Annotated in this window: 53 protein-coding genes and 1 tRNA gene (1 of these 54 running past the window's edge); 18 read left to right on the plus strand and 36 right to left on the minus strand. The window is 48.1% G+C overall.

Annotated elements, in window-relative coordinates:
* Positions 1 to 141: 141 nt before the first annotated feature.
* Positions 142 to 1,617 carry a TlpA family protein disulfide reductase gene (locus tag E5354_RS00005; protein WP_135945985.1) on the minus strand — a complete coding sequence of 492 codons (1,476 nt, stop codon included), beginning with the start codon at positions 1,615 to 1,617 and terminating at the stop codon, positions 142 to 144.
* A gap of 78 nt (positions 1,618 to 1,695) precedes the next feature.
* Complete coding sequence (locus E5354_RS00010; RefSeq protein ID WP_135945986.1) at positions 1,696 to 2,139, minus strand: hypothetical protein; 444 nt, start codon at positions 2,137 to 2,139, stop codon at positions 1,696 to 1,698.
* Between the two features lie 168 nt (positions 2,140 to 2,307).
* On the opposite strand from E5354_RS00010, the gene E5354_RS00015 reads away from it, so the two are divergent.
* Both E5354_RS00015 and E5354_RS00020 read left to right on the plus strand, forming a co-directional pair.
* The gene (locus tag E5354_RS00015) at positions 2,308 to 2,859 is read left to right on the plus strand and encodes an RNA polymerase sigma factor (protein WP_135945987.1); all 552 of its coding nucleotides are present in this window, start codon (positions 2,308 to 2,310) and stop codon (positions 2,857 to 2,859) included.
* Positions 2,856 to 3,320, plus strand: a complete 465-nt coding sequence (locus E5354_RS00020) for a hypothetical protein (protein WP_135945988.1) — start codon at positions 2,856 to 2,858, stop codon at positions 3,318 to 3,320. Before E5354_RS00015 ends, E5354_RS00020 begins: the two co-directional genes overlap by 4 nt.
* Positions 3,321 to 3,338: 18 nt before the next feature.
* On the opposite strand, the gene E5354_RS00025 is transcribed toward E5354_RS00020, so the two are convergent.
* From E5354_RS00025 to E5354_RS00115, 19 genes are all read right to left on the minus strand, one after another.
* Positions 3,339 to 4,751: a DEAD/DEAH box helicase gene (locus E5354_RS00025; RefSeq protein WP_135945989.1), complete on the minus strand. Its 1,413-nt coding sequence runs from the start codon at positions 4,749 to 4,751 to the stop codon at positions 3,339 to 3,341.
* 80 nt (positions 4,752 to 4,831) lie between these two features.
* Complete coding sequence (locus E5354_RS00030) at positions 4,832 to 6,595, minus strand: hypothetical protein (protein ID WP_135945990.1); 1,764 nt, start codon at positions 6,593 to 6,595, stop codon at positions 4,832 to 4,834.
* Positions 6,596 to 6,705: 110 nt separating this feature from the next.
* On the minus strand, positions 6,706 to 9,312 hold the full coding sequence (locus E5354_RS00035; protein ID WP_135945991.1) for a carboxypeptidase-like regulatory domain-containing protein: 2,607 nt from the start codon (positions 9,310 to 9,312) through the stop codon (positions 6,706 to 6,708).
* Positions 9,313 to 9,314: 2 nt separating this feature from the next.
* On the minus strand, positions 9,315 to 10,202 hold the full coding sequence (locus E5354_RS00040) for a GLPGLI family protein (protein ID WP_135945992.1): 888 nt from the start codon (positions 10,200 to 10,202) through the stop codon (positions 9,315 to 9,317).
* A gap of 164 nt (positions 10,203 to 10,366) precedes the next feature.
* Positions 10,367 to 11,182, minus strand: coding sequence for a GLPGLI family protein (locus E5354_RS00045; protein ID WP_135945993.1), 816 nt, complete (start codon positions 11,180 to 11,182; stop codon positions 10,367 to 10,369).
* Positions 11,183 to 11,259: 77 nt separating this feature from the next.
* Positions 11,260 to 11,490 carry a hypothetical protein gene (locus E5354_RS00050; RefSeq protein ID WP_135945994.1) on the minus strand — a complete coding sequence of 77 codons (231 nt, stop codon included), beginning with the start codon at positions 11,488 to 11,490 and terminating at the stop codon, positions 11,260 to 11,262.
* 93 nt (positions 11,491 to 11,583) lie between these two features.
* Entirely contained in the window at positions 11,584 to 11,940 is a 357-nt protein-coding gene (locus E5354_RS00055) for a DUF3244 domain-containing protein (protein WP_135945995.1), read from the minus strand.
* A gap of 136 nt (positions 11,941 to 12,076) precedes the next feature.
* Entirely contained in the window at positions 12,077 to 13,819 is a 1,743-nt protein-coding gene (locus tag E5354_RS00060) for a tetratricopeptide repeat protein (RefSeq protein WP_135945996.1), read from the minus strand.
* A gap of 967 nt (positions 13,820 to 14,786) precedes the next feature.
* A tRNA-Met gene (locus tag E5354_RS00065) sits at positions 14,787 to 14,863 on the minus strand.
* 73 nt (positions 14,864 to 14,936) lie between these two features.
* Positions 14,937 to 16,418, minus strand: a complete 1,482-nt coding sequence (locus tag E5354_RS00070; protein ID WP_135945997.1) for a TrkH family potassium uptake protein — start codon at positions 16,416 to 16,418, stop codon at positions 14,937 to 14,939.
* A 19-nt stretch (positions 16,419 to 16,437) separates the two neighbouring features.
* Complete coding sequence (trkA, locus tag E5354_RS00075) at positions 16,438 to 17,772, minus strand: Trk system potassium transporter TrkA (RefSeq protein ID WP_123396032.1); 1,335 nt, start codon at positions 17,770 to 17,772, stop codon at positions 16,438 to 16,440.
* On the minus strand, positions 17,769 to 19,706 hold the full coding sequence (gene dxs, locus E5354_RS00080; protein ID WP_135945998.1) for a 1-deoxy-D-xylulose-5-phosphate synthase: 1,938 nt from the start codon (positions 19,704 to 19,706) through the stop codon (positions 17,769 to 17,771). Before dxs ends, trkA begins: the two co-directional genes overlap by 4 nt.
* A complete protein-coding gene (locus E5354_RS00085; RefSeq protein ID WP_135945999.1) occupies positions 19,693 to 19,875 on the minus strand; it encodes a hypothetical protein in 183 nt (60 codons plus the stop codon). The genes dxs and E5354_RS00085 overlap by 14 nt, the downstream gene beginning before the upstream one ends.
* Positions 19,876 to 20,024: 149 nt before the next feature.
* Positions 20,025 to 21,278 (minus strand): NADH:ubiquinone reductase (Na(+)-transporting) subunit F, encoded by a 1,254-nt coding sequence (nqrF, locus tag E5354_RS00090; protein WP_370271095.1) that lies wholly within the window; start codon positions 21,276 to 21,278, stop codon positions 20,025 to 20,027.
* A 62-nt stretch (positions 21,279 to 21,340) separates the two neighbouring features.
* A complete protein-coding gene (nqrE, locus tag E5354_RS00095; RefSeq protein ID WP_135946000.1) occupies positions 21,341 to 21,958 on the minus strand; it encodes an NADH:ubiquinone reductase (Na(+)-transporting) subunit E in 618 nt (205 codons plus the stop codon).
* A 32-nt stretch (positions 21,959 to 21,990) separates the two neighbouring features.
* Positions 21,991 to 22,614 (minus strand): NADH:ubiquinone reductase (Na(+)-transporting) subunit D, encoded by a 624-nt coding sequence (locus E5354_RS00100; protein ID WP_123396029.1) that lies wholly within the window; start codon positions 22,612 to 22,614, stop codon positions 21,991 to 21,993.
* Positions 22,615 to 22,619: 5 nt separating this feature from the next.
* Positions 22,620 to 23,330, minus strand: a complete 711-nt coding sequence (gene nqrC / locus E5354_RS00105; protein ID WP_123396028.1) for an NADH:ubiquinone reductase (Na(+)-transporting) subunit C — start codon at positions 23,328 to 23,330, stop codon at positions 22,620 to 22,622.
* Positions 23,331 to 23,333: 3 nt separating this feature from the next.
* On the minus strand, positions 23,334 to 24,545 hold the full coding sequence (locus E5354_RS00110) for an NADH:ubiquinone reductase (Na(+)-transporting) subunit B (RefSeq protein WP_135946001.1): 1,212 nt from the start codon (positions 24,543 to 24,545) through the stop codon (positions 23,334 to 23,336).
* Positions 24,546 to 24,571: 26 nt separating this feature from the next.
* Positions 24,572 to 25,915: a Na(+)-translocating NADH-quinone reductase subunit A gene (locus E5354_RS00115; protein ID WP_135946002.1), complete on the minus strand. Its 1,344-nt coding sequence runs from the start codon at positions 25,913 to 25,915 to the stop codon at positions 24,572 to 24,574.
* 525 nt (positions 25,916 to 26,440) lie between these two features.
* Between E5354_RS00115 and E5354_RS00120 the strand changes: the two genes are divergently transcribed.
* The 7 genes from E5354_RS00120 to E5354_RS00150 all read left to right on the plus strand — a co-directional run bounded on the left by E5354_RS00120 (position 26,441) and on the right by E5354_RS00150 (position 31,980).
* Positions 26,441 to 27,277, plus strand: a complete 837-nt coding sequence (locus E5354_RS00120) for a MotA/TolQ/ExbB proton channel family protein (RefSeq protein ID WP_123396025.1) — start codon at positions 26,441 to 26,443, stop codon at positions 27,275 to 27,277.
* Between the two features lie 52 nt (positions 27,278 to 27,329).
* Positions 27,330 to 28,031, plus strand: coding sequence for an ExbD/TolR family protein (locus tag E5354_RS00125; RefSeq protein ID WP_123396024.1), 702 nt, complete (start codon positions 27,330 to 27,332; stop codon positions 28,029 to 28,031).
* 5 nt (positions 28,032 to 28,036) lie between these two features.
* Positions 28,037 to 28,771, plus strand: a complete 735-nt coding sequence (locus E5354_RS00130; RefSeq protein ID WP_135946003.1) for an ExbD/TolR family protein — start codon at positions 28,037 to 28,039, stop codon at positions 28,769 to 28,771.
* A 41-nt stretch (positions 28,772 to 28,812) separates the two neighbouring features.
* The gene (locus E5354_RS00135) at positions 28,813 to 29,670 is read left to right on the plus strand and encodes an energy transducer TonB (RefSeq protein WP_135946004.1); all 858 of its coding nucleotides are present in this window, start codon (positions 28,813 to 28,815) and stop codon (positions 29,668 to 29,670) included.
* A gap of 177 nt (positions 29,671 to 29,847) precedes the next feature.
* Complete coding sequence (locus E5354_RS00140; protein WP_123396021.1) at positions 29,848 to 30,180, plus strand: hypothetical protein; 333 nt, start codon at positions 29,848 to 29,850, stop codon at positions 30,178 to 30,180.
* 10 nt (positions 30,181 to 30,190) lie between these two features.
* Positions 30,191 to 30,904: an OmpA family protein gene (locus E5354_RS00145; protein ID WP_168353782.1), complete on the plus strand. Its 714-nt coding sequence runs from the start codon at positions 30,191 to 30,193 to the stop codon at positions 30,902 to 30,904.
* A gap of 38 nt (positions 30,905 to 30,942) precedes the next feature.
* Positions 30,943 to 31,980: a TlpA disulfide reductase family protein gene (locus E5354_RS00150; protein WP_135946006.1), complete on the plus strand. Its 1,038-nt coding sequence runs from the start codon at positions 30,943 to 30,945 to the stop codon at positions 31,978 to 31,980.
* Here E5354_RS00150 and E5354_RS00155 read toward each other — a convergent pair.
* Complete coding sequence (locus E5354_RS00155; protein ID WP_135946007.1) at positions 31,955 to 32,380, minus strand: VanZ family protein; 426 nt, start codon at positions 32,378 to 32,380, stop codon at positions 31,955 to 31,957. The two genes, E5354_RS00150 and E5354_RS00155, sit on opposite strands and share 26 nt — an antisense overlap.
* Before the next feature lie 107 nt (positions 32,381 to 32,487).
* Here E5354_RS00155 and E5354_RS00160 point away from each other — a divergent pair, with 107 nt between their 5' ends.
* Positions 32,488 to 33,870 carry a sodium-dependent transporter gene (locus E5354_RS00160; protein WP_135946008.1) on the plus strand — a complete coding sequence of 461 codons (1,383 nt, stop codon included), beginning with the start codon at positions 32,488 to 32,490 and terminating at the stop codon, positions 33,868 to 33,870.
* A gap of 2 nt (positions 33,871 to 33,872) precedes the next feature.
* Positions 33,873 to 35,216: a sodium-dependent transporter gene (locus tag E5354_RS00165; protein WP_135946009.1), complete on the plus strand. Its 1,344-nt coding sequence runs from the start codon at positions 33,873 to 33,875 to the stop codon at positions 35,214 to 35,216.
* Positions 35,217 to 35,288: 72 nt separating this feature from the next.
* Here the strand turns inward: E5354_RS00165 and E5354_RS00170 are convergent, their stop codons facing one another.
* The 6 genes from E5354_RS00170 to E5354_RS00195 all read right to left on the minus strand — a co-directional run bounded on the left by E5354_RS00170 (position 35,289) and on the right by E5354_RS00195 (position 42,023).
* A complete protein-coding gene (locus tag E5354_RS00170; RefSeq protein WP_123396015.1) occupies positions 35,289 to 35,681 on the minus strand; it encodes a hypothetical protein in 393 nt (130 codons plus the stop codon).
* Positions 35,682 to 35,719: 38 nt separating this feature from the next.
* A complete protein-coding gene (locus tag E5354_RS00175; protein ID WP_123396014.1) occupies positions 35,720 to 36,910 on the minus strand; it encodes a C10 family peptidase in 1,191 nt (396 codons plus the stop codon).
* 31 nt (positions 36,911 to 36,941) lie between these two features.
* Positions 36,942 to 37,328 (minus strand): hypothetical protein, encoded by a 387-nt coding sequence (locus E5354_RS00180; RefSeq protein ID WP_135946010.1) that lies wholly within the window; start codon positions 37,326 to 37,328, stop codon positions 36,942 to 36,944.
* A gap of 210 nt (positions 37,329 to 37,538) precedes the next feature.
* Positions 37,539 to 39,206, minus strand: coding sequence for a hypothetical protein (locus tag E5354_RS00185; RefSeq protein WP_135946011.1), 1,668 nt, complete (start codon positions 39,204 to 39,206; stop codon positions 37,539 to 37,541).
* A 230-nt stretch (positions 39,207 to 39,436) separates the two neighbouring features.
* Positions 39,437 to 40,804 carry a histidine--tRNA ligase gene (gene hisS, locus E5354_RS00190; protein WP_123396012.1) on the minus strand — a complete coding sequence of 456 codons (1,368 nt, stop codon included), beginning with the start codon at positions 40,802 to 40,804 and terminating at the stop codon, positions 39,437 to 39,439.
* 40 nt (positions 40,805 to 40,844) lie between these two features.
* On the minus strand, positions 40,845 to 42,023 hold the full coding sequence (locus tag E5354_RS00195; protein ID WP_123396011.1) for a hypothetical protein: 1,179 nt from the start codon (positions 42,021 to 42,023) through the stop codon (positions 40,845 to 40,847).
* 208 nt (positions 42,024 to 42,231) lie between these two features.
* On the opposite strand from E5354_RS00195, the gene E5354_RS00200 reads away from it, so the two are divergent.
* From E5354_RS00200 to E5354_RS00220, 5 genes are read left to right on the plus strand one after another with little or no spacing between them, the layout of a single operon-like run.
* Positions 42,232 to 43,257, plus strand: coding sequence for a lysylphosphatidylglycerol synthase transmembrane domain-containing protein (locus E5354_RS00200; RefSeq protein WP_168184288.1), 1,026 nt, complete (start codon positions 42,232 to 42,234; stop codon positions 43,255 to 43,257).
* A 13-nt stretch (positions 43,258 to 43,270) separates the two neighbouring features.
* Positions 43,271 to 44,032, plus strand: a complete 762-nt coding sequence (gene kdsB / locus E5354_RS00205) for a 3-deoxy-manno-octulosonate cytidylyltransferase (RefSeq protein WP_135946013.1) — start codon at positions 43,271 to 43,273, stop codon at positions 44,030 to 44,032.
* A 32-nt stretch (positions 44,033 to 44,064) separates the two neighbouring features.
* Positions 44,065 to 45,363 carry a M16 family metallopeptidase gene (locus E5354_RS00210; protein ID WP_168353783.1) on the plus strand — a complete coding sequence of 433 codons (1,299 nt, stop codon included), beginning with the start codon at positions 44,065 to 44,067 and terminating at the stop codon, positions 45,361 to 45,363.
* A 42-nt stretch (positions 45,364 to 45,405) separates the two neighbouring features.
* On the plus strand, positions 45,406 to 46,536 hold the full coding sequence (gene tgt / locus E5354_RS00215; RefSeq protein WP_135946015.1) for a tRNA guanosine(34) transglycosylase Tgt: 1,131 nt from the start codon (positions 45,406 to 45,408) through the stop codon (positions 46,534 to 46,536).
* A gap of 23 nt (positions 46,537 to 46,559) precedes the next feature.
* Entirely contained in the window at positions 46,560 to 47,633 is a 1,074-nt protein-coding gene (locus E5354_RS00220; RefSeq protein WP_123396006.1) for an LptF/LptG family permease, read from the plus strand.
* 19 nt (positions 47,634 to 47,652) lie between these two features.
* On the opposite strand, the gene E5354_RS00225 is transcribed toward E5354_RS00220, so the two are convergent.
* The 6 genes from E5354_RS00225 to E5354_RS00250 form a co-directional block, all read right to left on the minus strand.
* Positions 47,653 to 48,855 (minus strand): GTP-binding protein, encoded by a 1,203-nt coding sequence (locus tag E5354_RS00225; RefSeq protein ID WP_135946016.1) that lies wholly within the window; start codon positions 48,853 to 48,855, stop codon positions 47,653 to 47,655.
* Between the two features lie 57 nt (positions 48,856 to 48,912).
* On the minus strand, positions 48,913 to 49,788 hold the full coding sequence (locus E5354_RS00230) for a nucleoside phosphorylase (protein ID WP_135946017.1): 876 nt from the start codon (positions 49,786 to 49,788) through the stop codon (positions 48,913 to 48,915).
* 59 nt (positions 49,789 to 49,847) lie between these two features.
* A complete protein-coding gene (dprA, locus tag E5354_RS00235) occupies positions 49,848 to 50,948 on the minus strand; it encodes a DNA-processing protein DprA (protein WP_135946018.1) in 1,101 nt (366 codons plus the stop codon).
* A gap of 4 nt (positions 50,949 to 50,952) precedes the next feature.
* A complete protein-coding gene (locus E5354_RS00240; RefSeq protein ID WP_246863695.1) occupies positions 50,953 to 51,324 on the minus strand; it encodes an acyl-CoA thioesterase in 372 nt (123 codons plus the stop codon).
* A 355-nt stretch (positions 51,325 to 51,679) separates the two neighbouring features.
* Positions 51,680 to 52,942, minus strand: coding sequence for a beta-ketoacyl-ACP synthase II (gene fabF, locus E5354_RS00245; protein WP_135946019.1), 1,263 nt, complete (start codon positions 52,940 to 52,942; stop codon positions 51,680 to 51,682).
* Positions 52,943 to 52,973: 31 nt separating this feature from the next.
* Positions 52,974 to 53,210: an acyl carrier protein gene (locus E5354_RS00250; RefSeq protein WP_123396000.1), complete on the minus strand. Its 237-nt coding sequence runs from the start codon at positions 53,208 to 53,210 to the stop codon at positions 52,974 to 52,976.
* 313 nt (positions 53,211 to 53,523) lie between these two features.
* Here E5354_RS00250 and E5354_RS00255 point away from each other — a divergent pair, with 313 nt between their 5' ends.
* Positions 53,524 to 54,387, plus strand: a complete 864-nt coding sequence (locus tag E5354_RS00255; RefSeq protein ID WP_135946020.1) for an RsiV family protein — start codon at positions 53,524 to 53,526, stop codon at positions 54,385 to 54,387.
* A 9-nt stretch (positions 54,388 to 54,396) separates the two neighbouring features.
* Here the strand turns inward: E5354_RS00255 and truA are convergent, their stop codons facing one another.
* Positions 54,397 to 55,206 carry a tRNA pseudouridine(38-40) synthase TruA gene (gene truA, locus E5354_RS00260; RefSeq protein WP_135946021.1) on the minus strand — a complete coding sequence of 270 codons (810 nt, stop codon included), beginning with the start codon at positions 55,204 to 55,206 and terminating at the stop codon, positions 54,397 to 54,399.
* Positions 55,178 to 57,076, minus strand: coding sequence for a biosynthetic arginine decarboxylase (gene speA / locus E5354_RS00265; RefSeq protein ID WP_135946022.1), 1,899 nt, complete (start codon positions 57,074 to 57,076; stop codon positions 55,178 to 55,180). The genes truA and speA overlap by 29 nt, the downstream gene beginning before the upstream one ends.
* A gap of 241 nt (positions 57,077 to 57,317) precedes the next feature.
* Here speA and E5354_RS00270 point away from each other — a divergent pair, with 241 nt between their 5' ends.
* Positions 57,318 to 57,671, plus strand: the beginning of a protein-coding gene (locus tag E5354_RS00270; RefSeq protein WP_135946023.1) for a tetratricopeptide repeat protein. It continues 1,329 nt past the right edge of the window; 354 of the gene's 1,683 nt are visible here — the first part of the coding sequence; it begins with the start codon at positions 57,318 to 57,320; the stop codon falls past the right edge of the window.

The following is a 57,671-nucleotide window of genomic DNA, read 5'->3' on the forward strand; positions in this document are numbered from 1 at the left end:
GTAGCTCGATGCTGTCGGCTTAATGTTGGCCTGATTCTTCGTTGCCTTTTTTGAGGCCGAGTTTGTATTCGATGATGAATGATGCCATCACTGATGTTCTGCACAACACTGCATCGCTATGCGACAGGCAAGTGCACATCCTCATTTTCCGGAAGTTTTCAAGGTCGTAGAGATGGCTTCGATGAGGGCGGGTGCGTCTTCCGATTCGGAGAAGCGCGATTCCAGGAGTGTGCCGTCACTGCCATAAAGGGCTATGGCGGGTATGATTATATAACCATTACTGCCAAATCGGTTGTATACATCCTCTTTGAAACTTGGAGGCATTATTAGGTGATTGCCTTTGAGCCCGTATGATTTGACGAGTTTGCGCACCGCCTTTTCGCGGTTGCTGCCTTCGTCAATAGAGATATACAAGAGTTCGATGCCGTTTTCACGGGCAAAATCCCGTATTATGTCGGCATGCTCGAAACTTTTCCGGCATGGTCCGCACCATGTGGCCCACACATCAACGAGCACCGGCTTGCCTTTGAACATTGCGATAATTGAATCAAGTGCCTGACCCTCAGTTGGCTCAATGAATCTTATGTCCGGATCGAGTTCATTGGTGGAGTTGATAGCCATATTTTTGGTAACAGCTTCTTCAAGAATCGGTGTAATATCGCTCTGTGGATACATAGACCTGAATATGGATAAAAGACTGTCGACTCCCTCTGTGAAAACAGCATCCTTGGTATCCTTATATATAAGATTCGCCAGCAGGTATTCGCGGTTTTTGCCAGTGTAGTTCCTGGCGAAATGGTCAAACCGGGCAAAGAATATCGACTCCTTGCCCAGCTTTCTGAGCGAGTCCATCCGGCTGGATGTAAGAGCTTTTGACCATTGTGATGACGCTATGTCGTCAAACAGGAGCGACAGGGCGTTGGCTTCATTATCGAGCTTCGCCCAAGCAGTGATGTTTTTATCAGCCTGCTTCCACGCGGTCGCTTCCTGAGTGTTTTTGTCGGCTCTGCGGTTCATCCATCCAAAATAAAGCTGATTCCACAGATATAGGGTGTTCAGTGCCATCTCCTGACGCAATGCATTGCGCACCGGCTCCGGTACTTTGTCGATTATTGTGGCTAAACTGTCGGCGAAGTGCATGAGTTTGCTTTCTGCCGAGGCTGCGACTGTGTCATCTCTCAAGCCAAGACGGTCGCCGACTCCGGTCACATAATCTATAAATAACTGATACGGTGCCTCTGCCGCTTTTGTCGCGGCACTCTGCGTCGCAGTTTGTCCGGTCACTTCAAGCAATCCTTGTTTCGGGTCAACGGTGAGGAGCATGGACGCATCGGCAGTATACAATGACAAGCTTTCAGTAGCATCTTTTGCGTCGTTACCTTCAATCAGTATGAAAACATGTTCGGGAGTGTCATTGCCGAACCTATAGCAGACCAAGCTGTCGGCATCAAAATCGATGGTCTGTTGCAGCGGCATCATAATCCCTCCGAATGACCGACTGACAATTACCTTTCTATGACCGAGGTTATTGGCGGATACGGTGAATGTGTGCTGTGCACCGGCAATTTCAGGCATAACGGCAAGGAACATGCTCAGAACTATTGTTTTTATTGACATATATTTGAGCTTAGATTAGATACAGCAGTAAAGCTGCGAAAAAATGAAATATCAATTCAGTAGCTCGATGCTGTCGGCTTAATGTTGGCCTGATTCTTCGTTGCCTTTTTTGAGGCCGAGTTTGTATTCGATGATGAATGATATTATCAATGATGCTCCACCGAAGATGAACAAGCAGCAGGAATAGATTACGCTTGTGTAGGTTGAAAGCCACCATTTGTCGGCATTAAAATAGTCGGGAATTGTGTAGATGCACATTATGTAACCAACCAATATTCCTAATCCGCATCCAAACAGGAGGCATCCCCATCTTAGTGCATTGAATTTTATAGGAGTCGAGCCGTAGTTGATTATCGGAAGGTTGACGATAGGCTGCCCTTCGGATTTACATTCTGCTAATCGGGCCATGTTCTCGACGAGGATTAGTCGCTCTTTGCGACATACAAATAGTTGAATGATTTTAAAGATTCCGTAGAATACAATTGCTGTGATAGCCTGTGGAATGATGAAATTGAAATCCATAACTGTAATTATTTTTTGAGTTGTTAAAAATTATTTGTTTTCGTTGTTGTATTCGGTTAGACGCAGCTTGTATTGAAAGGTTACACTTTCTGTCAAAAAATTTCATGATGAAAAAAAATTTTGCGATTTTTGTAACCTAAGTTTCAACCATGCGTCTAAAGGGATGTAATGCGCGATAATGAGTCACATATAATAGATGAGATACTTAACGGACGCACGTTTCGCTACGAATATTTCGTGGGAACTTATAGCCGTCAAGTGTTTGCTACTATTGTACGCATCATCGACAAGCCTGAGGATGCCGAGGAGCTTACTCAAGATGTGTTCATGAAGGCATTTGAGAATTTGTCGAGCTTTAACGGCAAGAGCACTTTTGCCACATGGTTGTACCGCATTGCCTACAATACGGCCATTTCGGCTGCACGCAGGTCGGTGCCTGTTGAGTCGCTTATCGACGACCGGCAGTTGACGCTTATTTCCGATAATGCTGTCGACGAGGCTCTCGATGACGACAGTGAGGAGCAAATTGAAAAGTTGAACGATGCAATTGCGCGGCTTTCGGCCGATGAACGTGCGTTGGTCAATATGTTTTACATGGAGGAGCAGTCGGTCAGCGACATTGCCTACATAACCGGACTTTCGGTGCCGAATGCCAAGACCAAGCTCCACCTGGTAAGAAAGAAATTGTATTTGTTAATGACTGAAACGAAGAAGTTATGACAGGAAAGACACATGACAACCCGGCTAAAGCCGGTGGCCTTAAGCAAGGCGACAAGGCTATTCGCAAGGCATTGAGCGGCAAAACGCTTGAGGCTAAGCTGCCTACAAACTTTACATACACTACGATGAATCGTGTGCAGGAGTTGTCGCGACGCATGGAGCGCAGGAGCGACCGCCGTACATTCATCGTATCTATAATAATAGCAGTGGCATTCCTGGCTTTAGGGGTCCTGACTATACTCCGATTCTATGGAGCGTCGCTTAAAAGTGAGTTTTTAGGAGTTTTCAGCAATGTTACCGTAGATATGCCGTCGATGTCGGATAATTTCCGTGAGTTCGGTGAAAGTCTTAGCCGAATACCGGTGATTTTCATCATGGCATTCGGCGTCATGGCTGTTTTGCTTATACTTGACAAGGTGATGCGCAATGTCATTGCGCGTAAATACGGTACTCGCCGATAGGGGGGCCTTGGATGCCGCTTATTCGGGATTTTTTGGCCCGCGACGACGATGGTAGTAGCGTCGTTTCTTAGGCTTTGGCTGGGTTGCAGCGGCCTCGGCAGGCTTGTCGGTCGCTGCCGGTTTTACGGGATTCTGCGGCTGTGAGTCGCTCTTGGGATGATTGTTTTCAGTCGGACGGTTGTTTTGAGGCTGTCGCGGCTTTCTGTCACGTGAATGACCTGAGCGTGACTTGCCTTTATTGCCCGGCTTGCCTTTACGGACACCGCCTTTTTTCTTTTCGGGATGATATTCGGGCGCTTCGCCTAATTGGCTTGGCATAGGCTCCTTGCGTACTTCGTAGCCGAGGAATCGCTCTATGTAGCCGAATTTCGACTGCTCGCGCTCGCTGATGAATGTCACCGCCTTGCCCTCGGAGTTGGCGCGTGCCGTGCGACCCACGCGATGCACGTAGTCCTCGGCTTCGTGTGGTACATCGTAATTTACCACCATTGTGATTTCGTCGATGTCGATGCCTCGTGCCACGATGTCGGTGGCAACGAGTATGTCGATGCGCCCGGCGCGGAAGTCGAGCATTACCGATTCGCGGGCCTGCTGGTCGAGGTCGGAGTGCATTTCGCCGGTTTTCCAATGCGATTGGCGTAGGGCGCGTGACAGCTCCTTTACTTTCAGCTTTGATGAGGCAAACACGATTACGCGGCGTGAGTGACAGGTTTTGAAGAGATGCTTTAGAAGATCGGTCTTCTGGCCTTCGTAGCACACGAATGCCGATTGGTCGATTTTTTCAGTGGGCTTCGACACCGCAATTTTCACCTCGGCGGGATCGTTGAGTATTGTCGATGCAAGTTGCTGGATCTTGGGAGGCATTGTGGCCGAAAACATCAGCGTCTGACGGTCGGCGGGGAGTTGCTTTACAATCTGTAGGATGTCGTCGTAGAATCCCATGTCGAGCATTCGGTCGGCCTCGTCGAGCACGAAGCATGACACTCTCGACAGGTCGACATAGCCCATCTTCATGTGGGCGAGAAGTCGTCCCGGGGTTGCGATTACCACATCGGCTCCAAGCTTAAGGCTCTGCTGCTGACGGGCAAACTCCTTGCCGTCGGTGCCGCCGTGTATTGCCACGCTGCTTATCGAGAGGTAGTAGGAGAATCCTTCGAGTTGACGGTCGATCTGCTGTGCGAGCTCGTGGGTAGGCACCATGATTATGCAGTTTATGGCATCGTCGGGGAAGTCGCCTTCGGCCAATCGGTTTATTATAGGCAGCAGGTAGGCGGCGGTTTTTCCGGTTCCTGTCTGGGCAACGGCTATAAGGTCGCGTCCTTCAAGGACTACGCCTATGGCTTTTTCCTGGATTGGAGTACACTCCTCAAATTGCATTGCATCAAGCGCATCGAGCACGTCGTCGCTTAGGTCAAGCTCGTCAAATCTCATCGTTAATTGTGTCAACTTACATTATTTCTGCAAATTTACACATTTTTGGCGAGCTTATTGTAGTTATTTGATACATAGTGTCACCTGATTGCAATTTTCACGGGCGATATTCCGCGTCCGGTGAGTATGTATATGTCGGGCGACAATCCGTCAATCGACAGCGATGAAGCGTGACTTGCTCCCCTGACTTTTCGTCCCGAGAGTGTGTAGAGGTCGGCGCGTTCGAGTTGACGGCTGAACGTAAGCGTCGTTCCGTCAATGCGGTAGGAAAATTCCTCGGCTTCGACATCGGCTATTCCCAGCGGGTCGGGCTTTACCTTTAGGCGGTAGACAGCCATGCCGCCGTTGGCAACATAGATTACAAGATGTCCGTCGAGGCTTTCCCCTCCGTCGGGAATGAATTGCACTTCACAACCCTGCTTCATGTCCGATGAAAATCCTACCGGATTTATCTCCCACAGCGACTTGTGGCCCGAAAAGTTGTCGGTAAACGACGGTGTTTCGACTATTCTCACCGCCGATGCGCCGCTCATCGGAATGCCGTAGGCGATAAGTGACGCTCCGTTGACATCGAGCATCGACATCCCCGACGAGAAGGAGTAGTCGCTAAGCGCGAGTTTCGGGTTGTTGCTCACCGAGCCCACTAAAGCGCATTGGCCGTTGGGGGTAAATCGGTAGAGAGTGGGGTAGAAGAAGTCGTGGTTACGCTGCTCGCGGTTGTTGTGCAGATAGAAGTAATCATTGTCGACGGGATAGACCTTGGCCAGCGCGCCCATAAACGATGACTTGTTGTTGAGCACGAGTGCTGCATCGCTTATAGTTGCCTTCTCCTCCAGCACTTTGCGTCCGTCGACGCTCCACCGGTATATGTCAAACTCCATTTCGTCCCATATCATCAGTGAAGTGATGCCGGGCGACATCCACATTTGGTACTGACGGTTCTTTATGCTCCCCTTGACCGAGAAGAACATCGCGCCTTTTACGTTGCCGTTGAGCGAAAATTTCAGCTGTTCGGAGGCATAGGCCACCTCGTCGTCTTCGCCGAGCAGATTGTCGAGATCGACTGTGTAGAGGGAATAGGCGGTCGATGCGGTGGTGAAGTATTTGGCCGATGTGAAGTAGACTGTGCCGTCATCATCCTCCCTTATCCAAGGCATTACATCATCGCCGGTGAAATCGGCATCGCCCTGAAGCTTTATTCTGAGGAATGGAAGTTCCTCACCTGTCGCGAGGTCGTAACGGTCGAGCCACAACAGGCTTTTGTCATGATCCCATGAGCTGACATTGAGCGATCCGCGACTTACATATATGACACCGTCACGCACCACAAATCCATGATTGAAGCAGTGTACCGATGTCATGCTGAGATGCTTGTCATGGCATTTGTAGAGTCCGTTACCTATATTCTGCGACCTTATCCACAGCGATTCGAGCGTCAGCTCACTCTTGTTTTCAAGTTTGGCTTTGGGGTATTTGACCGCATCCTTTACGGGGGTGTATTCATCAGGGTCGTTACCTTTGGTCACGTAGAACGAGTTGCCTTCGTCGTAGCATTCATCCCCGGCAATAACGCGCCAGTAGCAGAATCCGTTGGTGAGTTCCGAGAATTTGACGGTCCACACATAGGTTTTGCTCGACAGTACGCCGGCATCGCTTGAGTACATGATGCGGCTGAAGTCAGAGTGCGACGACAGTTCAAGAATCGGGGTGGACTGGGATGTGACATCCTTTATGGCGAATTTCACTTCATCGTCGCCAACAATCAACTGGCCGGTTATGGCCGAATGGCAGATAAAAGGCAGCAGCACACACAGCAATGTGACATTACGTAATTTTCCAAGCATATAATTTACGATTATTGATTTGAAATCGGACAAATATAACGAATATAATCGTACGCTTTCAAATAAATGATATGTTATACAACATAATGTGCGTAATATCAGCTTGATATTCAGAATTTATATCGGCATTGGAGCAGAAATTCTATGGGACGGAGTGTAAAGGAGTAACGATATGTGTCATACTCATTAAAGACGGTGTAGGCATACTCCCTCTCGTCGGTAAGGTTCTTGGCGGTCAATTCCAGTTCAAAGGCTCCGGCCATGTAACGCGCTCCACCGTCGATGTACATTGCCTGCCGATATTGCCCCTCGGTAAGTTTCACCCGGCTGTAATAGCAGCGGGTAAATAGTTCAAGGCTCCTAACAGGGAATACCGACAGGTCGAAAGTGCCGTTAAGGCCGTCGATTATGTTGTCATCTCCGTCACCTATGCGGCGGTTTGACAACGAGTAATGCACACCGAGCCCGAATGACACGATGTCGTTCAGTATGTTGCTCTTGGAGCTCAACGACACCTCATAGTGGTCGGTGCCTACGCGTGATAAATTGCCTTGCCGCTTCATGTCACGCCACATCAGGTTGACTATGCCACGAAGTGTGAAGGTTGTGTGCAGTCGCCGCACATTCTTGCTTATCTGTCCGTAAGCGTCACATACATCGATGTGATTGCGTGAAGCTTCGGGTGTGGTCACAGTTTCATCGGCACTTACATCGCTGGAGGAAATGCGGTGAGAGGTCGTGCGCCTGTAGCTCGCGCGTGCATTCCAGAAAAGTCCCTTGACTATGTTGCGGAAACTGAACGAGGTGGAGGCCGACAGGGTGGTGCGCACGTTGAGCGATCCGGTGCCGAGCACGGTGCTGTTGCGATAGGAGGTGAAGATGGGATTGACGATGAAATCGGTCAATGTGCCGACACGGCATTTGCGACCCAATGTCACGCCCCATCTCACGCCGTTGGAAAATCGGAAATTGAACGAAGAGCTTGCGCCTAAATACAACCGGTTGTGTCGGTAGCGGCTGTCGGCGATTAAGTCGGTATAGCGGATGTTGTGTAGCGACACGGGAATCTCGGTGCGCCACACCCAACGGCCTTTTTGCAGCTTGTAGTAGGGCGATAGGGTTGTGACAAGCGCGTAGCCCGAATTGTCATTGGCCGATGAGCTGTCGCCGTCACGTGCAAGACGCGTGACGATGCTGTTGTAGTCCGACTCAAACGCTATGTCGACACCCGTCATCGACTCGCTCGAAAACGCATAACCGAACGATGTGCTGTGACGCGTGGCAAACGCTTGTCCTGTAGCTGTTTGGCCGATTGTCGTAATGCCTTGCGGTGTCGTCACTTTCATTGCGTTAAGCGGAGTGGTTGAATAGACTATCTCGGAGTTCAGTTGCCACAGGTTGTCGCCGTGACGCACTGTGGTGTTGAACGTATTGGAGAGCGTGACATCGTTGCTTCGCAGTGACTGGCCGAGCGTCGATGTGCCTGATAAGCCGTAGCGGTTGCGATTGAATTTGCCTTTAATGCTGAGTGCCTCGGCGAAATAGTTGCCTGCCGAGTTGTTTTCAAGCCGCAGCGTCACGTTGCCGGTGTTGTTGTGCAGCATGGAGGTGCTGTGCTCGTCGACCGACAGATTTTCGTCATCGTTCACAAAGTAGGTCGTTACATTGGATGCGCTGAATCGGCTGTGGTCACGCTTGTAGTCGGCGTTGACCGTCAGAGTGAGGTCGGTGCGTAACTTTGTCAGCGCATTTACCGACGCGGCTGTCGACTGATTGTCGTTGTAACGCGTCGATGGCAGGTCGGGAACTCCGAATGGAGTCGACGGGAAAATGCCGCTCGCTATTGTGGAGCGGTCAAACATGCCGGCGGTGAGCACCTGCATTTCGCCCGAATAGCTTGTGCCGAAGTTATTGCCTTTTCCCGTGACGAGCGACTGATTGGAAGGTGAAATGAACATCGAATATAGCTCGCCCGACCACTTCACATCATCGCCATAACCGGCTCCTCCGCTCACGTAACCTATGGGCTTGAGCATACGCTTCTTTTTCAGCGTGAGGTTGAGTGCCGCCTTCTCGGAAAATTCAATGCCTTTGAGTACTCGCTTGGGCTGATGATTCTCGTAGACATCAACCGACGATATGTCGTCGGCCGATATGTTCTTTGTCGCGAGAGCATATCGACCCGAAAGCATGTCGAGCCCTTCGATATAGAACTTGTTGATATTCTCGCCTTGATAGGATATCGTGCCCGAAGCGTCGACCGACAATCCGGGCAGTCGCTTTATGACATCCTCTATCGTGCGGTCGGATGCGCTGCGAAATGCCGCAACATTATATTTCAACGTATCGCCCGACTCCCTTATGGGGACAACCTTCACCGTCACCTCCTTCAGCTCAAGCGGAGCTGTTGACATGACTACACGCTTCATCGAGGCCAGACGCTCCTTGGTGAGCGACTGCTGCCGATAGCCGATAAGAGCAAAGTCAACGCGCGTTATCGCAGTTCCATCGGGGATGCTAAGCGCATAACGGCCTTGTGAGTCGGAGATACCGAACGCCGCAGGGCGATTGTCGCTGTTGCTGCCATAGGCCTTTATCACGACTCCAGGCAACGGTTCTCCGGTATCGTCGGTCACCAACCCAGTGAGCCGGTCCCGGCTGTGCATCACCTCAGGCACCAATATACATAACAATATGACCCACAACAGCCTCGTCATGGTTAATCAAGTTCCATGGGGTTGAAAAATAACTTGCGTTTAGGCAGCTTCTTCTCCGAGCCGTCGGCGTTACGGGGAGCAAGATCTGAGCCGCTTATTGTTCCTGCCGGGTTGTTCATGTATTCGGCAAGACTGCGGTTATACTCTTTGCGCTCTATTGTGAACGGGTCCTTTACATCACGATAAATCGGTCGGTCGCTGTGGCGTACCGTTATCGCCGAAAATTTGTGGTCGCCGGTTGCGTCTTCTATCTTCAGTATCAGGCCGGGCAACCCGTTGAATTTCCACGGGCCATTGCTCAACGCTATGTCGTCGGTATACCATGCCGTCCATCGCCGTCCCCGGAAATCGCACACCGCTTCATGGCACACATAACCGCACACCGTGTCGACACCTTCGGCCATCACCCATTCAATCTCGGGAATCTCTTCATTATAGATGTAATTGTCTATGAACACGCGACCGTGAAACGTTATGTTGCGTTCGGCAAGATTAGTGAACATATATTCTTTGACGGCATTGGGCCCGCGCCAGCGTGCATACAATCTTCCGAAATCGTTGTTGGTTATCTTTGTTGAGTCCATTGTGCTTATCACTGAGTCCAACCGATAATTGCTGTAGCCACCATACTTTATGATATTCTTTCCCACTTCCATTATTTCGTATATCGACCTGGGCTCGGAATAGGTGGGAGCTTTGATGATGTGCTGATACACAACATCGAGCGCACTGTGATCGATGACTTCCGATTTCCCCAATTTGGTGATGCGGTTGCCGGCCTCGCCATCATACTCAATGCGTCCGTCGGGATGAACTGTTACCCGGTTTTGACAATCGGCGGCAACGGCAAGACTCATAAATGCCATTAAAAGAAACAATACCTTTTCCATGCAAATAAACTATATTTTTAAGTTGATGTGCAAATAAAGCAACAATTGCTGATATATGCAAGGATTTACCCTAAAAACTTTAGTTGGTAGTTTTTTGCTCCGGTTTCTACTTAATACAAAATTGGCCCTATAAAACATCGATTAATAGTGTTTTATCTACTTCTCTACTCCTTTTCTAAAGGATTATGAAACAGCCTGCGTTTAGGTAATTGTTTTTCTGTTCCATCAGCATTGCGTGGAGCGAGTTCAGTCCCTTGTATAGAGCCGCTCGGATTCATTTTGTACTCAGTCAGGCTTTTATTATATTCTTCCCTATTTGTTTCAAAACGATTGTTGCTCTGGGTCAATAATATAGGAAATTTTAAACCATTTATTGTTATTGCCTCAAATTCATGTTCTTCGGTTGAATCTACAAGTCGTAAGATAACACCCGGTAAGCCATTAAATTTCCACGGCCCGGCATTGATGGGTATGTCCTCGGAATACCACGCAGTCCAGTCCCTTCCACGAAAACGACCCATGGCCTTATGGCATAAAAAGCCACAAACAGTATCAGATTCAGATGTCAATGTCCAATCAATTTTGGGAAGATTTTCCGTATAAATATAGTAATCAATAAAAACTTTCCCATAAAAATTGATATCATTACTTTTCACATCTCTAATCAAGAACTCTGATTTAGGAAGAAAACGATTGTATATTTCACCATGTTCCATGAATGTAATAGAAGTTGAATCAACACTTAACATTACAGAATCAACACGAAAACGATTGTAATCATCATATTTAATATATTTATCGCCAATCTGCATGATTTCATATTCTTCCCGCTCTGTTGATAATACTGGATCCACAATGGAATGTGAATATATGATGTTCATTTTGCTTATGTCAATACGCTCTGATTTCGGGAATCTCAGCTGAGCATTAAGCATTACAACAAAAAATAAACATATAACAATATTAAGAAACCTAATCATACTATATAAAATTATTGTTCGTAATCAATTCAGCCAGGATTTTTCAATCCCGACTGAATTTTCATTGTTTATTCTAATTAAAAACGGAACTCCATTGGAGTATCAGACTTGAACTTCACAGGACCAGGAACTCCACATTCAATTTCATTTAATTCGAGCAAATAATTCCAAAATTCATTTGGATTATCGACAAAATAACTTTGATTGACTGTATATCCTTGTTTCCCACAAGTAGTCGTATATTCAATAGTTGCAAACGCTGATAAGCATATTGTTATAAACCCAAGTGACATTAAAAATTTTTTCATATTTACAGATGTTAAATTATTGTTAAATTATCGAATATCGCATCGAAATCGCGCTTAATGGCCAATAAGATTTTTATTTATATCAAAAATATTTCAAAAACAAAATTCACCTATATAGCTTATATCATCAATAGACAAATACAAGTAGTAGCATTGATTGGATTCAAGTGCCGTGAGATTGAATGTCACAATCATCTCATCGCCTTGGTAAGTATTGTTGGCGACCGGATTTTGACAATCATCGTACACTTCAATCGATACCTCCTCAGCTTCTCCGAGCAGATAGATTGTTAACTTGTTTCCTTCAATTGTAACTTGAGGCAATCGCGCAGGCGATCGCTTACCTTTCCAAATTGTGGATTCATCATTTTCGCTAGTTCTTATTTTTACTTCATCAGCATAACATGAAAATCCAATAGTCAAAAACAGTAGTAGCAATAACTTTTTCATAATAGTTGAAATTTTGTTATCGCAAAGAGAGTAAAATAAATTTGTTAATCCAAATTTTTCATTGCGCAAATATTTTACAAGGGAATTTTGTTAAAGACCACATTTTACAAAAATTTTACAGCAGGAATTAATTAGCTTATAATAAGCGAATAAACTCATCCCAGTTTTTTGGTGCGTTTTCAATTTCGAAGAATGTTCTTTTCATCAGTCTTTTTCGTATGGATGATATGGCACTTGGGGATAAGCCTAAGAATTCGGCGATTTCTATAGGAAAAAATTCGATTTTAAGTAGCAATGAAATCTGCATTTCCCTATCAGATAGCCGACAGACACTTACTAACTTCTCAATGAATCCGGGATTGTATTCATCCACAATCTGGGACAATTCATTCCATTCAGGAGAGGATGGTAATATCCTTTTCCCGGTTCTTAACCTATCATGGAATTCAATGACAATAGGAGAACTCATTAGCTTTAAGTGATTTTCGGCGCGCTCCTCGGCATTTGACATCGCTTCCGACAAAAGAGTTCTGGACTTTTTCAATTTTATTATTACCGCTGACGAATTTACCTCTTCTATTTTGTTCAACAATTCTTCAAGTTCATCAATCTTAGCTTGCAATTTGGAGCAATGTTCTTGTGAGTTTTTCCTTGTAGATTCAATAATTTCCTGTAGTGTGAAATTTCGGCATTTAAGGTCAAGCCGCTTGCGCTGTATGTCCCTGACAATGAATAAGAAAATTGAAACAATAAGCAAGATGGAACCAACTAATATTACAATAAGCAGATTCTTCTTTGAATCCTTTTTTAATAGAGCGTTATTTTCTTTCTCTCTGATTGAATAGTTATAGTAACCTTGAATTTTAGTTACTGCGTCTATTTTAAGTAAATTAGTGGAGCTGTCGAATAATTCGATGTATTTATTTAAATATTTTACAGATGTCTTATAATCGTCATCTTGTTTAGAGTAGTAATTTGCCAATTCTGCATTGGCGTAACATTTACCATGAATATTTCCGCTATCAACGAGCCATTTTAAATATGGCAGTGCTGCGTTATAATTATCATTAGCAATTTTTACTTTTGAAATTATGGAATACAATTGTTCTTTGTCTTGCAGAATATATTCCATATTTAATTTTGAAATTATTGAGTCTGCCTTTTTGAAATCGCCTATTTTATAATAATATTCAATAAATTGGTGCTGAACGCGATATATCAAACTTGAGTCACCTCGCATTGATGCCAATTCATAAGCTTTTTTGTAAAATAAATATGTGCTATCGTGAACATTCAATAATGAATAAGATTTCCCAATGGATAAATAATCAATAGGCAGTGTCAATTCGTTGCTGAAATCCACAGCCTTTTCTGCCGATTCAAGAGCATAACGATATAATCGTTGATACATAAACAGTTCGGACATCTGTGAAAGACAAACCTTGTAGATGTTATAGTGCGCTATTGTGTCATCACCGATTGTAGTAAGTGCTTGCTGGTAGTAGTCGAGGGCGCGGGGGGCGTCGCCGAGGTCGCTGTAGACTCGTCCGGCGTAGTAGAGGGCAAGCGGAGTGAGGTCGGGGTCGGTGTGGTCGGTGAAGTATTCGACGACGGGGGCTATCATTGAGTCGTTGCGGTGCTCGATGTAGGCCTTGTCGCGTGATTTTATGAGCATCAGGTCGTAACGCATCCGCGTTGCCTTGTCGGCTTGCTTGATGGCGGGTGACAGTGAGTCGAGGAGCGCGATTGTGCTGTCGGGACGGGTGTCGGCGAGCTGTCCGGCGCGGTCGATGTCGTCGCGCAGACGCGAGTTGTCGGCACATCCGGCGACGACGGCGAAGCACACGACGGTGATGAATATGTGTAACAAATGCTTCATAGCTTCCGCGAATATACGAATAATCCGCGACATTCGCCCAATAAAAGTGGAGAGTGGAGAGTGGAGAGTGGAGAGTGGAGAGTGGAGGGCGGAGGGCGGAGGCATATACCGGGTTGCATCCTTATAGGCATCCATATCCACGGGTAGACCTGCGGTCAACCCGCGGTTAAAGACATGTAATGCCTGTCGGCATATAGCGGGTTGCGTGTGGGATGATATATTGGCATCGTGTTCAGGCTGTGTGGAGATGTGTGGGATGTTATGTGGAGATGTGGGGATGCAGAGATGGAATGCCGGAGGCATTCCATGTGAGTAACCGCAGGTTGGGCGAAAGCCCTTCCCGTGGATCCCCGCGTTAGCGTGAGGTTGTGTCGTGCCCCACCACACCCGAGGGCTGCGTTAGCTGCCCAATAAAATGTTATCCAATGGGTATTGGCGTTAGCGGGTGGAGCGTTTTATTGGGCAACTACGTAGCCCTTTTCTTATAATATTCCTATACCCTATACCCGTGCTGCGGACGCCTAACGGCGGCCTTGCGCGGGCCTAACATTATTAAGCTGCTCTGCAGCTTTGGCGCTAACGCGGGGATTTGCCGGTGGAGTGCGCCCTGCGCTGCGCGGGGCGAATGCGAGGACATATGCGGACGCGTGGGTTGTGCAACCCGCAAGGGGTTGTGGTTTGTGGGTGCGGGACTGGTCCACGGGTAGGCCTACGGCCAACCCGCGGTTAAAGACATGTAATGCCTTCGGCATATAGCGGGTTGTGGGACGAGGGTGCGGGGCCGGTCCACGGGTAGGCCTGCGGCCAATCCGCGGTTAAAGACATGTAATGCCTATCGGCATATACCGGGTGGGTATTTTCGCTGATGCGGTGTCCACGGGTGCAGCTTTTGCGCTAACGCGGTGGGCTGGGTGGCAGGGGGGGGATAAAAGGAGGGCGCTGTGTCGATGACACAGCGCCCTTGCAGTGGTAGCGGGATCGAGAATTGAACTCGAGACCTCCGGGTTATGAATCCGACGCTCTAACCAACTGAGCTATCCCGCCATTACCGTTTTGCGAGTGCAAAGTTAGGACTTATATTTTAATTTTGCAATATTTTCCGAGAAAAAATCTGAAATTATTTTGACCAGAACGCGGGTGTGAAGAGCACGAGTACTGTGAATATTTCAAGACGGCCTGTGAGCATGAGCATTGACAAAATCCACTTTCCCGCAGGCGGAATCACCTCAAATGAACCGCCGTAGCCGGTGACTCCCGCGCCAAGACCAATATTGGAAACGCATGAGAATGAGCTGAAAAAGGCATCGACGAGGGGAATGTTGAGGGCAGTGAGCACCATGCCTCCCAAGGCGATAATCATCACGTAGATGCACAGGAATGCAATTACCTTGTCGACTGTTTCGGGCGGGATTATTGAGTCGTTGATGCGCACCGAACGAATCGAGTTGGGGTGAATCGAGCGGTAGAGCTCATTGTTGGTGTTCTTGAGGAGGTAGAGCAGTCGGTCAACCTTGGCTCCACCGCTTGTCGAACCTGCGCAGGCTCCGAAGAACATCAGGATAAAGAGGAGCGCGATTATGAACGATCCCCAGTTCTCGAAGTTGCTTACGGTCAATCCCGTGGATGATATGGTGGTGATAATCTGGAAGAGCGGGTCGATCGTGACCGATGAAATGGAGTCGGCTTGTCCGTTGATGGCTATAGTTACGGCGAAGGCGATGTACATAAAAAGGATTATGCGCAGATAGGCCTTCAGGGTATCGTTGTGCAGCAGTCCCTTGAAGTTGCCGGTGCCGGCTTTGTAGATCAAGGCGAAGTTCACACCGCCGAGGAACATGAATATCGTAAGTACAATCTTTATGTAGGTTGAGTCCCAGGCGGCCACGCTGTCATCGCGTGTAGAGAATCCGCCGGTTGACATGGAACTTAATGCGTGACACACACTGTCGAAGAAGTCCATAGGGCCTATCCATAGCAGTAGGCACAGTGCGGCTGACAGAACGAAGTAGACAGCCCACAACCCCTTGGCGGTCTGGCTTATGCGCGGGCGCAGTTTTTCGTGGGTGATGCCGGTAACTTCGGCATTGAACATCTGCATTCCTCCCGAATGGTTGAGCATGGGCAGAACCGCCAGCGTAAAGAGTATAATTCCCATGCCGCCAATCCATTGGGTGAGGCATCGCCACATGTTTATGCCGTGGGAGAGCGACTCGACCGACTCGAATACGGTGGCTCCCGTTGTGGTGAATCCCGACATGGTTTCAAAGAAGGCGTCGCTTAATGTAAGCGGAGTGGAGCACATGAGAAACGGCAGCATCCCGAAGCAGGAGAAGAGAACCCACACGAGGGCCGTGAGCAGAAATCCCTCGCGTTTGGCCATCGAGGAGTAGGAGGGGCGGATGCAGAATGTCATCAAGGCTCCGGCGGCGAAAGTGACGGCCACCGTGATGAGGAATGCCATGTAATCGCTTTCGCCGTAAATGAGGCAGGTGACCAGCGGCACGAGCATGAATGCGCTCTCAATCATGAGAAGCCATCCCATTACACGCAGGAGCATGGGAAAGTTGACTCGATGATGTGTTGCGAAGTATTTTGACATTTCAAAAAATCGGATTCCGTTAGTTGAAGAGTTTCTCGACCTTGTGGATGGCTCCCGAGAGGCAGAACACCACTACGTGGTCGCCGGGCTGAATAACCGTGTTACCGTGAACGAGCATTCCCTGTCCGTCGCGTATAAGTCCGGCTATGGTCATGTCACGTGTCAGCGACAGGTCCTTTACGGGGCCGCGTGTAATCTTGCTCTTGGGCTTCGCCTCGATTTCGGCAACTTCGGCATCGGCAAGTGCAAGGCACTTCGACGACGACACATCAGTGTCGAGCAGAATCTGGAATATCTTGCTTGACGCGAGCAGCTTCTTGTTGATGATTGTGCCTATGTTCAGTCCTTCGGCCTCCGAGATGAACTGGATGTCCTCGACTTCGGCGATGGTCTTGCTCGCTCCGAGTTCCTTGGCGGTGAGGCAGGCGAGGATATTGGTTTCGGAGCTGTCGCTGAGAGCAATGAAGGCATCCATGTCGGATATTCCTTCCTCGCGCAGCACGTCGATGTCGCGTGCGTCACCGTAGACAATGTCGCAGTCGGGACACTTCTCGGGCAGTCGGCGGCACTTTTCGAGATTGCTCTCGATTATTTTTATCTTGTAGGTGTCGCCGGCAAGAGCTGCCAGACGGACAGCGATGCGGCTTCCACCCATTATGAGCACCTTGCGTATGCGCTTGTGTACCTTGCCGCATATTTCAAGCAGTTCGTCGACATGGTCGCGCGTGGTGGTGAAATATAGGATGTCGTTTTCGCATATACGATCGTCACCTCGCGGGATGATGGTTTCGTGATGACGCTTTATCGCCGACACGTGGAAGTTGTGCTCAACCATTGCAAACTCCTTGAGCTGCATGCCCACTATGCGGGCGTTTTCGCGAAGCTTGACGCCCACGAGGATAATCTCACCGTCGTGGAGCTCAAACCAGTGACGCACCCATGAGCGGTTAAGGGCCGTGATAATTTCCTGTGCGGCAAGATATTCGGGATAAATCAGCGCGTTTACACCGATTCGCGTAAAGAACTCACGGTTGTGCATGTCGAGAAACTCGTAATTGTCGATGCGCGCTACGGTGCGTTGCGCTCCGATGCTCTTGGCCATTGAACAGGCGATGACATTACGTGTTTCATCGGGTGTTACGGCTATGAAGAGGTCGCATGATTCCACGCCGGCGCTTTTCAGAACGTTGAACGATGTAGGGCTGCCGCGCAGAGTCATGAGGTTGTAGTTGGCGTCGATCGTTGAAAGACGCCCCTGGTCGTCATCGACGAGGATAATGTCCTGCTCTTCGCGTGACAGTAGTTTGGCGAGATGTGAGCCTACTTCACCGGCTCCTACGATGACGATTTTCATAGCTTATGGTTATTGTTGGCTTGGACAATTGCATTGTAGATTGCGTCTTCATCCATCCTACACAGGTTCATCAGCTGCGGGACTTTGCCGTGGGGGACAAACATGTCGGGAACGCCTATGCGTGTTATGTGGGGATGGTAACCGTGATCGTTCATCCACTCGGTCACGGCCGAGCCGAGTCCACCGTCACGCACACCGTCTTCGACCGTTATCACGGGACATCCCTTGCGGCCCACTTCGTCAAGCAGCTGCTCATCGATAGGCTTAAGAAATATCATGTCGTAGTGGGCGGCCTCAATGCCGTTTTCGCGGCGGGCGCGTTCTATTGCTGCAGCTGCCTTATTGGCCATGGGGCCTATCGACAGTACCGCTACATCGTTGCCGTCGACAAGTCGCTGTCCGCGGCCTATGGCTATTTCGTGCATTGGTGTGCGCCAGTCGGGATTGGAACCCTTGCCTCGCGGATAACGGATGGCAAACGGGCCACGGTCGGCGCTCTGTGCCGTGTAGAGCAGATTGCGCAGCGATGCCTCGTCGCGCGGCGAGGCGATGGTGAGATTGGGGATTGCCCGCAGGTAACTGAGGTCGAACACTCCGTGATGAGTCACACCGTCCTCGCCGACGATTCCGGCGCGGTCGATGCAGAATGTCACGGGCAGATTCTGTATTGCGACATCGTGGATTATGTGGTCGTAGGCTCGCTGAAGAAACGATGAGTAGATGGCGCAGAAGGGGCGCATTCCATCCTTGGCAAGGCCTCCCGCAAATGTCACGGCGTGACCTTCGGAGATTCCTACATCGAATACTCTTGAGGGCAACTGCTCCTGCATGATGCTCATCGATGTGCCCGACGGCATTGCGGCGGTGATGCCCACGATTTTGTCGTTGGCGCGTGCGAGTTCGAGCAGGGTGTGTCCGAACACATCCTGATACTTGGCCGGAGAGTCGCTGTCGTGCTTGCGTTCGCCCGACTTGGGGTCAAAGAGCCCGGGCGCATGCCATGAGGCCGGGTCGTCCTCGGCCGGCTTGTAGCCCTTGCCTTTGGTAGTGCGCAGATGCAGCAACCGAGGCCCTTCCATGTCCTTGATGTCGCTCAGCACCCTAACCACGCGGTCGATGTCGTGACCGTCGATAGGACCGAAGTAACGGATGTTTAGTCCCTCGAATATGTTCTGCTGATGGCTGAGCAGCGACTTGACGCTGTTGTTGAAGCGCATGATGAAGCCTTTCTGCTTGTCGGTGACGAGGTGCAGCTTCTTCAGCAATCTGAACAGTCGATAGCGGAACCTGTTGTAGGCCCTGGTGGTGTTGAGGTGGGCAAGATAGGAGTTAAGTGCTCCTACGTTGCGGTCAATCGACATGTCGTTGTCGTTGAGTATGATGAGGAGATTGTTCTTGTTGATTGATGCGTTGTTGAGTCCCTCAAATGCAAGTCCGCCGCTTATCGAGGCATCGCCGATTACGGCTACGACATTGCGTCGCGGCTTGTCGTTGTTCAGCTCCGAGGCCATTGCCATACCGAGTGCTGCCGAAATGGAGTTGGAGGCGTGACCGGCTGTGAAGGTGTCGTAGGGGCTCTCTTCGGGATTGGGAAAACCGCTAAGACCGCCAAACTTGCGATTGGTGTCAAACTTGTCGCGGCGACCTGTGAGCAGCTTGTGCCCATAGGCCTGATGCCCGACATCCCACACAATGCGGTCGTAGGGGGTGTTGAACACATAGTGCAGTGCCACGGTGAGCTCCACCGCACCCATGCTCGATGCAAAGTGCCCGGGATTGGTCGACAGGGAGTTTATAAGGAAGTCGCGTATTTCGGCGCAGACTGCAGGTAGCTTTTCCGTCGGCATTCGGCGAAGGTCGGCGGGAGTGTCAATCGTTTCGAGCAGAGGGTAGCGCTTGGATTCAACGCTTTCATTATTATCAGGATTTTCCATTACTATCGCGTATATACTTTTTATAGATAGGTACAAATACGACTATTCCCGACACGATGATGATGAACATCGTCCATGCCGTGAATCCCCGCGCCGAAATCATTAGATAGCACAGGAAGAGCCACAGCAGAGCGAGGCACGTGAAACGGAATATCATATAACCTTTCATTACGAGAGCATTAATCATCGACCGCGCATGCGGTCGAGCGTTAATATGCAAAATCTATGATGCAAATATACCAAAGTTTTGTGTTATAACCTAATAAAAAACGCCCTGCCTCAACAAGGCAGGGCGTAAATGGTTGTATAAGATGGCTGTTATCCGCCAAAATTGTCGTACATGAGATTTTCCGAGGGAACTCCGAGGTCCCACAGCATCTTCTCGACAGCCTTGCTCATGGGGCCGGGGCCGCACATGTAGTACTCGATGTCCTCGGGTGCGGGGTGGTTCTTCAGGTAGGTTTCGTAGATTACCTGATGAACGAATCCCGGGGTGTACTTGACGCCTGCAGCATCGGCTGCGGGGTCGGGACGATCGAGGGCAAGGTGGAACTTGAAGTTGGGGAAGTCCTTCTCAAGCTGCAGGAAGTCCTCAAGGTAGAACACTTCGTTAAGCGCACGTGCGCCGTAGAAGTAGTTCATGACGCGGTCGGTAGTGTTGAGCGTGCGTGTCATGTGCATGATCTGCGCGCGCAGAGGAGCCATACCGGCGCCACCGCCTACCCACATCATCTCGTTCTTTGAGTCGAAGATAGGATGGAAGTCGCCGTAAGGGCCGCTCATGATTACCTTGTCGCCGGGCTTCAGGGTGAAGATGTAGGACGATGCGATACCGGGCATTACATCCTGGAATCCCACCTGGGGTTTCGGCTTGAAGGGCGGTGTCGCGATGCGCACGGTGAGCATTATGCGGTCGCCTTCGGCAGGGTAGTTGGCCATAGAGTAGGCGCGTACTGTGGGTACGGTGTTTTTGCATTTGAGCGTGAACAGTCCGAACTTCTCCCATGAGGGCATGTACTCTTCGCCGATCAGCGACTTGTCGATGTCGACATTGTAGTCCATTTCGTAGGTGGGAATCTTAATCTGTGCATAGGAGCCGGGAATGAAGTTCATGTGCTCGCCCGGAGGAAGTGCCACGATGAACTCCTTGATGAATGTTGCGACATTCTTGTTGGAGATCACCTCGCATTCCCACTCCTTGACATCGAGCACCGATGCGGGTACGCCTATCTTCATGTCCTCCTTAACCTTTACCTGACAGCCGAGTCGCCAGTGGTCCTTGAGCTGCTTGCGGGTAAAGTGTACGGTTTCGGTGGGAAGCACGTCGCCACCACCATTGAACACCTGCACCTTGCACTGTCCGCAGCTTCCCTTTCCGCCGCAGGCCGACGACAGGAAGATGTTTTCATCGGAGAGTGTCGAGAGCAGCGACTTGCCCGAATTGGCGAACACATCCTTGTCATCGTTGATGACAATGTGCACTTTGCCCGAATGAACGAGAAATTTCTTGGCCACCAGAAGTACGGTCACCAGGATGAGCGTGATTATAAGGAATATTATCACGCCCGACATTATGGTCAGGGTGCCTATGTTGGCACCAAGCGTTATCATTGCAGTCATATCCATATTGCTCATTAGATTTTAATGCCGAGGAAACTCATGAACGCAATGCCCATAAGACCCGTGATGATGAATGTTATGCCCACACCGCGCAGAGGCTTGGGAATGTTGCTGTACTCCTGCAGGCGCTCGCGTATTGCGGCTATGGCCACGATGGCGATGAGCCAGCCGAGTCCCCAACCGGCACCGGCGCAGCAAGCAGTCCACACGCTCGGGAAGTCACGCTGCTGCATGAAGAGCGAGCCACCGAGGATGGCGCAGTTAACCGCGATGAGCGGAAGGAATATACCGAGCGACGAGTAGAGCGCGGGGCTGAACTTCTCGACGGCCATCTCAACGAACTGGGTGAGTGACGCAATCACGGCTATGAACATGATGAGCGAGAGGAAGCTGAGGTCGACATCGGCATATTCGGGGCCGAGCCATTTCAGCGCTCCGGCACGCAACACGTAGTTTTCGAGCAGGTAGTTGATGGGCAGCGATATCACAAGCATGAACGTTACTGCGGCACCGAGGCCGAGAGCGGTCTTGACATTCTTGGATACGGCAAGGAATGAACACATGCCTAAGAAGTAGGCAAATATCATATTGTCGACAAATATCGACCGGATAAAGATATTGAAATTTTCCATTGTTGTCTATCTTTAAGCTATTGACATTACCATTATTCCTGCAGGTCCTTGTTATAGATTCGGTGAACCCAGATGATGCAAGCCACGACGATGAGGGCCATCGGGGGAAGAATCATGAGGCCGTTGTTGGCATAACCGTGTTCATACCAGCTCTGAGGAATCACCTGGAGTCCCCATATTGTGCCGCTTCCGAGGAGTTCGCGGAAGAATGCCACGATTATAAGGATGATGGCGTAACCGATGCCGTTGCCGATGCCGTCGAGAAACGAAGGCCAGGGCTTGTTGCCCATTGCAAACGCTTCAAGGCGTCCCATCAGGATACAGTTGGTGATTATGAGGCCGATGAACACCGACAGCTGCTTGCTGACATCGTATTGGTAGGCTTTGAGCAGCTGGTCTACGATTACCACAAGACCGGCCACGACTACAAGCTGCACGATGATGCGGATGTTGGTGGGGATGGTCTTGCGGAGCAGTGAAATGATGACATTGGAGAATGCCAGCACGGCGATCACCGATATACCCATGACAAATGCCGGCTCAAGCTTTGCCGTTACGGCAAGGCATGAGCAGATACCGAGAATCTGGACAATGACAGGATTGTCCTTTGAGAGCGGATTGATTAGTGCGCTCAGGTTTTTATTGTTGGTTGCCATTGTCGTTACTGTTGATTGTTGTTAAGACTTTGTAGGAATTTAGTGTATCCGCCAAGGCAGTTGTCGATCATCGAGGCTACACCTTTGGAGGTGATTGTTCCGCCCGATATGGCATCGACCTTGTCTTCGCCGTTCAGGGGAGCTTGTCCGGCCTTCACCACGGCGATGGGCAGGAATCGTCCTTCCTTGAATAGGTGCAGGTTGTTGAACTGGTTGCTGAACGCGGGCTTTTCGATTTCGGCTCCAAGTCCGGGAGTTTCACCCTGGTGTGCGAAGTAGGCTCCGTATATGGTCGATCCGTCGCTGTTGACCGAGATGTAGCCCCAGATAGGGCCCCATAGTCCGGCACCGTATACGGGCAGTATGTACTTCACGTCGTTAGGCGATAACGTGCACACGTAAACCGGCATCTCACGCTGGTCGACAGGACGCTTGCTCTGTTCTGACACGTTTACATCAAAGGCATTTCCCTCGATGCGTTCACCCTGTGAGTTTACGATGTACTGTTCGGTTACATACTTGTTGAAGTCGGATATGACATCGGCCTTGTCGGGCGTGATGTGTACCGACGCAAGTATCTGCTTCATCTTGTCGGCATTTGCGTTGTCGACCTGAAGCGGCTTCAATGACAGTGCGGCGAATGCCAAGGCGGCTCCCACGACCACTGCCAATACTACTATATATATTATAGTATAGATATTGCTTTGCTTATTCATAGGTTATTCGGCATTAGCATTCAGACGACGCATGCGACGACGAATGTTGGATTGAACAACAAAATAGTCTATAGCGGGCGCGAGCGAGTTCATCAACAGTACTGCAAGCATGGCGCCTTCGGGGTAGCCGTTGTTGTAGGTGCGGATGAGTATCGCAATTGCTCCGAGGAAGAAACCGTAGATGTACTTACCGGTATCGGTGCGGGCTGCGGTTACAGGGTCGGTGGCCATGAATACTGCGGCAAAAGCAAATCCGCCAAGCATCAGCTGGTCGACCGGCGACAGGAGCGAAACGGGGTAGGTGGGCGTTGCAAATGCATTGGCGATGGCTGCCATTACGAATCCGCCGACGAATACCGACAGGATTATGCGCCAGCTTGCGATGCCGGTAAGCAGAAGTATAGCCGCACCGATGAGGATGCAGAGTGTCGATGTTTCACCCACCGAGCCGGGGATAAGGCCGAGGAACATGTCCCATGACGAGATGTCCTGTCCCACGACATTGGTTATCTTCAGGGTGTCGCCAACATTGGTGGCAATCTGTCCGAGCGGGGTGGCTCCCGAGAATCCGTCGACCGGAGTTCCGTTGCCGAGTCCGCATATCGGATTAACGGGCACGAATACGTTGTCGCCGCTCATCTTTGACGGATATCCGAAGAAGAGCACGGCACGGGTTACAAGTGCTACGTTGAATATGTTGTAGCCTGTACCTCCGAATACTTCCTTGACGAAGATTACCGAGAATGCCGTTGCTACGGCTATCATCCAAAGCGGAGTTTCAATGGGGCAGATGAGGGGAATGAGCATTCCCGACACGAGGAATCCTTCCTGAATCTCCTCTTTGCGCCACTGGGCTACCATAAATTCGATTCCAAGTCCCACGGCGTAGGACACGATTATGCGTGGAAGCATTGCAAGAAATCCGTAGGCCATTAGCTGCCAGAAGGGGAAGTCGGTTTCTCCTATTGCGAGCCAGTGCTGGTAGCCTACGTTGTACATGCCGAATAACAGACACGGCATAAGCGCCAGTACCACGATTATCATCACGCGCTTGGAGTCGATGCTGTCATGAATGTTGACTCCCGATGTAGAAGTGGTGTTGGGCGTGAACAAGAATGTCTCAAAGCCGTCAAAGACCGAGTGGAATGCATGCAGCTTTCCTCCGGGTTCAAAGTTAGGCTTGATACGATTTAGAAAATTTCTAAGCGATTTCACTGTTTATGAGATTATTGCTGTTTATATCAACTGAGTTCTTTGCGCAGGTAGTCGAGGCCTTCCTGCACGATTTTCTGCAATTCGAGCTTTGAAGGGTCGACATATTCGCACAGCGCGAAGTCCTCGGGTGCCACTTCGTAGATTCCGAGTTGCTCCATGCGGTCGATGTTGCGTGATATTATTGCTTTTATAAGGTATTCGGGCATGATGTCCATCGGCATTACCTTTTCGTAGATTCCCGACATTATCATTGCTCGGCGTCCGCCCTGCAGTCGTGCGTCGGGGCAGAACAGCTTGTTGAGGAAGTGTCCCGGGAACGAGTGGCTGAAGCTCATCTTGCGGGGCGAGAGTGAGGCCCATCCCATGAATTCGTGGAAGTCGTCGCCTTCGGCTATCACCGTCACCTGATAATATGGATAACGCAGATAGCCTTCAGGACTTTCGTGAGTACCCGTGAGCACGTTGCCCGATATTATGCGGTGGTGGATGGCGTCGTCGTTTACATTGCCTTTAAGTATTGAAGCAAGGTCGGCGCCTATCTTTGTTATGACATATCGCGGTGTCGTGACTTCGCATCCGGTTACTGCCACGAGCGTGTCGGTGTCGAGTCGTCCGGTCGACAGGAGCTTGCCTATGCGCAATAAGGTAGTTGCGTCGAGAGTCCACACGATGTCGCCTTTGTTGACCGGCTTTACGTTACAAATCTGGACTCCTGCGTTGCCGGCGGGATGGGGGCCTTCAAATACCACGTGCTCAACTCCCTCGACCGATGCGAGGCAGCTACCCTGGCGTATGCCCAGATATATCTTTCCGTCGGTAAGCTTTTGCAGAAGCTTTACGGCTTTGTTAAGCTCGTTGATGCGGGGGCTGAGCATGCTCTCGAAGTCGGGAGCGAGCGGAGCCGAGTCGAAACCGGTGATGAATATGTCGCGGGGAGCCGCTCCGGGAGCCGGAACTATGTTGTAGGGACGCTGACGCAACAGTGCCCATAGTCCGGAGTCAAGCAGTAGCTGTTGAGCCCGTGTGCGGTCGTTGATGCCTTCGGTTTCAAAAGTGATTGAATTCCCGGCATCCTCGGCCGGAGTGATTACAATGCGCTCAAGTTTTCGACGCTCCCCCCTTATGACGCCAGTCACGGTGCCTGCTATGGGTGATGTCACTACGATGTCGGTAAACTGCTTGTCATGGAACAGCTTGGAGCCTACCTCCACCGAGTCGCCCTCTTTAACATCGACTTTCGGCACAATGCCGCTGTAATCGTCGGGGACTATGGCGCATGTCGCGGGCTTGACCGTAATCGGGGCGGCATCGGCTGCAGCTCCTCTGATTTTGATGTCAAGGCCTTTCTTTAACGTAACGATTTTAGCCATTTTTAGTGTATAGGGTAATATGTATTTATTATATTATTGTGCAAAGTTATCTAATAATTTTATATTGGCTTAACTTTGCTTGGGAAAAATTTGCCGTAATAATTATTTTGTGTCAATTGACGGATATTTTATTAAATTATGTTGTTAAACATGCTTATTCGCTTATGGTGGTTGTGCGTTTGATAAATTAATAAAAATCGACAAGCAAAATTTGGTTTGTAAGAAACAAAATAATAAATTTGCATATCCAATTAACGAAAGGTTGTGAATTGGAAGCTAGTTAACAACATAAAATCAATACCGGAATCGGGAGAGATTGAATTCAAAAGCAGTGCGAAAGCTTAATTTCATATCGGAGAATTTACTTGATTCTTAAATCATGCAGTATAAGTTTTGCCGCATTACTCGCCGAACCAACTCACAGTCGTTTTTCGGTCCATGAACATAAAACAAAGAAACGAAAATAAATAATTAAAAGAATTAATCCATTAATAACAAATTTAAAAATTTATTCTTATCACAATTATGGAAGCTCAAAAGCCCAACTCAGGAGCCGCTCCGGCTCAGAAGAAGAACGTTCAACCCGAAGGTTCTAAAGTACGCGGTATCAAGAATGCATTCTTGGTAATCGTTGTTTGCTTTATCGTAGCAGTTTGCTTATTTGCATTTTGGTTCGGTCATGACTCACACTTCGACGAAGCCGGTCATCCTCAGGACATTTGGGGTACCATCTACATGGGTGGTGTAATCGTGCCTGTTCTTCAGACTCTGTTCCTCACTGTAATCGTTCTCTCTGTAGAGCGTTGGATCGCCCTCTCAAGCGCAAAGGGTAAAGGTAACATCTCTAAGTTTGTCGCTAACGTTAAGAAGTGCCTCCAAAGCAACGACATCGCCGGCGCACAGGAACTCTGCAAGAAGCAGAAGGGTAGTGTTGCTGCTGTAGTATCGGCCGCTCTCGTTCGCTACAAGGAAATGGATGCCAACACCGTTCTCAGCAAGGAGCAGAAGATTGCAACCCTCCAGAAGGAAGTAGAAGAGGCTACCGCTCTTGAAATGCCCGCTCTTCAGCAGAACCTCCCCATCGTTGCAACTCTTACCACTCTCGGTACACTTGTCGGACTTCTCGGTACTGTAATCGGTATGATCAAGTCATTCCAGGCTCTTGCAGCATCAGGTGCTCCTGACTCAACTGAACTTTCAACCGGTATCTCTGAGGCACTTATCAACACTGCCTTCGGTATCGCAACCGGTGCATTTGCAGTTATCTCTTATAACTTCTACACCAACAAGATTGACAACCTCACCTACGCAATTGATGAGATTGGCTTCTCAATCGTGCAAACATTTGCAGCTACTCACTAATCCCGTTGTCTTTCCGAATAAACAATAATAACCTGTTAATTAACGAAAAACAATGGGAAAAGTAAAAATTAAAAGAAAGAGTACCCTCATCGACATGACCGCGATGAGTGACGTGACTGTTCTTTTGCTTACTTTCTTCATGTTGACCTCTACCTTCCTTCAGAAGGAGCCGGTAACGGTGCTCACTCCGTCGTCAGTGTCGGAAATCAAGGTGCCTGTTACCAACTACTCGACGATTCTCATATCGCCCGAGGGAAAGGTATTCCTATCGGTAGCCGGTGACGCCGACTCTACTTACTCGACCGAAAAGGTGAGAGCTGAGTTGATTCGTAACGCGGTTTCCGAATATAACAAGACCCATAGTAACAAAATACAGCTCACAAACGAACAGGTTGCCAAGTTCTCGAAGATGAATATGTTCGGGGTTAAACTTTCCTACCTGCCGGAATTCCTCGACCTGCCGCAAATCAAGCAGGATGAGATTATCTCCGACATGAACAATGACATGGTTGGAATCCCCGTCGATGACAACAAGGACCTTGGTAAACCTAATGAGTTTCAAATCTGGATGCGTGCCATCTACAATTCATCCAATCCCAACCTCGAGCAGGCGATCAAGAGTGGCGAGGGTATAGCCGTAAAGGCTGACAAGGATACGCCCTACGATGTCGTACACAACGTGCTCGACAATCTGCAGACGCTAAAGATGAATAAGTTCAGCTTGATGACCGCATTAAAAACCGAGAACGATTAATCATTATGGCACAGATAGAACAATCCGATAAGGGCGGCAAAAAGAAAAAAGGCGCCCAGAAAAAGATGCAAATCCACGTGGACTTCACTCCCATGGTGGACATGAACATGCTTCTTATCACGTTCTTCATGCTTTGTACCACGATGATTAAGTCGCAGACACTGCAAATCTCACTCCCCTCTAATGAGAAGGTTGAGCAGGAGCAGCAGAACAAGACAAAGCAGTCAGAAGCCGTGACACTCATTCTTGACACCGAACGTGACAGTGAGGGTAATGTGAAGGTTGATCCCGATTCGGGTAAGCCCGCCCACATCATCTACTATTACGAAGGTAAGGCGGAAGTCGCTGATGAAAACCATGACGGACTGATCGACAACTCCAACCTCAAGGTTGAGAAGTTTGTCGGTAACGAGAATGGTGAGGTTCAGGGTATCCGTAAGATTCTTCACAACCGCAACAAGCAGGTACTTGAGAAAATCGATGTTCTCAAGACTCAATGGAAGAATAAGGAGTTGACCGATGAGGAATATCAGGCAAAGGCCAAGCAGATTCGTAACGACTCTACGCTTACCCGCCCGGTTGTCATCATCAAGGCCGGTCCCAACGCTTCTTGGGAAAGCTTGATCAGCGCTCTTGACGAAATGCAGATTAACCAGATTTCTCGATACCAGATTGATAATATCAACGGAGTTGACTCTGCTTTGATATTTGACTATCAGGCTAAGAATCCGCGTAAATAATGATGAATGGCTATATGTTTAACTATTAAAACTGAAAAGAAATGGCAAAAGATGTAGATCTTTCATCAAAAGAATGGCGCGATATAGTCTTTGAAGGTAAAAACAAAGAATTTGGTGCATACGAGCTCCGTAAGGAATCGGACGCTCGTCACAATAAGGCGATGATTGTTGTTGTAATCATCATTGCAATAGCATTCTTGCTTCCCCTTGTAATCAACACTGTGCTTCCCAAGGCCGAAGAGCGTCCCGAGGACCTCACCGAGCAGGCTATGGTGAATCTTGCCAACGACGCTGTCGAAGAGGAAGAGGAGCCCGAAGAGGAGCAGCAGCGTTACGAAGAGGAGCAGCCCGAAGTTCTTCCCGAGGAAGTGCTCAATACCGTTAAGGTTACCGAGCTCGCCATTGTAGAGGACGAAAAGGTTAGCGCCGAGGATGAAATCAAGACTCAGGACGAATTGAAGGAAACTACGACCGCTTTCGGTCAGAGCGACTTCGACCAGGGTACTGATGACCGTAACGTAGTGCGTGAACACAAGGACGAAATCGTCGTTGAAGAGAAGAAGCCCGAAGAGGAAAACAAGGTATTTACTGCAGTTGAGCAGATGCCCCAGTTCCCCGGTGGTGATGCTGAACTCATGAAGTATATTCAGAGCCACCTTAAATATCCCCCCGTGGCAATGGAAAACAACATCCAGGGTCGTGTTACGATTCAGTTCGTTGTTACCAAGACCGGTAAGGTGGGTGAGGTTAAGGTAGCCCGTGGTAAGGACCCCGACCTCGACAAGGAGGCAATGCGCGTGGTTAAGTCGCTTCCCGACTTTATCCCCGGCAAGATGAACGGACAGGCAGTTAACGTGTGGTACACCGTGCCTATCACATTCAAGCTTCAGGGTATCTAATCGGTATACAAACATCATTCCCTATATATAAGAGGCATGGCCATTGGCCATGCCTCTTTGTTTTTATGTGCTAAAATCAAATATTTATGAACAACATCTAAAATTTATGAAAAATCGGTGTGCGGTACATCTTTTTTCACTATCTTAGCATATTGTTAAATAACCAAATGAAAGCTTATGGCAACAGATAATAACATGGAATATGACGAAGCGCAGGCAGTGAAGTTCATCCGCGACTACATGCCGGCCGATAAGCGTGACCTGTATGACGATGACGAGATAATCAATATCATCGACATGATATGGGATTACTATGAGGACAACGGTCTGCTTGAAATCTCGGCCGACTACGATGACGACGATCAATCGCCCGAACTTCCCGACATAATAAAGTATGTGAAGAAGATGCTTGCCAAGGACAAGTTGGCGGTGGTTGATGTCGACGATGTGCATTATATCGTTGAAGGCGAGTTGGCCTATGAGAAATCGATAGGTGCATTGGAGGATTAGGTAAATGCTTATGAAATCGTTGAGCCGTTATTTCACTACTCTGTTTATCGCGATATTCATCGCGTCGATCGCTCCTGCCGAGTGCGAGGCACAGGGATTCTTGAAGACATTGAAGGAAAAGGTGTCGGGAACAAAAAACGAAGACTCCAAGACGAAAGGGAAAAAGTCGAAGAAGGACGACAATGTCGACATAATGGATCTTTCGCTCGACGAGAATCTGATGCGTCCCATTGTTCCGGTTAAGGAGCATGACAAAGTGGCTGCCTACATGAAAAGGCTCGCCCGCAATCTTGCATCGCGCAAGCGCGAGCGCATCGAGATGCTTCGTGACGGGGAGGTGATTGTGGCAACTATTGGTACCGACGCGCTGTTTGCTCCCAATGACTCGGTGCTCCGTCAGTCGGCGGGTGAATTGCTGGAACCCTATAAGCACCTGTTAAAGTCGATGGGCATGTATAAGATACTTGTTGTGGCCCACACCGACGACACCGGTTCTGAAAAGTACACCAATCATCTAAGTGAATTGAGAGTCGAAGCTGTATATAAGTGGTTGCGGCACGGTGTTGCCGGCAATGTGGAGATTGTGCCTTACGCTCTCGGCTCTTCCGACCCGCTGTTACCTAACAACAGCACCGCCAACCGTCGGTCCAACCGTCGCATTGAGATTTTCATTGTCCCCAACAAGCTGATGCTTGAAATGGCCAAATCCAATAAATTGCAATAAATTCAAGTTATATTTTTTAATATTTTATATAAGGAAAAATGAGGAGTAAACTACTTGCTTGCGGAGCAGTGCTTTTGGCTATCTCTTGTTCTCAGAACAAGCCTGCCGGAGGCGATTACAGTGTTAGTGCTAATGTTGGTGACGAAGCCAATGGAAAAATGGCCTACATCGTCAACTACGACAATGGCGACCTACTTGACAGTGCGGTTGTAGCCGATGGAAAAGTATTTTTGAAGGGAACTATTGACAGTCCCGTGCTTGCTCGTCTTATTGTAGGCGGACAGCGCAGCGGAACTCTTGTTGTGGAGCAGGGCGACATCGTGCTCGATGACGAAGCCATGCCTTCGGGAACACCGCTTAACCAGCTGTTTGCCGATTTCCGTCACAATGAGGACTCGGTGGGAATCGCTTATGGCGATGCCGACAGCGACTCGTTGCGTGCCGCTATATACAATGATTTCCAGGTGATGAGCGACAAGTTTGTTGCCGATAACAACGACAACCCCGTAGGCTACTATGTCCTTTTGTCACGTGCCTACGATTTCAGCTCCGAGGAGCTTGACAGCGTGCTTGCACTCTATCCGTCATTTGGCGAGTATAAGCGCATCTCCGACCTTGTCGATATGAAGAAGCGTGCTGCAGCTACTGCTGCAGGCAACCGTTATGTTGACTTTACTATCGAAGGCGATTCGGCTCAGAGCCTTAGCGACTATGTAGGTAACGGTAAGTACACTCTTGTCGACTTCTGGGCAAGCTGGTGTGGTCCCTGCCGTCGTGAAATGCCTGTAATCAAGGAGCTTTACGAGGAATTCGGTTCTAAGGGCCTTCAGGTTCTCGGCGTTGCCGTGTGGGACGAGAAGGACGCTTCAGTCAAGGCTATCGAGCAGCTTGAACTTCCCTGGCCGCAGATTCTGAATGCTCAGACAGTGCCTACTGACATATATGGTATCTCGGGTATACCCCACATTATGCTCATCGACCCCGAAGGCGTGATCGTGGCTCGCGGAATGCAGGGCGATTCACTTCGCAAGGTTGTGCGCGAAACAATGGCTAATTACACTCCTGTAGCCAAATAAGTATGCGACGCCATGCGACGATCGTGATGATAAAGCCGATTATTGCACCTGCTGCATCGGCTATGAAATCATAGACATCTTCGCCGCGTCCCATTGCCATTAAGCCTTGGAGCAGCTCTATAGCTCCGCCGAAGGCTATTGTGGCGATAAGAAACAACAATAATATAACGAGCGGAGCCTTCTTTTGAGGGTTCCGCTTTTTGCGCATATAATCGAATGACAGACACAGCATTATGCCCATCATCATTATGGCGTGTACAACCTTGTCGGCCCCCGGAAAGAGCGGAATATCCATGTCGGGAAGCGGGCGGGGAACGAGTGTGAGATAAAGGACGGCCATAATGCAAACGACCGAGAATATGCAGGGAGGAAGTGAGGTCAAAAATTTGGTTAATTTCATTTTTACTAAATTTTTATGCAAAATTAATGACAAATTATATATTTCAGTCGTTGTAGTGTGACATATTGTAACTTTTTAGCTAATTTTGTACCTCAAAAATTGAAAATATGGCCGGAAAAGCGCAATTTGGCAGTAAAATAGGACTAATAGCAGCAACGGTGGGCTCGGCCGTGGGGCTCGGAAACGTGTGGCGTTTCCCTGCCGAAACTCAGAGCAATGGTGGAGCGGCGTTTTTGCTACTCTATATAGCGTGTGTATTTTTACTCGGTATACCGGTCATGCTGGCCGAGTTTTCATTAGGCCGTGGCAAGCGAAGCGATGCCGTCGGGGTATTTCGCAAGCTGTCGCCTCACAGTGGCTGGTGGATTGTAGGAGCTGTGGCCATCCTCGCCTCCTATCTGATTCTCTCTTTCTACATGGTTGTTGCCGGATGGACGCTTGAGTATCTGTGGCAGTCGGTTACCGGTTACCTGTATGAGCCTATCAATGCCGTAGCGGCCAATGCAGGAGTCGAAGGTCTTGAGCAGCAGTTTAAGCTGCGTATGCAGGAGTTTATCGTTCAGGACAGCCGTCCGTTGATAATGACCTATATAATGTTGCTCATCAATGCAGGAATATTGATGATGGGAGTTCAGAAAGGTATTGAGAAGATGTCAAATATCCTCATGCCGCTTCTTTTCCTGTTGTTGCTGATATTTGCCGGCGTGTCACTCACATTCCCCAAGGCAATGGAAGGATTGGAATTTTTCCTCAATCCCGACTTTTCAAAGATAACGCCGTCGGTAGTGGTGAATGCACTCGGACAGGCATTTTTCTCGCTATCGCTCGGTATGGGTATTCTCATCACCTATTCAAGTTACTTCCCCAAGAACACCAAGCTTACCCGCACGGCTGTAACGGTGTCGATGCTCGACCTGCTTGTGGCAATCATGATGGGTGTCATCATCTTCCCGGCGGTAAAGTCGTTCGGACTCGATGAGGGAGGTCTTGAAGGTGCTACATTGGTATTTGTCACGCTGCCCGAAGTGTTTGCACAGATGCCCGTCACGCAGTTGTGGTCGATTCTGTTCTTCCTGCTTCTGCTTGTGGCCGCACTCACATCCACAATCTCGCTTGCCGAGGTGTCGATTGCTTTCATGCAGGATCGCTTCAGGCTGCGTCGCACTACGGCATGTATAGCGGTGATAGCTCCATTGTTTGTCCTCAGCACTCTTTGCTCTTTGTCGCAGGGTTCGCTGTCCGATTTCAGGATTGCTGGATTCACGCTGTTTGACTTCCTTGACAACACGGCCACCAACTATATGCTACCGCTCGTTGCAATATTCACGTGCATCTATCTCGGATGGTTTGCACCGAAGGGATATTTCTATAATGAACTCACCAATCACGGCTCGATATCGACACGCATCTATACGACATTGCTCTTTGTGGTTCGTTTTGTAGCTCCCATATTGATTGCCGTTATCTTGTTTGCAAAAATCTTTGAATAGACATGGCTGAATCACGTGCTCAATTTGTAACCCGCCTCGGGGTGATTGCCACTACCGTTGGTTCGGCTGTAGGACTTGGCAATATATGGCGTTTCCCCTATGAAGCCGGTGTTCACGGCGGCGGAGCGTTCCTTCTGTTCTACATCGTGTTTATATTCTTGATCGGCGTCCCCGTCATCTGTGCCGAATTCATCATGGGACGCGGTGCGCGCAGCAACATTTTCGGTGCATTCCGCAAGCTACATTCAACCCGACAGTGGGCGTGGATAGGCTACATGGGCATCTTGTCGTCGATACTCATTCTGTCGTTCTACTCGGTCGTTGCTGGATGGACGGTGGAGTACTTCGTGCAATCGGTTACAGGTGCCATCGACACTATTGCCGAGGGCGAGCGTCACTCGTCGTTTGACACATTCTCTACCGGTCTTAAGCCTGTGATGTGGACTCTTATTTTCCTGCTTGCCAATGCCGTGATACTGTTGCGTGGCGTTCAGAGTGGAATCGAGAAGGTTTCCAACATCCTTATGCCCGTGTTGTTCCTGATTCTGATTGTATTCTGCATCAACTCGTTGTTGATGCCCGGAGTGGGAGAGGGAATGCGATTCCTCTTTAGCCCCGACTTTTCAAAGGTCGACTCGTCGGTGCTTATTGGTGCATTGGGTCAGGCATTTTTCTCGTTGTCGCTCGGTCTTGGCACCATGATGACCTATGCGAGCTACTTTTCCGACCGCACTCCGCTTGTGAAGAGCGCGTCGATTATAGCTGTGCTTGACACCGTTGTAGCTGTGTTGGCCGGTATCATCATTTTCCCGGCAGTGTTTACCTACGGCTCCGAACCGGCAGCCGGTCCCAAACTGGTGTTTGAGGTTCTTCCCGCCATCTTCCATCAGATGCCCGGCGGCGTATTCTGGTCGGCACTGTTCTTCTTCCTGCTCATGGTAGCATCATTGACCTCGACTATCTCAATGAGTGAAATATGCATTGCATTCTTTACCGAGCAATTCGGCATTGGCCGACGCAAGGCGACGCTGCTTAATGCTGGCATAGCCATGGTGCTTGGCACATTGTGCGCTCTTTCATTCGGCCCGTTGAGCAATGTGTCGATATTCGGACAGTCGTTCTTCGGATTGTTTGATTACGTTACGAGCAACATATTCCTTCCGCTCGGCGGTATGCTCATATCGATATTTGTCGGTTGGTTTCTTGACCGCCGTGTCTTTCGTGAGCAATTGCGCGGTACAGGCTCAATCAAGGGCTGGATCTATAAGGTGATTGTAATATGCCTGCGTTATGTCGCTCCCACCGGCATTGCGCTTGTGTTCCTTTCCGGTCTTGATATCATCTGATAATATAGCCGTCACGGATCTATATAACGACAACGGCGCGGGATTCATTTTCCGCGCCGTTGCTGTTGATTGTTACTGTTGACTCGTCTGCGTCACTACGATAGTATCTTCCTCGTAACCGTATTCCCCGATTGTTATTTTCAGCGATCTTGTGTGGCCTGTATCGTTGGGCTTGAGCTCGATTTTGATGTTATTGTCATTAGACGACATGGTGTACCATTCTCCGGTCATATCCTTGGCGGGTTTCTTAACTTCGACTGTGTTGCCTGAACCGTCGGTAATTTCAAATTTGCACACCCACCATGCGCTTTTCCATGAATCGCTCTTATTTTCGGCGGTTATCGTCAGATTCACGGTTTGTTCTTTGCCGTCAACCGTTATGTCCTCGTTCTCAAATGTGTAATGATAGAATCGGTCAACATATTCCTTTTCATCATCTTTGCAGGCGGTCAACAACACTGTCATCAACCACCCGATAAATAAAATCTTGGGTATTCTCATAGCTAAAATCCATATATGTATATGTGTTCTTTTTTAGAAATATATGTCCTATTTCTTGGATCAGATGATGATGATGGGTAATCATCGCATGCGTACCACCCGTCGCAATTGCCATCCCAGCCCCAATTACAATGGTAAAGCACTTCAAGGATTAAACGTTGATTTCTAGATGAAATAGGCCTATATTTACTAGAATATCCATCAATAATCCAAGCATGTGCGAATTCGTTATCATTAGAAATTCCTCCTATTATGTGTGGATAGCCTTTTTTTAGATTATTAATCAGTCCATTATCATCTATCTCTCCATTTGCATAACTACAATTGTATCCTTGCCATTTTAAATAATTATATGCATCTTTTAATGTCGCAGAACTTGAATTACACCCAAATTTAGTTTTGCATCCATATGCGATTTCTTTAGTGAATGGAGCTACATATTCGCCTCTATATGTGCCCGCTTCAATTCTTGCGATTTCAGTTAGAAAGTCAAATTGCATAGCTAATGTTTCCCGTGATTCTCCTAGATAATGTTTACATTTAGTTATTGCTTGAGCAACTGCAGTAGATACGCATCCTAACGGCATATTGTGATTGTGATTTTCTGTATAGCATACGGGTATTTTATCATTGTATGGATGTCCTTGTCCCCATTGAGTTTTTACTATAGGGTCTATAAGTATTTCTTCATTAATATTGCTTCTGGAATAATTGGATGTATTGTAATATTCAATTATATCAGATTGCACTAAATGTTGAATGTCGTCAATTACTAACTTAAGTGTGGGAATTGAAATGGTATCAGTAATACTGCCTTTTTCACAGAATGCATAAACCTTATTCAATCTGTAGTCGTCTGAAACTATAGAAAATCCTTTTTCCCCATTAACAATGAATTCAATAATACTTATTGATGTGCGAATTGTATCAAAGTTTATACCTTTTATCTCCGCAATAGAATCAATATCTTTATTATTCAGATAATTTTTCAATGTTATAGATTCATCTTTCACTGAAATAACCATCGGCTTAGCTTCTGATCTACTGTTGGGATTGGTCCTATACCAAAACTCGCACATTAATTCGATTGCTTTGTCGGATTGTTGATTTACTTTTTCTTGAAATAATAATGGAGATTCATTATTGCATCCAAATAGGACGAAAAATGATAGAATAAATAGTAAATTTTTCATAATTAAAATTGTTAGTGTTTAAAATGATGTTTTAAAGAGTTAGCCAACCTTCATATTCGGAGCCAATAGTGGTTTTTATATTTATTTGATAAATACCAGATGTATTTCCTATATTTATACTTATAGGATGTTGAAGCGTGGAATATGAACATGTATATTTTTGATCGGTATTAATGTTTGTTATTGAAAACCAGGCATTCCCTTCATAAGATTCAAATGAGAAGTTAATAGTATCATTATGGTACCATGATACAACAGAAATAGTTTCATCATGTGGTTTAATATTAGAATCTGGTTTCTCCCTAATAGTAATATTAATAACACTATTGTTGCACTCAGATTCGTTTTCAGCATTAATTTGTGACCAATTAAATGCCACAGAAACAATGCATAGTAATGTAAGAAATATTTTTTTCATAAATGTTAATTTGTTTTACACAAATTTAAGGCAGATAAAAAATATTTCAAAGAGGAAAATATTTAGAGATATTATGCAAATAGGAGTATAATGCGTTGATTTTCAGGAGATATAAAATTATTATTCATGCAAATGAGTAATGCTTTGATAATCATGGAATTAAAATGTCGAAAGGATAATTGGATAAGTAATTAATTGGAATGTAGCGTTTTAGTGTATGTTACATACGAATAAATTCGCATTTTGGGGGTTACATTTGATAATATACTCTTTCAATCTCTTCTTTTTGGAATATATACTAGGCCTTTTTAAGTTGGTGAATATGCAAATTGATTTTGTTGAGAATCCAGCAAAAGTGTAAATAAGAAAATTAATATCATCTTTGGAGAGCTGAGGCATTTCTTCTCTAAGTTTTGTTATGATTCCGTTTAAGTCTTGGTTTAGGTTATGCTCAAGTTCAGATCTGAATTTATGACCTTTCATATCCTCGATTATCTGTTGAGCTTTACGCGCTATTATTTTCTGTTTTTGTTTAGGTTCATCATCGTTATATGCGAATAATTCATCACAAATATTATTTACAATCTCAAATTTTTCTTTAATTAATCTAGCAATACTCTTTTGAAGACGTTCGCTGTATTGTTTATTTTTTGTAATTGAGCTATTTTTAATATTTAGTGTTGAAATTGAATCCTTCAATTCGTGTATTTGTTGTTTTAATTTATATTCTTTATGTTTTACTTTTTCATGAAGATAATATATTACACTGCATAATATAAAAATAGAAATTACAATTAACAATAATATTTTTATCTTATGGTTTTCAATATCAGACTCTGATTTCAAAGAGCGATATTTATAATATTCACTAATAGCACTTGGAACATTATTTTCAATTATAGAATAAAAAATAGAATCTTTTTTAGTTTGTAAATCAAGAATTATTTCTAATGCGTCATTATAGTTATTACAGCCTATTGCATATTCATATTCCATTTGTTTTAATGTTAACTGGTCATAGTTATCTTCTAAAGATTTTAGCTCACTTAAATAGAATTTTGCTAAATCTAATTTTTTTTGACTTATGGCAAGTCGTATTAGGTATATATAGCAATTGGGAATAGATTGTTTGTCTGAGTTTTTAAATAAAAAATTTATATTATCCATTAATCTATCATATTGTTGTAATTTATATAAAGAGATTAATTGTCGATATTTGCCGTAATTTATAAGCGATTTATCATTAATATAATTGTCCATTATACTGTCAGATAACTCGATACATCTATTGTATTCTCCATGGTTGGCATAGCTTGCTGCTAAATCAATCATGACATAACGGTAATTGTCATTTCTCCCTGATTTATTATAATGTTCAGCTGATTTGTGTAGTTTGTCAATGGCTTTTTCATCGTCATATGTTTCATTGAATATTTCACCCATTAATTCATATGCTCTACCTAAATAATAATTATCCTTTAATTGTAAGGCAATTTCTTCACATTCGATTGATGATATCATCCCTCCGCTATAATTACCATTATAAACGCGGATTCTTCCTTGGCAATATAGGGCCGTCATAAGATGCTTCTTGTCATTATGTTCTCGAAAATAGTTTACAGCAATAGATATTAACGAATCGTTCATTTCAATAATATAATTGCGATATTGAGCGTGAGAATATAATACAGCATATAAGGCCTGGTTATATCCTTTCAGTGAAGTTGAATTTATATTGCGCAATATGGATAAGGCAGAATCAGGTTGTTCTGTCATTAATGATTCTGCTAAAATAAGATTTTTCTTTGTTGTTGAATCTGAACAAGCAATAAAAATCGGAATGAGTATAGCAAATAATAACTTAATATAATATTTCATAGATTTGATATATATTGTACAAATATAATATTTTTATTGATTAATATTATCGTTTATAAAATTAATACTAAATATAATGTTGATTTAAATTAAGCGAAATCTCTACTTTTTGTAATGTGACTTTGCAAATATTTGTGATTGATTTGCGTCTTGTGAGGTGTGAAACTATAAAAATTAGGCCTTCGGCGTAGTGCTGAAGGCCTTTATTATGTACGTTGTTTGTGTTATTATTAGTCGGCGAGGCGTTTTATCAACTCTTCGAGGGTGAGGAGTTCCTGATCGCCCGTTGTCATGTTTTTAAGCGTTACCTTGTTTTCGGCAAGTTCGGTTTCTCCGACTATGGCAACGAATGGTATTGCCAATGCGTTGGCATAAGCCATCTGCTTTTTCATCTTGGAATTTTCAGGGAATATCTCGGCCGACACTCCGGCTGTGCGAAGATGCTTTATCATCTGCATCGATGCACGGGCTTCGCTCTCGCCGAAGTTGGTAAACATCACCTTGACCGTGTCGAGTGCGTCGGCCGGATAGAGGTCGAGTGCATTGAGAACATCGTAGATGCGGTCGGCTCCGAACGATATGCCCACGCCCGACACGCCCGGCATTCCGAATACGCCGGTAAGATTGTCATATCGGCCGCCGCCGGTGATTGAGCCTATTGCAACATCACAAGCCTTTACCTCGATTATTGTGCCGGTATAGTAATTGAGGCCTCGTGCGAGCGACACATCGAGGTCGAGCTCGGCATTGAGTCCGAGTCTTTCGGTGCCACCGATGACTTCGCGCAGCTCCTCGATGCCTTTTCGTCCTATTTCCGAAGAGGCGAGGATGCCCTCCATTGTGGCGAGTCGCTCGGCTACGCTTCCCGAGATTGAAAGGATGGGCTGCAGGGCGTTGATGGCTTCATCGGAGAGTCCGTGTTCACGCAGCTCGGCGTTCACGTTGTCGATGCCTATTTTGTCGATTTTGTCGATGGCTACGGTTATGTCGACAAGCTTGTCGGGTGCGCCTATCAGTTCTGCTATTCCGGCGAGTACCTTGCGGTTGTTGAGCTTTATCGTCACGTTTATGTTGAGGCGTGTAAACACCTGGTCGATGAGTTGGAGCAGCTCAATCTCGTTGATGAGCGAGTCGGAGCCTATAATGTCGGCGTCACATTGGTAAAATTCGCGGTAACGGCCTTTCTGCGGTCGGTCGGCACGCCACACGGGCTGAATCTGGAATCGCTTGAAAGGGAACTGAAGTTCGTTACGGTGCTGGACAACGTAACGCGCAAATGGAACCGTGAGGTCGTAACGCAATCCCTTTTCACACAGTTGCGATGTGAGCTTGCCGGTGCTTTCGCGGGCGTCGAGCAGTGCGGGGTCGGCTCCGCGCAGGTAGTCGCCCGAGTTCAGAATCTTAAAGAGGAGCTTGTCGCCTTCTTCGCCGTATTTCCCCATAAGTGTTGACAGGTTCTCCATTGCCGGAGTTTCGATTTGACGGAATCCGAATAGATGGAACACCTCACGTATTGTGTCGAATATATAATTGCGTCGCGCCATTTCGATGGGCGAGAAGTCACGCGTTCCCTTGGGAATTGAAGGTTTCTGAGCCATAGTCTTTAAGTGAATTTATTTTGGCGCAAAGTTACCCTTTTTATGCCAAAGATGCAACACAATCCTCGGCAGTGTTGTCGTTGAGAATCGTTTTCATTATGTCGAGGTCGCTTAGCACCTCGCCTTGCATCAGGTAGTCATCGCTATGTCGCTGCACCGACTCATATATTGACAGGGCTTTGGCTCGGTCATGTTCCATGAATAGGGCCACGGCGCAAAGCACTCTCGGTTTTGACGACATCATGCTTTGATATTGCGTTATGTACTTTTTCAGTTCGTCGGTGAATAGTTCTCGGGCCTGTTCGATGCGTCCTGTGACAAGCGAAGTAAACAGAAGCTCACACTCCACCTCTTTGGCATAGATTGGGATTATCTCCGATTTGTGACGGTAGAACTCATCGAACAACCTGTATGCCTCCTCCCATTGCATCATGTCGAGCAGTCGCGACGCCCTCATCATGTCCATTGAGAACTCAAGCGCATCCTTGTAGTTGACTGCGCCCGTGTCGATAAACCATTCCCGAGGCATGTCTTTGGGGCGTATTCCTTCCTGAATCAGGGCATTGGCGCGGAGTTGCATGATGAATCCACGCCGGGCAAGCTTGTTGCGTGACAATGACAGGACATTCATTGCATCGTTGCTTATGCCGCCTACTTTCATCGGCACCCCGTTTATTATGATGAAGATAATGTCGATGAAGATGAATATCAATATAAATTCATGAACGAATGTCTTCAGCTCAACGGTCAGCAGAATGGCTAAAGCCGCTATCAGCGCGAGTAAGTTGGCCAATACTCCGCCTGAATTGTAAAGGATTACGGGTACTTTGTCGTCGGGTTTGTCGGGTGGGGTGAGCAGGCACTGTCCGCCTGTGCCTGCTATGGCGTAACGCTTGATGCGCAGTCGTCCGTTATCCTTTATCAGCGTCATGTTGAATATGCGGAACGACACGAAGCGATACCCCGATATAAGACCGCACACAAGATGCCCTCCTTCATGTATCAATACAAGTAAGGGCACCGCTATGATTGCGCTCAATACTCCTATCGCACCTCCGGTTATTCCGTCGCTTATATTTATTGTCGCAAGCTTGTGAAGAAAAGTGTCGAACGACATGTCGGTGAAAATGACAATTCCCAGCGTCACGAATATCATTCCCGCCGAAGCGCCTATTATCAGGCCTGCCGCAAGCTTTAGTATGGTCTTTATTATGTTCATGATTGGTAGTCGGCTTAAATAGCGGAGCAAATTTAATTATTTGTCACGTTCCTGCAAAATCGTTGCCTTTTCAATCGTCATGCGGGCTCATAGTGAATGAAGCGATAAATTATTTCCTAATTAGGGATAAAGGGGTTAACTTTGTAGTAGAATAATTGTCAGCGATACGGAGAGAAAAATGACAAGGTTTACTGAATCCGATAAAGAAATGTCATCACGATTAGGCCTTTGGAGGGTGCTGGTCCCTGTAGCCATAGGGCTTTGTGTCGTAGTGTGGCTCTTCTACAGGGAGTTTGATCCCGAAGTGTGGCACACGGTGCATTTCACCAATCGCGTTATATGGGGCATTGCCTTGGCGTGGGTGTTCATGCTGGGGCGTGACTTCGGTTATAGTTGGCGATTCAGGGTGCTGACCGACAAGGAGCTCCGATGGGGGCCGGCAGTGAGGGTGTGCATGATGTGTGAATTTACCTCGGCTATTACTCCGTCGACTGTAGGAGGCTCGTCGCTCGGCATGATATTCCTTCATCGTGAAGGTGTTAATCTCGGTCGTGCCACTACGTTGACAATGACTACGCTGTTCCTTGACGAGCTCTTCTTTGTATTGTCATGTCCGCTTATAGTGGCATTTGTGCCGTCAAAGGAGCTTTTTGGTTTCGGTCACAGTCAGTTTGAGATAGGAATCCGTTGGGTGTTCTGGTGTGTATACGCCCTTATATTGCTTTGGACAGTTGTGCTATTTGTAGGTATAATTGTTAAGCCTCATGCAATACGCAAGGCTTTGGTATGGCTCTTCGGATTCAGGTTGCTGCGCCGATGGCAGCCTACCGTCATTTCGCTTGGCGACAGCATGGTCGCCACTTCCAAGGATTTACGACACCGTTCAGCCGGATGGTGGATTGAGGCGTTTGCCGCGACGACAGTGTCGTGGATATCGCGTTATCTTGTCGTAAATGCCTTGTTTCTCGGCTTTGTGCCCTCGGCCGACCAGCTTGTGGTGTTTGGCCGTCAGTTTGTAGTGTGGGCCATACTGATGTTCAGCCCCACGCCCGGCGGCAGCGGTGTGAGCGAATGGCTGTTTACCGAATACTACGGCGATATGCTCCAAAATGCCGGAATAGCTCTGATAATCGCACTGTTCTGGCGCATAATCACCTACTATGTCTACCTCATAATCGGTGTGTGCATAGTGCCGTCGTGGCTTAAGAAAAGAGATAAAAAACAGATCAAATAAATAGAGTAGAGTTATGAAATTCATTGGTATCATACCGGCGCGTTATGCGTCATCACGTTTCCCCGGAAAACCGCTTGCCGACATTTGCGGAATGACGATGATAGAGCGGGTGTATCGTCGTGCTTCAATGGAGCTTGACGAAGTGTATGTGGCGACCGACGACGACCGCATTGCCGAGGCGGTAAAAGGTTTCGGCGGCAGGGTTGTCATGACGGCTGCAACCCATCGCAGCGGCACCGACCGATGCTATGAGGCCTATTGCAACATAGGTTCCGATGCCGATGTGGTAATAAACATCCAGGGCGATGAACCGTTTATCGATCCGTCGCAGATAGCTGAGGTGAAACGTTGCTTCGACGACGAGTCGACACGCATAGCCACTCTCGTGCGCAAGTTTGATCCGGCGCTGGGCTTTGAGGCGTTGTTTGATGCCAATACCCCCAAGGTCACGTTTGACGACAACATGAATGCGCTTTACTTCAGCCGCTCCATAATCCCCTATGTGCGCAACTTTAAGTGGCAGGAGTGGATCGACCGATGCACCTTCTACACTCATGTGGGTATGTATGCCTATAGGGCTGCAACTCTTGCCGAGTTGACTTCGCTTCCTCAAAGTTCGCTTGAACTTGCCGAGTCGCTTGAACAACTTCGATGGCTGCAAAACGGTTATAAGATAAAGGTGGGTGTGACCGAGTGTCCTACAATAGGCATCGACACCCCCGATGACTTGAAGAGAGCCGTTGAACTTTGTAAAACTCTTGAAGAAAAGCAATAATGCAGCACCCTGACAGAAAAACTCCTCCACAGGTGAGCAGCTTCGGACATCTGAACGTGCCGTCGATACGTGTCATGACGCTTGACAACGGATTGCCGCTTAAAGTTATCGACCACGGCAGCCAGGATGTGTGCCGACTCACCTGCGTGTGGGACGGAGGTATAGCCGAGTCACCCTCGATATCGTTGCCTACGATGATATTGAGCCTGATGCAGGAGGGAACCCGACATCACTCAGGTGTGGAAATAGCCGACCGCATCGAATTCAACGGTGCCCGCATAGCTTCGGGTGTCAATTCCCACCATTCGTTCATGAACCTGTTTACGCTTAATTCACGAGCCGACAATGTGATGCCGCTTTTGGCCGAAATGATTGTGGAACCGTCATTTCCCGAAAGGGAGTGGGGCGTAATAAAGGAGAAGACAGCACGCACCATCGAGCTCCTGCGCGAGAAAGTGGAGTACTATGCCACTTGCGAGATAAACCGGTTGCTGATGGGTGACAATCATCCGCTTGCAAGGATGGACACTCCCGACAATGTCCTGTCGATGACGGTTGATGACGCGGCACGTAACTATAAGAGCACTTATCGTCCCGGTCGTAACGTTGAGGGAGCACCCACGATGACGCTATACCTTGCCGGCCATGTCACGCCGGGGCTTGAGGAGCTTGTTAACCGCACGTTCGGTTCGATCGACATTGATTCAAGCCGTGGCGTAGAGCTTAAGTTTGTGCCGTTCGGTTCTGAGAATGATTCACGACGGTTAATCGAGATGGAGGGTGTGCTTCAAAGTGCGGTGCGCATGGGCATTCCCACGATAAGCCGCCAACATCCCGACTACATAGAGCTGCGGCTGCTCGTGATGGCTCTTGGAGGATACTTCGGCAGCAGGCTGATGCGTAACATAAGGGAGGACAAGGGTTATACCTATGGCATACAGTCCTATCTGCTCGGACATCCCGAAGGGGGGCTGATGCAGATAGCCACCTCGACCGACAACCGATATGTCGATGCCGTTATAGATGAATCAGTCAAGGAGATAGAGCGTCTTGGCACGGGCGATTTCACAACGGGCGAGATGCAACGGCTGCAACGTTATGCAATGTCGAGCCTTGCGTCGACCCTTGATTCGGCATTTGACATCATGGACTACTACATAAATCAAAAAGTGGCATTCACCCCCGACGGATACTTCGAGCAACAGGTCGATGCTATAAATTCGCTGACACCTCAACGGCTTGCCGAAGTGGCGCGTGAGCATCTGTCGGTCGACAAATTGACTATTGCAGTGGCCGGTGATTGTGTAAATAGTGCAAATGCACGCTCTTAGAGTTGCTTTTTGCCGCCAAAGATAGTAAATTTGCACTCTATTATGAAATTTGAGTTACAAGCTACCGATAAGTTCAGTAATGCGCGAGCCGGATTGATAACAACCGATCACGGCCCTATAGAAACCCCCATATTCATGCCTGTAGGCACCGTGGGGTCGGTAAAGGCCGTACATCAGCGTGAACTGGACGAAGACATAAAGGCTCAGATAATTCTGGGCAACACATATCATCTATATCTGCGTCCCGGCATCGACATCCTGGAACGCGCCGGAGGACTGCACCGGTTCAACGGCTGGAAAAAGCCCATACTCACCGACAGTGGAGGCTTTCAGGTCTTTTCGTTGTCGGCCAACCGAAAGTTGAAAGAGGAGGGTGCCTATTTCCGCAGTCACATCGACGGCTCCAAACACTTGTTCACACCTGAAGGCGTTGTCGACATACAGCGCTCGATAGGTGCCGACATAATGATGGCGCTCGATGAGTGCCCGTCGGGAACCGCCGACTACGATTACGCCAAGAAATCACTCGGACTTACCACGCGATGGCTACAACGCGGATGGAAGCGATATAAGGAAACCGAGGGTCGATACGGTTACTCGCAGGCTTACTTCCCTATTGTGCAGGGATGCACTTATGCCGACCTGCGCCGTGAGTCGGCCAAGACGGTTGCCGACCTTGGTGCCGACGGTAACGCCATAGGCGGCCTGGCCGTAGGTGAACCTGCCGAGGTGATGTACGACATGATTGAGGTGGTCAATGAGATACTTCCCGCCGACAAGCCGCGTTACCTTATGGGAGTCGGCACACCGGCCAACATTTTGGAAGCCATCGAGCGAGGTGTCGACATGATGGACTGCGTGATGCCTACACGTAACGGTCGAAACGGAATGCTTTTTACTGCCCACGGCATCATGAATATGCGCAACAAGAAGTGGGCCGATGACTTCTCGCCCCTGCAGGAGGACGGCCCGAGCTATGTCGACCGTTTCTATACGAAGGCTTATGTGCGTCATCTCTTTGCAGCACAGGAGATTTTAGGTATGCAGATTGCCTCGATACACAATCTGGCATTCTACCTATGGCTTGTGGGCGAAGCGCGCAAGCACATTCTTGCTGGTGACTTCAAGGCATGGAAGGATGTGATGGTTGAACGTGTCACTCGTCGGTTGTGACCTAAACTTGATGAAAGACTGCCATGTTTAAGATTCTTGACCGATACATAATAAGGAAGTTCCTTGGCACGTATATATTTGCAATCGTGCTGATTCTGGCCATAACGGTGATGTTTGACATCAACGAGAAGCTTGACGCATTCCTGAAGGCTCCGTTGAAGGCTACCGTGTTTGACTACTTCCTCAACTTCCTTCCCTATTTTGCCAATCAGTTCAGCCCGCTCTTCACATTTATTGCGGTGATATTCTTCACATCCAAGCTTGCCGACAATTCCGAGATAATAGCGATGCTGTCGTCGGGAGTCAGCTTTAAGCGGCTTATGGTGCCATATATGGTTTCGGCCGCTGTAATTGCCGCCTCAACCTGGGTTCTGAGCGCCTATATCATACCGCCCGCCAACATCAAGCGACTTGAATACACCAACACCTATGTGAAGAACAAGCGCGTAGACTACGGCAGCAACATCCAGCTCATGGTGGCTCCGGGCGAGATTGCCTATATGAGCCGATTTGACAACACGACAAAGACCGGCTATCGATTCTCGCTTGACAAGTTTGACGGCAAAAAGCTTGTGTCGCGACTCACCTCCACCACCATAAAGTGGGATACACTTTATCAATGGCAGGTGCGTGACTACATGATACGTGACATCGAGGGAATGACTGAAAAGATAACCAAGGGTTCGCGCCTCGATACAATCATACCCATCGAGCCGAGGGACTTCCTGATATCGGAAACCGATCATGAGAAGATGACCTCCCCGCAGCTTCAGGAGTATATCGCCCGTCAGAAATTGCGCGGTGTGGCCAATATAAAGTCATTTGAAATAGAGAATGAACGCCGCTATGCGATATGCGCGGCAGCGTTCATATTGACTCTGATAGGAATGTCGCTTTCGTCCAAGAAAGTCAAGGGAGGAATGGGTATAAACATTGGCATTGGCCTTGTGCTCAGCTTCAGTTACATCCTGTTTACTACCGTTACATCGTCATTTGCAATATCGGGTTACACATCGCCATTTGTAGCGATGTGGATTCCCAATGTAATCTACATAATAATAGGTATTGTACTCTATCGCCGCGCATCGGCAGGATAGAGCCGGAGAAAGAGTGCAATCACTCTTTCTCCAGACAGGCATCGAGTGCCGATGCTATTGCGTCACGGTCGAGATGCTGACCGATGAATACGAGTTTGATCATGCGGTCGCCGTAGACATCATCCCAGTCGCGTGCAAGTCCGGGCTCGTATTGCATCAATTGGCGTAGTTCTTCCTCGGGGGCTGTTGCATACCATAGTCCCGCTTCGGTAATTTTCTTCTGTACACCGGCTTGCTCGAAAAGAATCGACATGTCACGATTGTGGCTGAAGTAGAGCACGCCCTTGGTGCGTATTACGTTTGCCGGCCAATTCATGTTGACATAACGGTCAAACTTGTCAAAGTTGAACGGACGGCGGCGGAAGTAGACAAATGTCCCGATACCGTATTCTTCGGCTTCACCCTCTCCATCGTGATGGTGGTGATGGTGATGCTCGTCATGATGGTGATGGTGCTCGTCATCATTGTCGTCATCATCAAGAGGCTTTTCTATCTCATGCACCCATGTCGCCGACGTGGCCACCGACTCGAAGTCAAAGAGCCGTGTGTTGATTATGTCCTCAAGCGGAACATCTGCATAGTCACACTCTATGATACGGGCCTTGGGCTGTAGGGTGCGTATGATGCTCTTTATGAGGCCGGCTTCTTCGGGCGTGACTTCTGAAATCTTATTGAGGAGGATTATGTTGCAGAACTCAATCTGTTGAATTACGAGATTCTCTATGTCGTCCTCGTCGATGTCACGCTTTGTGAGCGAGTTGCCGCAGCTGAATTCGCTCTTCATGCGAAGGGCGTCGACCACGGTTACGATGCAGTCGAGATAGGGCGGCTTTATGCCGAATACGGTTGAATAGTCGTCCATCTGACGCATTGCGTCGATGGTCTGCGCGATAGGTGCGGGCTCGCACACTCCGCTTGCCTCGATTACGATATAGTCGAATTTGCGTGTAGCAACGATGTCCTGCAACTGCTTTACGAGATCCATCTTCAATGTGCAGCATATACATCCGTTCTGCAACGCCACAAGGTCGCCCGAATCGTCCTGTCCTACGATTCCGCCTTTCTGTATGAGGGTTGCGTCGATGTTTACTTCGCCGATGTCGTTTACGATTACGGCAAACTTTATGCCTCGTTCATTGGAGAGAATGTGATTGAGCAAAGTTGTCTTACCGCTCCCGAGATAGCCCGTGAGCAGCAGGATTGGTGTAGCTTTACGATTCATTTCGATGTTATGTTGATGTTTTGTCGGATAGTTCTTGACCGTGTCGCCGACTGTGGGTCAGATGCGTTCGAGCACGGTCTTTATCAAGTCGTGAATTGCTGTTTTGTAATTGGGTGTTGCGTTGGTCGACACGCGATTTGCGATTATTGAGCACACGGTCATAGCCTTGTGTCCGAGCAGCAGTGACAAGCCCTGCAATGGCGCACTCTCCATCTCGTAGTTGGTGACGGGTTCACCGTTGTAACGGAACTTCTCGATGCGGTTGTTCAAGTCGGGATTGGCGAGTGGCAATCGAAGTTCGCGGCCTTGCGGGCCGTAGAAGCCTACAGCCGATATGGTGTGACCTCTCACCATGTCGTCACGTCCTATGCGCTCAACGAGTTCCTTGTCGGCAGGTACTACGTAGGGCGTTGCCCATAACGGATTCCAGTGTACATAGTCGCAGAAAGCTTGTTGATAGTCGATGTCACACACTTCGTTGCGTCCGGCATAGTAGTTGAGCACGCCGTCAAATCCTATTGCATGAGCGGCTATGACGGGTGTGCCCACAATCAGTTCGGGCTGTAACGCTCCCGATGTGCCTATGCGCACGAGGGTGAGTGTGCGGTGTTCCGGCTTGATTTCTCGGGTGGCGAAGTCGATGTTGGCAAGTGCGTCGAGCTCGTTAATCACAATGTCGATGTTGTCGGGGCCTATGCCGTGACTAAGACACATTATTGGTTTCCCCTTATAGGTGCCTCCTATGGTGTGAAATTCACGTGACGACACTTCAAATGTCTTGGTGTCGAAAAATTCAGCTACCATGTTTACTCGTCCCGGATCGCCTACGAGGATTATTCTGTCGGTCAACTGGGAGGGAAGAAGGTGTAGATGGAAGATTGTACCGTCGGGATTGATGATCATTTCTGACGGTTGAATTTTTTTAGTGCTCATGATAGTCTTTGAATTTTGGTTGTTATATAGATTCTAACGCGCACACCGGCTGTGATGTTTTACGAAAGTCGGTATTTACCACCGGGATAGGTGATAATAATGCCTTTGAACTCCATGTCGATAAGCGTAGTCATCAACCGGCTTATGGGGATGCCGAGCGTGACACACATTTCATTGATGCATCCCTCGCCATTGGCGGTGAGGTAGTCGGCTATCGATTGCTCGTCGGGTGACATCGTGACGGGCAGCTCCTCCTGAGTGCCTTCGGTAGGCTTTGATTTCCACTGCATTGCCTCGATGAGCGCATCGGCACCGTCGATTAGTGCCGCCACGTTGGATGCTATCAGCCGGTTGCATCCGCGACTGTATTTGTCGGATGTCCTTCCGGGAAGTGCCATGACATCGCGGTTGTAGGCCGCTGCGATGCCTGCAGTGATGAGTGCACCACCTTTTTCGGCCGATTCCGCTACGACGAGGCAGTCGGCAAGCCCGGCTACAATGCGGTTGCGAGCCACGAAATTGCCTTTGTGCATAACGCTTTTCGACATGTAGTCGGTGACGAGCATGCCTCCTTTGTGTACTATTTCGGCTGCCGCGTTACGGTGAGCCGCCGGGTATATGGTGTTAAGACCGTGGGCCAGGACTGCAACGGTAGGCAGTCCGACATTCATGGCGGCCCGATGGGCGGCGATGTCGATGCCATAGGCGAGTCCGCTCACGATAACGGGCGGAGAGTCGAGCTTTGCCGCGAGGTCGTCGATGAGGCGCGTTACGAAATCGATTCCATAGGGCGTTGCGTGACGCGTGCCTACGATGCTTATCATGTGACGGGCATTGATGTCACACTCTCCAAGCGTGTACAGCATCAGCGGTGCGTCGTCGCACTCGGTCAATCGCGAAGGGTAGTCGCTGTTGCGGAAATATAGTGTGTGAATCCTGTTCTCATCGATGAATCGCGCCTCATTTAGGGCACGTTGCATCAGCTCGGCTCGGTAATCGGAATCGAATAGCCGGTTGGAGCACCCCATTATTGCCGACAGCTTACTCTTGGGGAGTGTAAAGAATGTCGCTTCGTCGCCGGTGCGGGAAAGTATTTCCTCGGCCAATCGGCGATTGATGGAGCGTAACGATGCAAATGCTATGAGATAGGGATCGGTCATTTAATTACAGATAATCCTTGAAAGCTTCGGCAAGTTCGTCACCTCGGGTGAGTCGTCCGTTACGTGTCGCGACACAGCTCACCTTGGATGTTACTACGGGCTGCCCCTGCATGTTATATATGTCCTGGATGAATACGAATCGCGCTCCGTTGCGCGTTATGTTGAGCTTGCTCACAAATCGCTCGCCAAGACGGAGCGGGGTCTTGTAGGTGATTTCGACCTTGTTCAGGACGGGGTCGATGCCTTGCTCGTGCATGGCACGGAATGAGAGTCCCGCCCATTCGCAGAATTCATGGCGGGTGTGTTCGAGATAGTGAAGATATATGGCATTGTTTACGATTCCCTCGGAATCGACTTCATAATCACGTACCTTCATTTCAAGTTGAAATATATATTTTTTATCCATGCTCAAATTTAACAAAAAAAATTCATACTATTTTTATTTATTCATAATTTCGTGTGAACCATTAATTGACAAGAGGTGTTATAAAAGGGCAATACGGCACACATTGCCTATTGCAATAGAATTTGTTGATGATTCTGTTTGGTGGTTTGTAATTGGTGTCGCGTAGCGGCGGGATTATTAAACTTTGTTTGATGTTTGTAATTTGATTGCGTGCCTGACATAATGTCTTGGCGCGTAATCGACTTTATATATGTGTTTGTCAGAATAAAAAAGAGCAGCGGACGACCAAAAGGCCGTCCGCTGCGATGTATTAGGTTAATGTCGATTATTCGGCATATTTCTTTACAATGACAGTGGCATTGTGACCGCCGAATCCGAATGTGTTGGACAAGGCGATGTTTACCGGGCGCTTCTGCGCTTTGTCAAAAGTAAAGTTGAGGTTGTAGTCAATCTCTTCGTCCTGATCCTCTGGGTCGTGATTGATGGTGGGGGGAACGATGTCGTTCTGCACCGACTTCACGCAGAAGAGGGCTTCGAGAGCTCCGGTGGCACCGAGCAGGTGTCCGGTCATTGACTTGGTGGAACTGATGTTCATCTTATAGGCATGGTCGCCAAACACTTCCTTGATGGCTTTCACCTCGGAAACATCGCCGACCGGTGTCGATGTACCATGAACATTTATATAATCGATTTCTTCGGGCTTCAAACCTGCGTCCTCAAGAGCATTCTGCATTACAAGCTTTGCTCCGAGTCCTTCGGGATGGGTTGCGGTAAGGTGGTAAGCGTCGGCCGACATACCGCCTCCGATAACTTCAGCGTATATCTTGGCGCCACGTGCCTTTGCGTGTTCGAGCTCCTCGAGTACGAGGACTGCCGAACCTTCACCCATTACAAAACCGTCGCGTGACTTGCTGAAGGGACGAGATGCCGTTTCAGGGCTGTCGTTGCGAGTCGATAATGCGTGCATAGAGTTGAAGCCTCCAACGCCTGCAGGGAAGATTGCAGCCTCGGCACCGCCTGTGACAATGGCATCGGCCTTGCCCAAACGGATTAGGTTGAATGCGTCGATAAGAGCGTTGGTTGATGATGCACAGGCCGAAACGACACCATAGTTGGGGCCGTGGAAGCCATATTGCATGGATACGTGACCCGATGCAATGTCAGCAATCATCTTGGGGATGAAGAAAGGATTGTATTTTGGCCCCATGTCCTCGTGCATTGCATAGTATCCGGCTTCTTCTTCAAATGTGTGAAGTCCGCCGATGCCTGCTGCAATGATGACTCCGATTCGATCCTTGTTGATGTCCTCGTCGGTAAGCTTGGCATCGTTCACTGCTTGCTCGGCAGCTACGAGAGCATACTGTGCATAGAGGTCGAGGGTGCGGGCTTTCTTGCGGTCGAAATGATCGGCAGCGTTGAAACCCTTAACCTCGCAGGCAAATTGAGTCTTGAACTTTGAGGCGTCAAAATGGGTAATAGGTCCGGCTCCGCTTACTCCTTCAATGGCATTGTTCCATGTGGTGTCCACATCGTTGCCTATGGGTGTCAGCGCTCCAAGACCTGTTACAACAACTCTCTTTAATTCCATTTAATTTATAAGGAAGTCAGAGTGTAAAAAATTAGTTCTTTGCAGCTTCGATGTAGTCGATAGCATCCTTAACTGTAGTGATGCCTTCAGCCTTGTCATCGGGGATAGTGATGCCGAATTCTTTCTCAAACTCCATGATGAGTTCAACGGTGTCGAGGCTATCTGCGCCAAGGTCCTTGGTGAATTCTGCGTTTTCAGTTACTTCATTTTCGTCAACGTTGAGCTTGTCAGCGATAATAGCCTTAACTCGAGATGCAATTTCTGACATAGTTGTAAAAATTTTATTATTAATAAATGTTTTTTGCGATTTTGCAGTGCAAAGTAAGTAATTTTAATCGAATTACTAAAACTTTTCTATGCACAAAGTTGCTTTTTTTGCGCAATTAGGTTGATTTTACCTATTAATTGGTCAATTTTTCGTGTGAATATACATATATATAATAATAAACAACCCGCCGGAGGGTTACAAATATGTTACGGAAATAAGCAAAAAGGAATGTGCGTTGTTATACTAACGTTAGTTACTGTGTAATGCAGGATGCAATTGTTGCATATTGTACAATAAAATAATATATAGCAAAATGAATTTGAAATTTTACACGCCTATGGTTGCCGGGTTGCTGATTTTGTCGGCTTGCAGTCAATCGGCATCGAAAGGAGATAACGATGCTTCGGTCACTACCGAGGGTATTGTCAACTTTGAGGTAAAGCAGACAATCAAGACATTTGATCGTACCTATGCCTGCAAAGGGGCTTCGGCGGTGTTTGACGATTCGATACCTGTGTTCAGTGTTGTAAGGATGGCTGTGCAATGGCCTGAGAAGATGGGTGATTGCAATATAAAGGTGCTTCAGGACTCGCTGTTGTCGATGATGTTTGACGATCCGGCAATAAACATCGATGAATCGATAGTGAGAGCGGGAGAGAACCCTGAGGGTGCCGATCTGTTCACGATGCAGCCTATTGACTCGCTGCCCAATGAGGGTGCGATGGTGTATATGCGTGACATGATCTCATCGGTCGTTACTTTCAGCCGTCACTATGTGGTATATGAGGTGTTGACGAGCGTATATGACGGCGGAGCCCACGGACTCACCAACTCGCGTTATCTAACCTACGACCTTGACAAGGGCCGGGTAATCGATGCCAATGTAATGTTCAAGCCCGATTCAGGTGACGCGTTACTTAAGGCTATAAAGAGCGAGCTGATGGCCGACAACGGTGTGTCGACATTGAAGGAGCTTGACGCCAAGGGATTTTTCAGCGATCAGATATATGTGTCGCACAATGTGTATCTGCAGGGATATGATGTGGTGTTTCACTATAACCCATACGAGATAGCACCTTACAGCGAAGGCAGTGTCGATGTGAGGATTCCTTTCTATGAGATAAGCGACCAGCTGACTCCCGAGGTGTTGAACATATTCAACACGACTGACTTTTAGAACCGGCTCTTAGCGAATATACTCAAAGGGGTAGGTTATATCCCAAAGAAATAGCGGTTGAGGCGGCATCGATGTTCCGGCGGCACATCGGTCATGAGCCTCAACCACTTTTTTGAACTGGTCGAGCGTCATCTTGCCTCGCCCTACTTCGATTAGTGTGCCTACTACAGCACGCACCATGTTGCGGAGGAAGCGGTCGGCCGTAATGATGAATGCATGGCGTGACGCGTCACCGTCGACTGTCGACCACTCGGCATGTGTGACATTGCAGATGTTGGTCTTGTTGTCGGAGTGCAGTTTGGCAAATGAGGTGAAGTCGTCGATGTCGAGCAGCATTGCCGCCGCGCGGTTCATCATGTCGAAGTTGAGCGGTGACGCGGGTTCCTGCCAGCTCAGCGGGTAGAGAAACGGCGACTTTCCCGTGTGGGTGTAATAGTGATAGGTGCGTGATGTGGCGTCGAACCGGGCATGTGCGTCGGGCGCTACTTCGTAGATTCCCTCGATGGCTATGTCGGGCCCGACCATTGCGTTTAGGCTGCGACATAACGCGGCTTTGTCGGCAATGGGCTGCGGCAAGTCGAAATGTGCCACCATGAGCCGGGCATTGACACCGGTGTCGGTGCGACCCGCTCCGGTGATTTTTACCGGAATGCGCAAGGCGCGTGACATGGCAAGCTCGATTGCCGACTGGACGCTTACGGCATTGGGCTGTGACTGCCACCCGTGAAAAGATGCGCCTCTGTAGGAGAGGCGCATGAAGTAACGTTGATTATGTGACATGTCGTCGTTTTCAGTCGTTTTCAAGGTAAGTGTAGCCATATAGTCCCGAGCGGTAGTTGCTGAGGAACTCACGGCCCTCTTCGGGAGATATTCGACCGGCTTTCATTGAGGCGGTAACCCATGTTTCCACGTTACGCACGAGTTTCTTGGGATTGTACTGCACGTAGTCGAGAACTTCGTCCACGGTTTCGCCGTAGATTATCTGGTCGATTTCGTAACGGTCCTTGTAGACGCTTATGTGTACGGCATTGGTGTCGCCAAACAGGTTGTGCATGTCGCCGAGAATTTCCTGATAAGCGCCGACGAGGAACACTCCGATGTAGTAGGACTCATTGTTGCGCAGGGTGTGCACAGGGAGTGATGTCGATGTTCCGTGGTTGGATATGAAGTTGGCTATCTTTCCGTCGGAGTCGCAGGTGATGTCCTGTATCGTGGCATTACGCGTTGGCTTTTCGTCAAGACGCGATATGGGCATTATGGGGAACACCTGGTCAATGGCCCATGAGTCGGGCAGCGACTGGAACAGCGAGAAGTTGGCAAAGTATTTGTCGGGAATCATCTTTGCGATTTTTCGCAACTCTTCGGGAGCGTGTTTCATCGACGATGCAATTTCACCTACTTCGCGTGCTATCGACCAGAACAGTTTCTCGATTTGGGCGCGTGTGCGCAAGTCGAGCATTCCGAGGCTGAAGAGGTCAAGTGCTTCTTCGCGTATCTGAAGTGCATCATGCCAGCTCTCGAATACTCGCGGCTGGTTTAGCTTGTCCCAGATGTCGTACAGCTCACGTGCCAACTCGTGGTCGTCGGGGCTTATTTCCTCACGATCGTCCCATTGGGGCAGGGATGTGGTGGCGAGTACCTCGAATATGAGTATGGAGTGGTGAGCCGTAAGCGAGCGTCCGCTTTCGGTTATTATGTTAGGCTGTTTAAGCCCATTTTTAGTGCAGGCGTCAACGAGTGCCGACACCGAGTCGTTGGCATACTCCTGGATTGAGTAGTTCATCGAACTTTCGCTTGCCGAACTGCGGGTGCCGTCGTAATCGACCCCGAGTCCTCCGCCTATGTCGATAAATTCGATGTCAAATCCCATTTTTGTAAGCTGCACATAGAATTGCGTAGCCTCGCGCAGCGCATTCTTGATGCGGCGTATCTTTGTAATTTGGCTTCCGATGTGGAAATGGATAAGCTTCAGGCAGCTGGTCATCTTGTTTTTAACAAGGAAGTCGAGAGCCTGCAGGAGTTCGCTTGAGTTCAGACCGAATTTTGACTGATCGCCTCCTGATTCTTCCCACTTTCCCGATCCTGAGCTGGAGAGCTTTATGCGTATTCCGATATTAGGCATTATCTTCAGTCGCTTGGCGACTTCGGCTATGAGAGTCAGCTCGTTAAGCTTCTCTACAACAAGATATATGCGGCGACCCATCTTCTGAGCAAGCAGGGCGAGCTCGATATAGTCCTCATCTTTGTAGCCGTTGCATATAATGAGGGCATTTTCATCGATGTTGATTGCGAGCACGGCGTGAAGCTCAGGTTTTGAGCCGGCTTCAAGTCCGATGTTGAATTTCTTGCCGTGTGACACAATCTCTTCCACCACCTGACGCATCTGGTTCACCTTTATCGGGTATATGATGAAGTTCTGTGCGTTATATTTATACTCCTCGGCCGCTTGTTTGAAGCACCTCGATATCTTCTCGACACGGTTGTCGAGAATGTCGGGAAAACGAAGCAATACCGGGGCTGCCACATCACGCACCTGAAGCTCGTCAAGCACCTCCTTGATGTCGACCGAGGCATAGCCTTCACGAGGGGTCACCTGTACGTGGCCCTTTTCGTTAATGGAGAAATAGGTCAATCCCCATCCGTTGATATTGTACAGCTCTGCGCTGTCGTCAATTCGCCATCTTCTCATCGGCTGAAAAATTGAATTTAGAAAGTTTTTGGTTAAATGATTCTACAAATTTACGATTTTCCGTGTAATAATTTCATAAAAGGATATTAAATGTTGTTGCGATGCTACATGATGTGAAATTAATGAGATAATTTAACAAATATGTGGCCGCATTAAGCTAATAATGTTTGAAATTTGTAGTATATTTGTAGTGCTATAAATCGATTATTCATTTAAATTCATACAGTAATTCAAAATCATCATGAACAGCAAATTTTGCTATGCGCTCATTTTGGGCAGTGCTTTAGTTTTTACAGGTTGTGGCAAGAAGATGAATCAGTTCAGAGCTGATTACTTCTCGGTCAATCCCAATCCGCTTGAGGTGGTGGGTGAAAAGGTGCCCGCAACCGTTACAGGTAAAATCCCGGGAAAATTCTTTGTGAAGAATGCTGAGGTTACGGTGACTCCCTACCTTGAATTCAACGGAACCGAAATCGCATCGACCCCCTACACATTCCAGGGCGAGAAGGTGCGCGGTAACAATCCGGTAATCAGCTACGACGGTGGCGGTACAGTGACCATCCCCGTTAGCTACAACTACAATCCCGAAATGATT

This window comes from Muribaculum sp. NM65_B17, from assembly GCF_004793735.1.
GTDB lineage: Bacteria > Bacteroidota > Bacteroidia > Bacteroidales > Muribaculaceae > Muribaculum > Muribaculum gordoncarteri.

What these genes read in the sequence shown, in the direction of transcription:
- E5354_RS00005 (WP_135945985.1), bottom strand. Translation starts at nt 1,617, where the DNA reads ATGTCAATAAAAACAATAGTTCTGAGCATGTTCCTTGCCGTTATGCCT.
- E5354_RS00010 (WP_135945986.1), bottom strand. Translation starts at nt 2,139, where the DNA reads ATGGATTTCAATTTCATCATTCCACAGGCTATCACAGCAATTGTATTC.
- E5354_RS00015 (WP_135945987.1), top strand. Translation starts at nt 2,308, where the DNA reads ATGCGCGATAATGAGTCACATATAATAGATGAGATACTTAACGGACGC.
- E5354_RS00020 (WP_135945988.1), top strand. Translation starts at nt 2,856, where the DNA reads ATGACAGGAAAGACACATGACAACCCGGCTAAAGCCGGTGGCCTTAAG.
- E5354_RS00025 (WP_135945989.1), bottom strand. Translation starts at nt 4,751, where the DNA reads ATGAGATTTGACGAGCTTGACCTAAGCGACGACGTGCTCGATGCGCTT.
- E5354_RS00030 (WP_135945990.1), bottom strand. Translation starts at nt 6,595, where the DNA reads ATGCTTGGAAAATTACGTAATGTCACATTGCTGTGTGTGCTGCTGCCT.
- E5354_RS00035 (WP_135945991.1), bottom strand. Translation starts at nt 9,312, where the DNA reads ATGACGAGGCTGTTGTGGGTCATATTGTTATGTATATTGGTGCCTGAG.
- E5354_RS00040 (WP_135945992.1), bottom strand. Translation starts at nt 10,202, where the DNA reads ATGGAAAAGGTATTGTTTCTTTTAATGGCATTTATGAGTCTTGCCGTT.
- E5354_RS00045 (WP_135945993.1), bottom strand. Translation starts at nt 11,182, where the DNA reads ATGATTAGGTTTCTTAATATTGTTATATGTTTATTTTTTGTTGTAATG.
- E5354_RS00050 (WP_135945994.1), bottom strand. Translation starts at nt 11,490, where the DNA reads ATGAAAAAATTTTTAATGTCACTTGGGTTTATAACAATATGCTTATCA.
- E5354_RS00055 (WP_135945995.1), bottom strand. Translation starts at nt 11,940, where the DNA reads ATGAAAAAGTTATTGCTACTACTGTTTTTGACTATTGGATTTTCATGT.
- E5354_RS00060 (WP_135945996.1), bottom strand. Translation starts at nt 13,819, where the DNA reads ATGAAGCATTTGTTACACATATTCATCACCGTCGTGTGCTTCGCCGTC.
- E5354_RS00070 (WP_135945997.1), bottom strand. Translation starts at nt 16,418, where the DNA reads ATGTCAAAATACTTCGCAACACATCATCGAGTCAACTTTCCCATGCTC.
- trkA (WP_123396032.1), bottom strand. Translation starts at nt 17,772, where the DNA reads ATGAAAATCGTCATCGTAGGAGCCGGTGAAGTAGGCTCACATCTCGCC.
- dxs (WP_135945998.1), bottom strand. Translation starts at nt 19,706, where the DNA reads ATGGAAAATCCTGATAATAATGAAAGCGTTGAATCCAAGCGCTACCCT.
- E5354_RS00085 (WP_135945999.1), bottom strand. Translation starts at nt 19,875, where the DNA reads ATGAAAGGTTATATGATATTCCGTTTCACGTGCCTCGCTCTGCTGTGG.
- nqrF (WP_370271095.1), bottom strand. Translation starts at nt 21,278, where the DNA reads ATGTCGGGCGTGATAATATTCCTTATAATCACGCTCATCCTGGTGACC.
- nqrE (WP_135946000.1), bottom strand. Translation starts at nt 21,958, where the DNA reads ATGGAAAATTTCAATATCTTTATCCGGTCGATATTTGTCGACAATATG.
- E5354_RS00100 (WP_123396029.1), bottom strand. Translation starts at nt 22,614, where the DNA reads ATGGCAACCAACAATAAAAACCTGAGCGCACTAATCAATCCGCTCTCA.
- nqrC (WP_123396028.1), bottom strand. Translation starts at nt 23,330, where the DNA reads ATGAATAAGCAAAGCAATATCTATACTATAATATATATAGTAGTATTG.
- E5354_RS00115 (WP_135946002.1), bottom strand. Translation starts at nt 25,915, where the DNA reads ATGGCTAAAATCGTTACGTTAAAGAAAGGCCTTGACATCAAAATCAGA.
- E5354_RS00120 (WP_123396025.1), top strand. Translation starts at nt 26,441, where the DNA reads ATGGAAGCTCAAAAGCCCAACTCAGGAGCCGCTCCGGCTCAGAAGAAG.
- E5354_RS00125 (WP_123396024.1), top strand. Translation starts at nt 27,330, where the DNA reads ATGGGAAAAGTAAAAATTAAAAGAAAGAGTACCCTCATCGACATGACC.
- E5354_RS00130 (WP_135946003.1), top strand. Translation starts at nt 28,037, where the DNA reads ATGGCACAGATAGAACAATCCGATAAGGGCGGCAAAAAGAAAAAAGGC.
- E5354_RS00135 (WP_135946004.1), top strand. Translation starts at nt 28,813, where the DNA reads ATGGCAAAAGATGTAGATCTTTCATCAAAAGAATGGCGCGATATAGTC.
- E5354_RS00140 (WP_123396021.1), top strand. Translation starts at nt 29,848, where the DNA reads ATGGCAACAGATAATAACATGGAATATGACGAAGCGCAGGCAGTGAAG.
- E5354_RS00145 (WP_168353782.1), top strand. Translation starts at nt 30,191, where the DNA reads ATGAAATCGTTGAGCCGTTATTTCACTACTCTGTTTATCGCGATATTC.
- E5354_RS00150 (WP_135946006.1), top strand. Translation starts at nt 30,943, where the DNA reads ATGAGGAGTAAACTACTTGCTTGCGGAGCAGTGCTTTTGGCTATCTCT.
- E5354_RS00155 (WP_135946007.1), bottom strand. Translation starts at nt 32,380, where the DNA reads ATGAAATTAACCAAATTTTTGACCTCACTTCCTCCCTGCATATTCTCG.
- E5354_RS00160 (WP_135946008.1), top strand. Translation starts at nt 32,488, where the DNA reads ATGGCCGGAAAAGCGCAATTTGGCAGTAAAATAGGACTAATAGCAGCA.
- E5354_RS00165 (WP_135946009.1), top strand. Translation starts at nt 33,873, where the DNA reads ATGGCTGAATCACGTGCTCAATTTGTAACCCGCCTCGGGGTGATTGCC.
- E5354_RS00170 (WP_123396015.1), bottom strand. Translation starts at nt 35,681, where the DNA reads ATGACAGTGTTGTTGACCGCCTGCAAAGATGATGAAAAGGAATATGTT.
- E5354_RS00175 (WP_123396014.1), bottom strand. Translation starts at nt 36,910, where the DNA reads ATGAAAAATTTACTATTTATTCTATCATTTTTCGTCCTATTTGGATGC.
- E5354_RS00180 (WP_135946010.1), bottom strand. Translation starts at nt 37,328, where the DNA reads ATGAAAAAAATATTTCTTACATTACTATGCATTGTTTCTGTGGCATTT.
- E5354_RS00185 (WP_135946011.1), bottom strand. Translation starts at nt 39,206, where the DNA reads ATGAAATATTATATTAAGTTATTATTTGCTATACTCATTCCGATTTTT.
- hisS (WP_123396012.1), bottom strand. Translation starts at nt 40,804, where the DNA reads ATGGCTCAGAAACCTTCAATTCCCAAGGGAACGCGTGACTTCTCGCCC.
- E5354_RS00195 (WP_123396011.1), bottom strand. Translation starts at nt 42,023, where the DNA reads ATGAACATAATAAAGACCATACTAAAGCTTGCGGCAGGCCTGATAATA.
- E5354_RS00200 (WP_168184288.1), top strand. Translation starts at nt 42,232, where the DNA reads ATGTCATCACGATTAGGCCTTTGGAGGGTGCTGGTCCCTGTAGCCATA.
- kdsB (WP_135946013.1), top strand. Translation starts at nt 43,271, where the DNA reads ATGAAATTCATTGGTATCATACCGGCGCGTTATGCGTCATCACGTTTC.
- tgt (WP_135946015.1), top strand. Translation starts at nt 45,406, where the DNA reads ATGAAATTTGAGTTACAAGCTACCGATAAGTTCAGTAATGCGCGAGCC.
- E5354_RS00220 (WP_123396006.1), top strand. Translation starts at nt 46,560, where the DNA reads ATGTTTAAGATTCTTGACCGATACATAATAAGGAAGTTCCTTGGCACG.
- E5354_RS00225 (WP_135946016.1), bottom strand. Translation starts at nt 48,855, where the DNA reads ATGAATCGTAAAGCTACACCAATCCTGCTGCTCACGGGCTATCTCGGG.
- E5354_RS00230 (WP_135946017.1), bottom strand. Translation starts at nt 49,788, where the DNA reads ATGAGCACTAAAAAAATTCAACCGTCAGAAATGATCATCAATCCCGAC.
- dprA (WP_135946018.1), bottom strand. Translation starts at nt 50,948, where the DNA reads ATGACCGATCCCTATCTCATAGCATTTGCATCGTTACGCTCCATCAAT.
- E5354_RS00240 (WP_246863695.1), bottom strand. Translation starts at nt 51,324, where the DNA reads ATGAAGGTACGTGATTATGAAGTCGATTCCGAGGGAATCGTAAACAAT.
- fabF (WP_135946019.1), bottom strand. Translation starts at nt 52,942, where the DNA reads ATGGAATTAAAGAGAGTTGTTGTAACAGGTCTTGGAGCGCTGACACCC.
- E5354_RS00250 (WP_123396000.1), bottom strand. Translation starts at nt 53,210, where the DNA reads ATGTCAGAAATTGCATCTCGAGTTAAGGCTATTATCGCTGACAAGCTC.
- E5354_RS00255 (WP_135946020.1), top strand. Translation starts at nt 53,524, where the DNA reads ATGAATTTGAAATTTTACACGCCTATGGTTGCCGGGTTGCTGATTTTG.
- truA (WP_135946021.1), bottom strand. Translation starts at nt 55,206, where the DNA reads ATGGCTACACTTACCTTGAAAACGACTGAAAACGACGACATGTCACAT.
- speA (WP_135946022.1), bottom strand. Translation starts at nt 57,076, where the DNA reads ATGAGAAGATGGCGAATTGACGACAGCGCAGAGCTGTACAATATCAAC.